The 57,204-nt window shown below is 71.9% G+C and carries 52 protein-coding genes (2 of these 52 only partly in view); 35 read left to right on the top strand and 17 right to left on the bottom strand.

Annotation, left to right across the window (positions count from 1 at the left end; genetic code table 11):
- Positions 1 to 2,309 carry the 5' portion of a ThuA domain-containing protein gene (locus OG985_RS10925; protein ID WP_371668084.1) on the bottom strand. The gene continues 178 nt to the left of window position 1, outside the view, so 2,309 of the gene's 2,487 nt are visible here — the first part of the coding sequence; it begins with the start codon at positions 2,307 to 2,309; the stop codon falls past the left edge of the window.
- Positions 2,310 to 2,497: 188 nt separating this feature from the next.
- Here OG985_RS10925 and OG985_RS10920 point away from each other — a divergent pair, with 188 nt between their 5' ends.
- Positions 2,498 to 3,460, top strand: coding sequence for a multicopper oxidase domain-containing protein (locus tag OG985_RS10920; RefSeq protein WP_371668083.1), 963 nt, complete (start codon positions 2,498 to 2,500; stop codon positions 3,458 to 3,460).
- Between the two features lie 96 nt (positions 3,461 to 3,556).
- On the top strand, positions 3,557 to 4,603 hold the full coding sequence (locus OG985_RS10915) for a LacI family DNA-binding transcriptional regulator (protein WP_371668082.1): 1,047 nt from the start codon (positions 3,557 to 3,559) through the stop codon (positions 4,601 to 4,603).
- Between the two features lie 26 nt (positions 4,604 to 4,629).
- Here OG985_RS10915 and OG985_RS10910 read toward each other — a convergent pair whose 3' ends face one another.
- A complete protein-coding gene (locus OG985_RS10910) occupies positions 4,630 to 5,421 on the bottom strand; it encodes a VOC family protein (RefSeq protein WP_371668081.1) in 792 nt (263 codons plus the stop codon).
- A 571-nt stretch (positions 5,422 to 5,992) separates the two neighbouring features.
- On the opposite strand from OG985_RS10910, the gene OG985_RS10905 reads away from it, so the two are divergent.
- Positions 5,993 to 6,238, top strand: coding sequence for a WhiB family transcriptional regulator (locus OG985_RS10905; RefSeq protein WP_371668079.1), 246 nt, complete (start codon positions 5,993 to 5,995; stop codon positions 6,236 to 6,238).
- Between the two features lie 59 nt (positions 6,239 to 6,297).
- On the opposite strand, the gene OG985_RS10900 is transcribed toward OG985_RS10905, so the two are convergent.
- From OG985_RS10900 to OG985_RS10890, 3 genes are all read right to left on the bottom strand, one after another.
- Positions 6,298 to 7,272, bottom strand: a complete 975-nt coding sequence (locus OG985_RS10900) for an acyl-ACP desaturase (RefSeq protein WP_371668078.1) — start codon at positions 7,270 to 7,272, stop codon at positions 6,298 to 6,300.
- A 207-nt stretch (positions 7,273 to 7,479) separates the two neighbouring features.
- On the bottom strand, positions 7,480 to 8,256 hold the full coding sequence (ddaH, locus tag OG985_RS10895) for a dimethylargininase (RefSeq protein ID WP_371668077.1): 777 nt from the start codon (positions 8,254 to 8,256) through the stop codon (positions 7,480 to 7,482).
- A gap of 141 nt (positions 8,257 to 8,397) precedes the next feature.
- Positions 8,398 to 10,011: an ABC-F family ATP-binding cassette domain-containing protein gene (locus OG985_RS10890; RefSeq protein ID WP_371668076.1), complete on the bottom strand. Its 1,614-nt coding sequence runs from the start codon at positions 10,009 to 10,011 to the stop codon at positions 8,398 to 8,400.
- Positions 10,012 to 10,320: 309 nt separating this feature from the next.
- Between OG985_RS10890 and OG985_RS10885 the strand changes: the two genes are divergently transcribed.
- Positions 10,321 to 10,974, top strand: a complete 654-nt coding sequence (locus OG985_RS10885) for a GPP34 family phosphoprotein (protein WP_371668075.1) — start codon at positions 10,321 to 10,323, stop codon at positions 10,972 to 10,974.
- A gap of 58 nt (positions 10,975 to 11,032) precedes the next feature.
- Here the strand turns inward: OG985_RS10885 and OG985_RS10880 are convergent, their stop codons facing one another.
- Positions 11,033 to 11,449 carry an SsgA family sporulation/cell division regulator gene (locus tag OG985_RS10880; protein WP_371668074.1) on the bottom strand — a complete coding sequence of 139 codons (417 nt, stop codon included), beginning with the start codon at positions 11,447 to 11,449 and terminating at the stop codon, positions 11,033 to 11,035.
- A gap of 336 nt (positions 11,450 to 11,785) precedes the next feature.
- Between OG985_RS10880 and OG985_RS10875 the strand changes: the two genes are divergently transcribed.
- The 4 genes from OG985_RS10875 to mmpA all read left to right on the top strand — a co-directional run bounded on the left by OG985_RS10875 (position 11,786) and on the right by mmpA (position 14,408).
- Positions 11,786 to 12,826 (top strand): WD40/YVTN/BNR-like repeat-containing protein, encoded by a 1,041-nt coding sequence (locus OG985_RS10875; RefSeq protein WP_371674330.1) that lies wholly within the window; start codon positions 11,786 to 11,788, stop codon positions 12,824 to 12,826.
- Positions 12,827 to 12,897: 71 nt separating this feature from the next.
- On the top strand, positions 12,898 to 13,227 hold the full coding sequence (locus OG985_RS10870; RefSeq protein ID WP_371668073.1) for a plasmid stabilization protein: 330 nt from the start codon (positions 12,898 to 12,900) through the stop codon (positions 13,225 to 13,227).
- 165 nt (positions 13,228 to 13,392) lie between these two features.
- On the top strand, positions 13,393 to 14,085 hold the full coding sequence (locus OG985_RS10865; RefSeq protein ID WP_371668072.1) for an endonuclease V: 693 nt from the start codon (positions 13,393 to 13,395) through the stop codon (positions 14,083 to 14,085).
- Between the two features lie 176 nt (positions 14,086 to 14,261).
- Positions 14,262 to 14,408, top strand: coding sequence for a morphogenic membrane protein MmpA (gene mmpA / locus OG985_RS10860; protein ID WP_371668071.1), 147 nt, complete (start codon positions 14,262 to 14,264; stop codon positions 14,406 to 14,408).
- A gap of 257 nt (positions 14,409 to 14,665) precedes the next feature.
- Here the strand turns inward: mmpA and OG985_RS10855 are convergent, their stop codons facing one another.
- Positions 14,666 to 15,844 carry a trans-acting enoyl reductase family protein gene (locus OG985_RS10855; protein ID WP_371668070.1) on the bottom strand — a complete coding sequence of 393 codons (1,179 nt, stop codon included), beginning with the start codon at positions 15,842 to 15,844 and terminating at the stop codon, positions 14,666 to 14,668.
- Positions 15,845 to 15,935: 91 nt separating this feature from the next.
- Here OG985_RS10855 and OG985_RS10850 point away from each other — a divergent pair, with 91 nt between their 5' ends.
- The 5 genes from OG985_RS10850 (at position 15,936) to OG985_RS10830 (ending at position 22,209) form a co-directional block, all read left to right on the top strand.
- A complete protein-coding gene (locus OG985_RS10850; protein ID WP_371668069.1) occupies positions 15,936 to 16,316 on the top strand; it encodes an MmcQ/YjbR family DNA-binding protein in 381 nt (126 codons plus the stop codon).
- A 148-nt stretch (positions 16,317 to 16,464) separates the two neighbouring features.
- Positions 16,465 to 17,601: a CaiB/BaiF CoA transferase family protein gene (locus tag OG985_RS10845; protein WP_371668068.1), complete on the top strand. Its 1,137-nt coding sequence runs from the start codon at positions 16,465 to 16,467 to the stop codon at positions 17,599 to 17,601.
- Positions 17,598 to 18,740, top strand: coding sequence for an acyl-CoA dehydrogenase family protein (locus tag OG985_RS10840; protein ID WP_371668067.1), 1,143 nt, complete (start codon positions 17,598 to 17,600; stop codon positions 18,738 to 18,740). Before OG985_RS10845 ends, OG985_RS10840 begins: the two co-directional genes overlap by 4 nt.
- A 21-nt stretch (positions 18,741 to 18,761) precedes the next feature.
- Positions 18,762 to 19,976, top strand: a complete 1,215-nt coding sequence (locus OG985_RS10835; protein WP_371668066.1) for an acetyl-CoA C-acetyltransferase — start codon at positions 18,762 to 18,764, stop codon at positions 19,974 to 19,976.
- Between the two features lie 46 nt (positions 19,977 to 20,022).
- Entirely contained in the window at positions 20,023 to 22,209 is a 2,187-nt protein-coding gene (locus OG985_RS10830; protein ID WP_371668065.1) for a 3-hydroxyacyl-CoA dehydrogenase NAD-binding domain-containing protein, read from the top strand.
- Positions 22,210 to 22,338: 129 nt separating this feature from the next.
- Here OG985_RS10830 and OG985_RS10825 read toward each other — a convergent pair whose 3' ends face one another.
- Entirely contained in the window at positions 22,339 to 23,061 is a 723-nt protein-coding gene (locus OG985_RS10825; RefSeq protein ID WP_371668064.1) for a MerR family transcriptional regulator, read from the bottom strand.
- A 144-nt stretch (positions 23,062 to 23,205) separates the two neighbouring features.
- Positions 23,206 to 23,385, bottom strand: a complete 180-nt coding sequence (locus tag OG985_RS10820) for a hypothetical protein (protein WP_371668063.1) — start codon at positions 23,383 to 23,385, stop codon at positions 23,206 to 23,208.
- Positions 23,386 to 23,533: 148 nt separating this feature from the next.
- Here OG985_RS10820 and OG985_RS10815 point away from each other — a divergent pair, with 148 nt between their 5' ends.
- Positions 23,534 to 25,489, top strand: a complete 1,956-nt coding sequence (locus OG985_RS10815) for a Xaa-Pro dipeptidyl-peptidase (RefSeq protein WP_371668062.1) — start codon at positions 23,534 to 23,536, stop codon at positions 25,487 to 25,489.
- Positions 25,490 to 25,581: 92 nt separating this feature from the next.
- Here the strand turns inward: OG985_RS10815 and OG985_RS10810 are convergent, their stop codons facing one another.
- Positions 25,582 to 26,541: an FAD-dependent oxidoreductase gene (locus OG985_RS10810; RefSeq protein ID WP_371668061.1), complete on the bottom strand. Its 960-nt coding sequence runs from the start codon at positions 26,539 to 26,541 to the stop codon at positions 25,582 to 25,584.
- 76 nt (positions 26,542 to 26,617) lie between these two features.
- On the opposite strand from OG985_RS10810, the gene OG985_RS10805 reads away from it, so the two are divergent.
- Together OG985_RS10805 and OG985_RS10800 are read left to right on the top strand one after the other, a co-directional pair.
- Positions 26,618 to 27,685, top strand: a complete 1,068-nt coding sequence (locus OG985_RS10805; protein ID WP_371668060.1) for an oxidoreductase — start codon at positions 26,618 to 26,620, stop codon at positions 27,683 to 27,685.
- Positions 27,686 to 27,733: 48 nt separating this feature from the next.
- Positions 27,734 to 29,374 (top strand): ABC-F family ATP-binding cassette domain-containing protein, encoded by a 1,641-nt coding sequence (locus OG985_RS10800; RefSeq protein WP_371668059.1) that lies wholly within the window; start codon positions 27,734 to 27,736, stop codon positions 29,372 to 29,374.
- A 488-nt stretch (positions 29,375 to 29,862) separates the two neighbouring features.
- Here OG985_RS10800 and OG985_RS10795 read toward each other — a convergent pair whose 3' ends face one another.
- The 4 genes from OG985_RS10795 to OG985_RS10780 form a co-directional block, all read right to left on the bottom strand.
- Positions 29,863 to 32,244 (bottom strand): Tex family protein, encoded by a 2,382-nt coding sequence (locus tag OG985_RS10795; RefSeq protein ID WP_371668058.1) that lies wholly within the window; start codon positions 32,242 to 32,244, stop codon positions 29,863 to 29,865.
- A 99-nt stretch (positions 32,245 to 32,343) separates the two neighbouring features.
- Positions 32,344 to 32,475 (bottom strand): LPFR motif small protein, encoded by a 132-nt coding sequence (locus tag OG985_RS10790; RefSeq protein ID WP_371668057.1) that lies wholly within the window; start codon positions 32,473 to 32,475, stop codon positions 32,344 to 32,346.
- Positions 32,476 to 32,569: 94 nt separating this feature from the next.
- Positions 32,570 to 33,439: a hypothetical protein gene (locus OG985_RS10785; protein ID WP_371668056.1), complete on the bottom strand. Its 870-nt coding sequence runs from the start codon at positions 33,437 to 33,439 to the stop codon at positions 32,570 to 32,572.
- On the bottom strand, positions 33,436 to 34,206 hold the full coding sequence (locus tag OG985_RS10780; protein WP_371668055.1) for an enoyl-CoA hydratase/isomerase family protein: 771 nt from the start codon (positions 34,204 to 34,206) through the stop codon (positions 33,436 to 33,438). The genes OG985_RS10785 and OG985_RS10780 overlap by 4 nt, the downstream gene beginning before the upstream one ends.
- Positions 34,207 to 34,328: 122 nt before the next feature.
- On the opposite strand from OG985_RS10780, the gene OG985_RS10775 reads away from it, so the two are divergent.
- Both OG985_RS10775 and OG985_RS10770 read left to right on the top strand, forming a co-directional pair.
- A complete protein-coding gene (locus OG985_RS10775; RefSeq protein WP_371668054.1) occupies positions 34,329 to 35,033 on the top strand; it encodes an HdeD family acid-resistance protein in 705 nt (234 codons plus the stop codon).
- 175 nt (positions 35,034 to 35,208) lie between these two features.
- Complete coding sequence (locus OG985_RS10770; protein WP_371668053.1) at positions 35,209 to 35,718, top strand: ATP-binding protein; 510 nt, start codon at positions 35,209 to 35,211, stop codon at positions 35,716 to 35,718.
- Positions 35,719 to 35,721: 3 nt separating this feature from the next.
- On the opposite strand, the gene idi is transcribed toward OG985_RS10770, so the two are convergent.
- The 3 genes from idi to galE all read right to left on the bottom strand — a co-directional run bounded on the left by idi (position 35,722) and on the right by galE (position 38,612).
- Positions 35,722 to 36,315 (bottom strand): isopentenyl-diphosphate Delta-isomerase, encoded by a 594-nt coding sequence (gene idi / locus OG985_RS10765; protein WP_371668052.1) that lies wholly within the window; start codon positions 36,313 to 36,315, stop codon positions 35,722 to 35,724.
- Between the two features lie 240 nt (positions 36,316 to 36,555).
- On the bottom strand, positions 36,556 to 37,494 hold the full coding sequence (locus OG985_RS10760) for a cation diffusion facilitator family transporter (RefSeq protein WP_371668051.1): 939 nt from the start codon (positions 37,492 to 37,494) through the stop codon (positions 36,556 to 36,558).
- Positions 37,495 to 37,610: 116 nt separating this feature from the next.
- Positions 37,611 to 38,612, bottom strand: a complete 1,002-nt coding sequence (gene galE / locus OG985_RS10755) for a UDP-glucose 4-epimerase GalE (RefSeq protein WP_371668050.1) — start codon at positions 38,610 to 38,612, stop codon at positions 37,611 to 37,613.
- A gap of 276 nt (positions 38,613 to 38,888) precedes the next feature.
- Here galE and OG985_RS10750 point away from each other — a divergent pair, with 276 nt between their 5' ends.
- From OG985_RS10750 to dxs, 17 genes are all read left to right on the top strand, one after another.
- A complete protein-coding gene (locus OG985_RS10750; RefSeq protein WP_371668049.1) occupies positions 38,889 to 40,697 on the top strand; it encodes a DUF5941 domain-containing protein in 1,809 nt (602 codons plus the stop codon).
- Entirely contained in the window at positions 40,694 to 41,446 is a 753-nt protein-coding gene (locus tag OG985_RS10745) for a sugar phosphate nucleotidyltransferase (RefSeq protein ID WP_371668048.1), read from the top strand. Before OG985_RS10750 ends, OG985_RS10745 begins: the two co-directional genes overlap by 4 nt.
- The gene (locus tag OG985_RS10740) at positions 41,434 to 42,495 is read left to right on the top strand and encodes an iron-containing alcohol dehydrogenase family protein (protein ID WP_371668047.1); all 1,062 of its coding nucleotides are present in this window, start codon (positions 41,434 to 41,436) and stop codon (positions 42,493 to 42,495) included. Before OG985_RS10745 ends, OG985_RS10740 begins: the two co-directional genes overlap by 13 nt.
- A complete protein-coding gene (locus OG985_RS10735) occupies positions 42,473 to 43,252 on the top strand; it encodes a CDP-alcohol phosphatidyltransferase family protein (protein ID WP_371668046.1) in 780 nt (259 codons plus the stop codon). Before OG985_RS10740 ends, OG985_RS10735 begins: the two co-directional genes overlap by 23 nt.
- Entirely contained in the window at positions 43,249 to 44,133 is an 885-nt protein-coding gene (locus tag OG985_RS10730) for a glycosyltransferase family 2 protein (protein ID WP_371668045.1), read from the top strand. Before OG985_RS10735 ends, OG985_RS10730 begins: the two co-directional genes overlap by 4 nt.
- Before the next feature lie 98 nt (positions 44,134 to 44,231).
- Positions 44,232 to 45,161: an ABC transporter permease gene (locus OG985_RS10725; RefSeq protein ID WP_371668044.1), complete on the top strand. Its 930-nt coding sequence runs from the start codon at positions 44,232 to 44,234 to the stop codon at positions 45,159 to 45,161.
- Positions 45,154 to 45,933, top strand: a complete 780-nt coding sequence (locus tag OG985_RS10720) for an ABC transporter ATP-binding protein (RefSeq protein WP_371668043.1) — start codon at positions 45,154 to 45,156, stop codon at positions 45,931 to 45,933. Before OG985_RS10725 ends, OG985_RS10720 begins: the two co-directional genes overlap by 8 nt.
- 360 nt (positions 45,934 to 46,293) lie before the next feature.
- Positions 46,294 to 47,196 (top strand): squalene synthase HpnC, encoded by a 903-nt coding sequence (hpnC, locus tag OG985_RS10715; protein ID WP_371668042.1) that lies wholly within the window; start codon positions 46,294 to 46,296, stop codon positions 47,194 to 47,196.
- A complete protein-coding gene (gene hpnD / locus OG985_RS10710) occupies positions 47,193 to 48,143 on the top strand; it encodes a presqualene diphosphate synthase HpnD (RefSeq protein ID WP_371668041.1) in 951 nt (316 codons plus the stop codon). Before hpnC ends, hpnD begins: the two co-directional genes overlap by 4 nt.
- Positions 48,143 to 48,283 (top strand): DUF6380 family protein, encoded by a 141-nt coding sequence (locus OG985_RS10705; protein WP_371668040.1) that lies wholly within the window; start codon positions 48,143 to 48,145, stop codon positions 48,281 to 48,283. Before hpnD ends, OG985_RS10705 begins: the two co-directional genes overlap by 1 nt.
- A complete protein-coding gene (hpnE, locus tag OG985_RS10700) occupies positions 48,280 to 49,704 on the top strand; it encodes a hydroxysqualene dehydroxylase HpnE (protein WP_371668039.1) in 1,425 nt (474 codons plus the stop codon). Before OG985_RS10705 ends, hpnE begins: the two co-directional genes overlap by 4 nt.
- On the top strand, positions 49,704 to 50,831 hold the full coding sequence (locus OG985_RS10695; protein WP_371668038.1) for a polyprenyl synthetase family protein: 1,128 nt from the start codon (positions 49,704 to 49,706) through the stop codon (positions 50,829 to 50,831). The genes hpnE and OG985_RS10695 overlap by 1 nt, the downstream gene beginning before the upstream one ends.
- 115 nt (positions 50,832 to 50,946) lie before the next feature.
- Positions 50,947 to 52,953: a squalene--hopene cyclase gene (gene shc, locus OG985_RS10690; protein WP_371668037.1), complete on the top strand. Its 2,007-nt coding sequence runs from the start codon at positions 50,947 to 50,949 to the stop codon at positions 52,951 to 52,953.
- The gene (locus OG985_RS10685) at positions 52,953 to 53,594 is read left to right on the top strand and encodes a 1-hydroxy-2-methyl-2-butenyl 4-diphosphate reductase (RefSeq protein ID WP_371668036.1); all 642 of its coding nucleotides are present in this window, start codon (positions 52,953 to 52,955) and stop codon (positions 53,592 to 53,594) included. Before shc ends, OG985_RS10685 begins: the two co-directional genes overlap by 1 nt.
- A 5-nt stretch (positions 53,595 to 53,599) precedes the next feature.
- Positions 53,600 to 54,622: an adenosyl-hopene transferase HpnH gene (gene hpnH / locus OG985_RS10680; RefSeq protein ID WP_371668035.1), complete on the top strand. Its 1,023-nt coding sequence runs from the start codon at positions 53,600 to 53,602 to the stop codon at positions 54,620 to 54,622.
- A gap of 4 nt (positions 54,623 to 54,626) precedes the next feature.
- Positions 54,627 to 55,802 carry a flavodoxin-dependent (E)-4-hydroxy-3-methylbut-2-enyl-diphosphate synthase gene (gene ispG / locus OG985_RS10675; protein ID WP_371668034.1) on the top strand — a complete coding sequence of 392 codons (1,176 nt, stop codon included), beginning with the start codon at positions 54,627 to 54,629 and terminating at the stop codon, positions 55,800 to 55,802.
- Between the two features lie 31 nt (positions 55,803 to 55,833).
- Positions 55,834 to 57,204, top strand: the 5' portion of a protein-coding gene (dxs, locus tag OG985_RS10670; protein WP_371668033.1) for a 1-deoxy-D-xylulose-5-phosphate synthase. 576 nt of this gene lie beyond the right edge of the window; 1,371 of the gene's 1,947 nt are visible here — the first part of the coding sequence; the start codon lies at positions 55,834 to 55,836; its stop codon lies off the right edge, out of view.

Below are 57,204 nucleotides of genomic sequence, written 5' to 3'. Positions count from 1 at the left end.
CCGATCGGCACGATCTTCTTCAGGGACTCCGCGTGGACGGGCAGACCGCCCTCGCCCTGCGTCTTCGGATCCATGAGGACGGCGTTGCGCGGCTGGTCGGCGTCGTAGAAGTCGCCGACGAACCACTTGCCGTCCCAGTAGGAGGGCCACTTGGCCGCACTCGTGCTCGCCGCGTCGTACCGGTAGACCGGCCCGTTCATCGCGGCCTGCCCGCCGCCCTTGAGCCACGGCAGCAGATAGGTGGCCTCCTGCTGCTTGTACGACGGGACGCCGTTCGCGTCGCGCGGGTAGTCGGGGGCGCCGCCCTGGGGCGAGTACCAGATGTTGTTGCCGGTGACCGGGGGCAGGTTGACGAGGCCGTCGTTGTTCGGCGACTCGTTCCTCGGGTGGTCGCAGTCGTACCAGCCCAGCGGCTTGGAGGGATCCGGCAGGTTGCGGTCCCGGTAGGGCTGCTTGTTGCCCATGCAGTACGGCCAGCCCCGGTTGCCCGCCTTGGTGATCGCGGCGAAGGTGTCGTACTTGGCGGGGCCCCAGGTCGTCGACGGCTTGCCCGCGTCCGGGCCGACCCAGCCCGCGTACAGGACGTCCGTCCGCCGGTCGACGGAGATGCGTGCCGGGTTGCGCACGCCCATCACATAGATCTCGCCGCGCGTCTTGCCACCGCCCTCGTCGGTCTCCCGGCCGGTGAAGAGGTTGCCGTCGGGCAGCGTGTACGTCCCGTCCGGTTCGGGGTGGATGCGCAGGATCTTGCCGTTGAGGTTGTTGGTGTTGCCGGCGGTGCGGCGGGCGTCGGCGAAGGAGACACCCTTGTAGGCGGGCTGCGGGTTGTTGCCGGAGTAACCGCCGCTGAAGCCACTGGAGTTGTTGTCACCGGTGGCGATGTACAGGTTGCCCTTCGAGTCCCAGGCCATCCCGCCGCCCGCGTGGCAGCAACTGTGCACCTGTACCGGCCACTTGAGCAGCACCTTCTCGCTGCTCAGGTCGAGCCTGTCGGTGGCCGGGTCGAGGGTGAAGCGTGAGACACGCCGTTCGGCGGTCTGCGTGTCGCGGTCGAGGCGCGCGTGCGGGGTGTAGTGCAGGTACACCCAGCCGTTCTGCTCGAAGCGCGGGTCGAGTTCGATGCCGAGCAGACCCTCCTCGACCTTGACCAGCTCGTCGCCGCCGCCCTTGTTGCCGAAGACTGTCAACTCGCCGGCCAGTGTGACCTTCTTGGTCTTCGGGTCGTAGACGTGGATCTGGCCCTTGCCCTTGCCGACGTCCGGGTTGTTCCAGTCGGTGATCACCGGCCGGGAGGAGTCCGCTCCGCCCCGGCCGATGTAGAGCACCCGGCCGTCGGGTGCGGTGACCAGCCCGTGCGGCTCGCCGATCTGGTCGTTCTGGCCCGGCTGGTTGGGCTGGGTGAGCCGCTCCGCCCTGTAGTTGCCCGTGATCGTCGCCTTGCAGTCGGCCCGCACGAGGCGGGTGGTCCACAGCAGGGCTCCGCGCAGGTGCGCGCGGAAGTCCGTCTCGTCGTACGAGGACACCGTGCCACCCATGCCGGTGTAGAAGGAGCGTCCGCCGTCGTAGTCACGGCACCAACTGACCGGGTGGTCCGCGCCGTTCGCACTCGTGCCCGGCCGGTACGTCGACTCGCGCACCCGCGCCACGGTGTGCACGTCGCCCGACGGGTTCTTCACCCAGTTGAGCCACTGGTCGGGGCGCTTCCACTGCAACGGCAGGTCCTTGGTGGCCGGATGCTGCCGGTCACCAACTTCCACGGTGGCCCGTTGCACGTCCGTCGGTCCGCCGGCGGCCGGGCGGGCGCCGACCAGACCGGTGAACCAGTCCGAGTACGGTTCCGCCCGGGCGGCGTCATGGACGCCGAGGAAACCGCCACCGGCCTCCATGTAGGCCTCGAGGCCCGCCTCCTGCTCGGCATCGAGGACGTCGCCGCCGCCGGTCAGGAACACGATCGCGTGGTAACGGCCCAGCTCGGTCTCGTCGGTGAAGACCGAGGCGTCGTCCGTGGCCTCCACCGCGAAGCGCTGGTTCTCGGGTCCGGAGAGCCCGATCCGCTCGATCGCCTCGATCCCGGCGTCGACGACCGGCGACTCGTCACCGGCCGCCGCCGATCCGTGGAAGATCAGCACCCGTACGTTCGCGCCGCCCGGTGGCGAGATGATGGACATCGTTGTCAGGGACGGGTCCGGCGCCGGCCGCGCGCTCGCGGCAGGTCCCGACAGCAGTCCGGCGGCGACGATCCCGGCGGTCACGGTGGCCGCCCAGGTCCGTCTTCTGGCACTTCCCGTGCTCAACCCTCGTAAGTGCATGGGCACCTCCTCGGTCACAGCAACAACGCGAAGGAAGCTAGACCCCTTTGCGTGCCCCGCCAATAGCTATGACCGCAATGGCACGAACTTTGTCCTGAGTGTGGATAAACGGCGCCGGGGCCGGTACCGTCCCACAGGTTCATCACAGGTTCGTCTCCGCAAATTCCGTACCAGGGTGGGGAGTTCGCATGGACAGACGTGGTTTCAACCGGCGTGTCCTGCTGGGCGGCGCGGCCGTCGCGACATCGTTGTCTCTGGGGCCCGAGGCCGTGAGCGCGGACGGACCGGTGAGGACCGCGCCGGCCGGCGGCGTGGTCAGACACCTGAAGGTGTATGCCGAGAAGCTCCCGGACGGGCAGTTGGGCTACGGCTTCGAGAAGGGGAAGGCGACGATCCCCGGTCCGCTGATCGAACTCGACGAGGGCGACACCCTGCACATCGAGTTCGAGAACACCCTCGACGTCGCCGCGAGCCTGCACGTGCACGGCCTGGACTACGAGATCACCAGTGACGGCACGAAGCTGAACAGGAGTGACGTCGAGCCGGGCGGCACCCGCACCTACACCTGGCGCACGCATGCCCCCGGCCGCCGCACGGACGGCACCTGGCGGGCGGGCAGCGCGGGTTACTGGCACTACCACGATCACGTCGTCGGCACCGAACACGGCACCGGCGGCATCCGCAAGGGCCTGTACGGGCCGGTGATCGTGCGCCGCAAGGGAGACGTGCTGCCGGACCGGACGTACACGATCGTCTTCAACGACATGACGATCAACAACAGACCGGCGCACACGGGCCCCGACTTCGAGGCCACGGTCGGCGATCGCGTCGAATTCGTCATGATCACGCACGGCGAGTACTACCACACCTTCCATCTGCACGGTCACCGCTGGGCGGACAACCGCACGGGCATGCTCACCGGCCCCGACGACCCGAGTCAGGTCGTCGACAACAAGATCGTGGGCCCGGCGGACTCCTTCGGCTTCCAGGTGCTCGCGGGGGAGGGTGTGGGGGCGGGCGCGTGGATGTACCACTGCCATGTGCAGAGCCACTCCGACATGGGGATGGTGGGCCTGTTCCTGGTGAAGAAGCCGGACGGGACGATTCCGGGCCACGAGCCGCACGAGCACGGACTCCGGCACGGGCACTGACGGAACACCACCGGACGCACGACGCATCGAGAGCGCTCTCACCGCCTGGTCGGCCGCGGCTATCCTGATCCGCAACCGCCGACGAGGAGCCGCGAAGTGACCGAGACAGCGCAGCGCCCGACGCTGGAGGCCGTGGCCGCCCGGGCGGGTGTCTCACGGGCCACCGTCTCCCGTGTGGTCAACGGCGGGGACGGGGTGCGCGAACCCCTCGTCGAACGGGTCCGGCAGGCGGTGGAGGAACTGGGGTACGTCCCCAACCAGGCGGCCCGCAGCCTGGTGACGAAACGGCACGACGCGATCGCCGTGGTGGTCGCCGAACCGGAGACCCGGGTCTTCACCGACCCCTTCTTCGCCCTCCAGTTGCGCGGGATCAGCAAGGAGCTGACGGCACACGACAACCAGCTCGTGCTGCTGCTGACGGAAGGGCGGGACGACCACGCCCGCGTCGGCCGCTATCTCGCCGGCGGCCATGTCGACGGGGCCCTCGTCTTCTCGCTGCACCTCGACGATCCGCTGCCCGGACTGATCCAGCGCGCCGGCATCCCGACCGTGTTCGGCGGACGGCCCGGCTGGAGCGACGGCCGAAGCGGCGTGCTGTACGTCGACAGCGACAACCGGGGTGGTGCCCGTGAGGCCGTACGGCATCTCGTCGGCCTCGGCCGCAACCGCATCGCGCACATCACCGGGGCGCTCGACCAGACCTCCGCGGTGGACCGGCTCGACGGGTTCCGGGACGTCCGGGCCGACGCCGACCCGCGGCTCATCGCCCAGGGCGACTTCACACCGGCCGGCGGCGAGCGGGCGATGCGCGAACTCCTCGACCGCTGCCCCGACCTGGACGCGGTGTTCGCCGCCAACGACCTGACCGCGGCGGGCGCCCTGCGCGTGCTGCGCGAGCGGGGCCGGCGGGTGCCCGAGGACGTGGCCGTGATCGGCTTCGACGACATGCTGCCCGTCGCCGAACAGACCGACCCACCCCTCACGACGGTCCGTCAGGACATCGAGGAGATGGGCCGGCTGATGGCCCGTCTGCTGCTGCGCGGCCTGCGGCGCCCAACCGCCGGGGAGACGCGCGCGGGCGCGGCCGACGTGCCCTCCAGCATGGTCAGGCCGACGACCCTGGTCCTCCGCGCCTCCGCGTAGTCCCGCCGCCCCGGCTCCGCTCGGTGTTACGGCTGTGGCGGCGCGCTCTTGATCACCGCGAAGCGGGCTCCGTAGGGGTCGGCGAGCTTGGCGATGCTCCCGACGCCCTCGATGGCGGTGGCGGGCATCCGCACACTGCCGCCGAGCGCCAGCGCCCGGTCGACGGCGGCCGCGGCGTCGGTGACCTCGAAGTACGGCAGCCAGGACGCGCCGACCGCCGCCTCGACCGGGTCGTCGGCCAGGTCGACGAAGCCGCCGAACATGGCGTCCTCCCCGGCGCCGGCCGGATTGACGCAGGTGTATGTGCCGCCGGGGAAGGAGACGGCGGAGGTCTCCAGGCCGAGCGTCGCGTGGTAGAAGGCGGCGGCCGCCGCGATGTCCCGCGCGTACAGCTCGACCCAGCACAGGGAGCCCGGGTCGCCCGCCAGGTCGACGCCCTTGGTCAGGCCGGGCTGCCAGATCCCGAACGGCACGCCCGCCTGGTCGGCGAGGATCGCCATCCTGCCCCGGTCCATCACGTCCATGGGCGGCAGGAGCACGCTGCCGTGCGCCTGTTCGGCGGCCTTGGCCGTGGCCTCCGCGTCCGGGCTCTGGAAGTAGAGGTTCCAGGAGGGCGGCCCCTGCTCGGCGGAGGTCTGCATGCCGCCCGCGACGGTCCTGCCGTCCAGCTGGAAGAAGCCGTAGCCGCCGGCCTCCGGTCCCGCCGACTCGAACTGCCAGCCGAAGAGACCGCCGTAGAAAGAGGTGGCACCTTCGATGTCGGAGGTGCCGACGTCGATCCAGTTCGGTGCGCCGTTGACGAAACGGGTGGTGAGCATTCTCGCCCTCCTCGGATGGGTCCCGTTGTCTGCACAGCCGAGTCTGGCACCGCCCACTGACAATCGCTGCCGGAGCGCGACAGGTGGCCGGGAGACTACCGGGAGGGCACCGGATGACCGCCGAGGGCGGAGCCCGCCGCTCCGTGTCCCGGCGCGCCGCCGTGCGCCCGAGGGCCCGGCGGCGACATCATCTCGGCGACCGGCGACCGGCGACCGGCGACCGGCGACCGGCGACCGGCGACCGGCGACCGGCGACCGGCGACCGGCGACCGGCGACCGGCGACCGGCGACCGGCGACCGGCGACCGGCGACCGGCGACCGGCGACCGGCGACCGGCGACCGGCGACCGGCGACCGGCGACCGGCGACCGGCGACCGGCGACCGGCGACCGGCGACCGGCGACCGGCGACCGGCGACCGGCGACCGGCGACCGGCGACCGGCGACCGGCGACCGGCGACCGGCGACCGGCGACCGGCGACCGGCGACCGGCGACCGGCGACCGGCGACCGGCGACCGGTCGTTGATCCGGCGTTGATCGAACGTTTTTCGCCGCCCGGCACGATCTCGGCCATGCACATCGACACCATCACCCCGGCCGACAGCACCTGGCAGGGCCAGGCCCTGTGCGCGCAGACCGGGGCGGACTTCTTCTTTCCCGAACCGGGCAGCTCCGTGCGTGAGGCGAAGCGCATCTGCGGTATGTGCGAGATGCGCCCCGCCTGTCTCGAGTACGCGCTGCGCAACGACGAGCGCTTCGGCGTCTGGGGCGGCCTCTCCGAGAAGGAACGGCTGCAGCTCAGGCGTACGACGCGCTGACGCCCAGCCGGTCGCCCGCCGGTCCCGGACCACGGGACCGCGGGCACCGGACGATCGCGTCAGCCGGCCGCGCGTGCCGCCATCCGCGCCTTGCGCGCCGCCAGCTTCTCGTCGAACTTCGAGGCCTCGGCGTCCAGGCCACCCATGTACAGGCCGAGCTCCTCCTGCGCCTTGAGGCCCTCCGGGCCGAGGCCGTCGATCTCCATGACCTTCAGGAAGCGCAGCACGGGCTGGAGCACGTCGTCGTGGTGGATGCGCATGTTGTAGACCTCGCCGATGGCCATCTGCGCGGCGGCCCGCTCGAAGCCGGGCATGCCGTGGCCGGGCATGCGGAACTGGACGATCACGTCGCGCACGGCCTGCATGGTCAGGTCGGGGGCGAGCTCGAAGGCCGCCTTGAGCAGGTTCCGGTAGAAGACCATGTGCAGGTTCTCGTCGGTGGCGATGCGCGCCAGCATGCGGTCGCAGACCGGGTCGCCCGACTGGTGACCGGTGTTGCGGTGCGAGACGCGGGTCGCCAGCTCCTGGAACGCGACGTAGGCCACCGAGTGCAGCATCGAGTGGCGGTTGTCCGACTCGAAGCCCTCGCTCATGTGGGCCATGCGGAACTGCTCCAGCTTGTCCGGGTCGACCGCGCGCGAGGCGAGCAGGTAGTCGCGCATCACGATGCCGTGCCGGCCCTCCTCCGCGGTCCAGCGGTGCACCCAGGTGCCCCAGGCGCCGTCGCGGCCGAAGAGCGAGGCGATCTCGTGGTGGTAGCTGGGGAGGTTGTCCTCGGTGAGCAGGTTCACGACCAGGGCGATCCGGCCGAGCTCGGTGACCTTGGACTGCTCCTTGTCCCAGGCCTCGCCGTCCTCGAAGATGCCGGGGAAGTTGCGGGCGTCGCTCCACGGCACGTACTCGTGCGGCATCCAGTCCTTGGCCACCCCGAGGTGCCGGTTGAGTTCCTTCTCGACCACTTCCTCCAGGGCGTACAGCAGTCTGGCGTCGGTCCAGACGGAAGGGTTGCCGAGGTGAGGGGAAGTGATCGTCACGGAAACTCCAGGGGGACGCGTAACTCAATCGGGGCAAACCGGCCGCTGAGCCGGAACCTACGGCATCGTAGGCTACGAAACCGTAGGTTACGAGACCGTAGGTTAAGCCCGCTGTAAAGATCGCTGATCAGGCAGGGTGGCCAGGGCGCGCCGAGCAGTGTCAGCTTCGCAGGTCCCTGGGCTGAAAGGGTGCCCGGGTCCCTAGCGTCAAACGTACAGCTCCCGCAGCCGAACCGAGAGACATGTCACACAGCCCTCGAGTTTCTCGAACTCGCTGATGTCGACCGGCACCGGCTCGTGGCCGAGGTCCGCGAGCAGGTCCGCCGTCTTCGGCGCGCTCGCGGCCATGAGCAGTTTGCCGCCGCCCAGCAGAACCACGTGCGCCCCGGACTCCTCCGGCACCGGCAGGAAGCGCGGGAACAGTGACGGAGCGTCCAGCTGGGGAATGCGGCCCAGGACGGTCCCGTCGGGCAGCGCCGTGACCGCCGACTTCAGGTGCAGCACCTTGCTCACCGGCACGGCGACGACCCGCGCCCCCAACGGTTCGAAGACGGCACGCAGCTGCTGGACGCCGGCCGCGTTGGTGCGCCCGCCGCGGCCGACGTAGATCGTGTCGCCGATCTTCAGCACGTCGCCACCGTCGAGCGTGCCCGGCTCCCAGATCCAGTTCACCGAGCAGCCGAGCCGGGCCACGGCCTCCTCGACCCCCGCCGTCTCCTCGCGCCGCGACTCGGCGCCGGGCCGGGTGATCAGGGCGACGTTGCGGTACATCACCACGCTGTCCTCGACGAACACCGAGTCGGGGCAGTCGTCGGCCGGGTCCACCTCGATGGTCTCCCAGCCGTGCGTGCGCAGGGCCTCCGTGTAGGCCTCCCACTGCTCGAGCGCGAGCTCGACGTCGACCGGCTCGCGCTCGAGGTGGGTGACCAGACCCTCGGCGAGTCGGGGGCCGGGGCGGCGGATGAGGGCCTTCTTGCTGGGCACGAGGGTCTCCGTATCGGCGGGATGGTGACGGCGCCCCGTGTCGCGACGCCGGTCAGCCATCATGCAGGGCCGGTGGGCGCGGACGAAACCCCGGTGCTCAGGCTGTGGCCCGGTCGAGACGCCCCGCCGCCGGTGGCGGGCTCACCCGACGTCCTCCGGCCCGACCTCCCGCAGCCTCCCGTCCAGCAGCAGCCGGCGCGTGATCCCGATCGACTCCAGGAACGGCAGGTCGTGGCTCGCCACGATCAGCGCCCCCTCGTACGACTCCAGGGCCGTGGTCAGCTGTCGCACGCTCGCCATGTCGAGGTTGTTGGTCGGCTCGTCCAGCATCAGCAGCTGCGGCGCGGGCTCGGCCAGCATCAGCGCGGCCAGGGCCGCCCGGAAGCGTTCGCCGCCGGAGAGGGTCGCCGCCTTCTGGTCGGCCCGGGCACCGCGGAACAGGAAGCGGGCCAGCCGGGCCCGGATCCGGTTGTCGGTGGCGCCCGGCGCGAACCGGGCCACGTTCTCGGCGACCGTGAGCTCGCCGTCGAGGACGTCCAGCCGCTGGGGCAGGAAGCGCAGCGGGACGTGCGCCTTCGCCTCGCCCGCCACCGGCGGCAGTTCCCCGGCGATCGTGCGCAGCAGCGTCGTCTTGCCCGCGCCGTTGCGTCCGATCAGCGCGACGCGCTCCGGCCCGCGCAGGTCGAGGCCGCCGTCGACGCGGGCGCCGTGGGCGAGCCGGAGGTCCTGGAGGGTGAGGACGGTACGGCCGGGCGGCACGGCCGTGTACGGCAGTTCGACGCGGATCTCGTCGTCGTCCCGCACGGCCTCCACCGCCTCGTCGAGCCGCTCCCTGGCCCCGCTGAGCCTTTCCTCGTGCAGGATGCGGTGCTTGCCCGCGGACTCCTGTGCCGCGCGCCTGCGGGCGCCCATGACGATCTTCGGCTCCCGCTTCTGCTCGAACATCTTCTGCCCGTACCGCTTGCGGCGGGCCAACTTCACGTGGGCGTCGACCAGTTCACGCTTCTGTTTGCGGAAGTCGGCCTCGGCGGCGCGCACCGTGCGCTCGGCGGCCTCCTGTTCCGTGGCGAGCGCCTCCTCGTAGGCCGAGAAGTTGCCGCCGTACCAGGTGATCGAGCCGGCCCGCAGATCGGCGATCTGGTCGACGAGGTCCAGGAGTTCGCGGTCGTGGCTGACCACGACCATCACCCCCGGCCAGGACGCGACGGCCGCGTACAGACGCCTGCGCGCGTACAGGTCGAGGTTGTTGGTCGGCTCGTCGAGCAGCAGCACGTCCGGCCGGCGCAGCAGGAGGGCCGCCAGGCGCAGCAGCACCGACTCGCCGCCCGACACCTCGCCGATGGTGCGGTCCAACTCGATGTGGGGAAGCCCGAGTTCGCCGAGTGTGGCGAGGGCGCGCTCCTCGACGTCCCAGTCGTCGCCGAGCGTCTCGAAGTGCTCCTCGGCCGCGTCGCCCGCCTCGATGGCGTGCAGGGCGGCCCGCCGCGCGGCGATGCCGAGCGTCTCGTCGACCCGCAGTGCGGTGTCGAACGTGACGTTCTGCGGGAGGTAACCGACCTCGCCGGTGACGCGGACGGTGCCGTCGGCCGGGGCGAGTTCCCCGGCGATCAGTTTCAGCAGGGTCGACTTGCCGGATCCGTTGACGCCGACGAGTCCGGTCCTGCCGGGGCCGAAGGCGACGTCGAGGTCCTCGAGGACGCCGGTGCCGTCCGGCCAGTCGAAGGCGAGGGAGGTGCAGGTGATGGAAGCTGACATACGGGTCTCCGCGGTTGCTCGGTGCGGTCAGGGGCAAACGCGTATCGAGACACCGGGAGGCGACGACGGTCACCGAGCGGAGGGAGAACCCTGGGAAGGAAGGAGGCCCTGCTCGTCGGGGACGGCTCGAATGCCGAGGTCGCACGCGGAACACACACCTCAGGGGTGTGGCACGGTGTCTCAGAACCTCAGACGAGCAACGTCCTTCTCCGATCAACGGCAACAGAACCGTCATACACCGTAGGAACGGCCTCGGCGGCTGTCAACGAATTAAATTCGGCCCCGACCGCACCCCGTGAAGGAGACCCAGTGTCCGACGGCTCGCTCTCGCTACCGGCCCGGCTGTGCCTGCTGGCCTGGGACACCATGGGGACGGAGGTCTCCGGCGCCACCCGCATGCCCCAGCTGGTCCGGGCCGGCGCCCTCACCGAGCTGGCCCAGCGCGGCCTGCTCACCGACGAGGACGGCATCGCCACGCCCGTCGACCTCGACTCCGAGACCGGGGACCCGGTTCTCGACGGGCTGCTGGAGCTGGTCCGGGAGTCCCGCCCGCACCGGTGGCGGACCTGGGTGACGCTGCGGGCGCGGTTCACCCTGGACGCCGTCCGTGAGCAGCTGACCGCCGGCGGCTACCTGCGTGCGGAGAAGCGGCGGGTGCTCGGGGTCTTCCCGACGGTGGAGTACGTCCTGGAGCGCGGGGTCGTGGTGGAGGCACTGCGGGCCCGGGCGCGGGATGTCCTGCTGGGACCGGTGCCGGTCTCCGAGGTCTCCGAGCGGGACGCGGCCGTTGTCGCGCTGGCGGCCGCGGCGGAGCCGCGCACCCTGCTGCCCGGCAGGGACCGTGATGTCCCCGAGGAGCGTGTCGAGGCGCTGGCCGGGCGCTGCGGGGCCGCCGTGCCCGTGCTGCGGACGGTCGTCAGGGAGGTCCGTACGGCGATGGCGGCGGCGTCGGTGGCCGAGTGAGACCCGCACGGCGGGCCGGAGCTCCGTCCGAGGAGCCGTCGGACCGGGGACAGGCTGCTCAGCAGGCGTCCCGCATGAGTTCGGCCAGGTCGTGGTCCAGGTCGAGCTGGAGGTACTCCAGCCCGACCGGCACGAGCACGCTCGTGGCCTCCAGGAACCGGCGCAGCTCACCCGTCATCACGTGCACGACGGCGATGCCCTCGGGGGCGTGGAACTCCATGACCGTCCGGTCGTATCCGTAGGGCCGTACCCGGACGTCGCCGTGGCCCTCGGGCTCGTGGACACCGGCCGCGAGCAGCTCGCGGCTGAAGGTCCAGCAGACCTCCACACCCTCCAGCGTGGCGGGGGCGGGGAAGGTCATGCGGACCGCGTAGGGATCGCGCCGGTCGTAGTGCAGCATCGCGGGAATGTTCGGCATCCGCGGCGCGGCTGCGACGAGGCGGGCCTCAACGGGCTGCTCGATGACGATGGACAACGCCTTGCTCCCTTGTGACGGCGGGACGGACTGCCGGTGGACGAGGCCGGGCACTGGAAGAGACGCGAGAATCGGCCACTTCGTGCACACGAATGCCGAGTGACCTCGGTCACCACCTTCCATCACGGCGGTGACGCGGCGAGGGCGTCTGGACGGTGTCGGGGCGGTGGGCTAGCTTCGCCCGCCATGAGGCGCTTGGGAAACACGCGACGAACGGCACCGGCGATGCGGGCGACAGTGACGGGACGGAAGGTGCCGGTGACGCCCACGGTATCGACGCCCCGCCCGGCACCGGCGAAACGAACGACACTTTTGAGGCGTACGGCGGCCGGGGCGATGTGCGCGGCGGCGCTGGCCGCCCTGACGGCCGTACCCGCGCAGGCACACGCGCCGCGGCATCCGGTGCCGCACTGGGAACTCAAGGACAGCGGCAGCCCGGACGTGCGGTTCCGGGGCCTGTCGGCGGTCGGCCGGGACACGGCCTGGGTGGCCGGCACCGCGGGCACCGTCCTGCGTACCACGGACGGCGGGTCGAGCTGGCGGAACGTGTCGCCGCCGGGCGCCGCCGACCTCCAGTTCCGGGACATCGAGGCGTTCGACGCGCGGCGGGCCGTGGTCCTGGCCATCGGAGAGGGCGAGGCGTCCCGCGTGTACCGCACCGAGGACGGCGGGGCGACCTGGACCGAGTCCTTCCGCAACACCGACGCGAAGGCCTTCTACGACTGCCTCACCTTCTTCGACCGCCGCCACGGCCTGGCGATGAGCGACCCGGTGGACGGGAAGTTCCGCATCCTGTCCACCAGTGACGGCGGCCGCTCCTGGAAGGTGCTGCCGAGCGCGGGCATGCCGGCCGCGCAGGACGGGGAGGCCGGGTTCGCGGCCAGTGGCCAGTGCCTGGTCAGTTCCGGGCCGAAGGACGTGTGGCTGGCCACCGGCGGGGCCGCACGCGCGCGTGTGCTGCACTCGGCCGACCGCGGGCTGACCTGGACGGCCGCCGACACGCCGATTCCGGCCGGCGACCCGGCCCGCGGCGTCTTCGCCCTCGCCTTCCGCGACCGTACGCACGGCCTCGCGGTCGGCGGCGACTACCGCGCGGACCAGCCGTCACAGCGGTCGGCGGCCGTGACCGGCGACGGCGGCCGCACCTGGCGCGGCGCCGCCACGCCCCCGCCCGCCTACCGCTCCGGCGTCGCCTGGCTCCCGCACAGCCGCACGGCCGCGCTCGCGGTCGGCCCCACCGGCACCGACCTGACCACGGACGGCGGCCGCACCTGGCGCACGGTGGATCCGGGCTCGTACGACACCGTGGACTGTGCCACGGGCCTCGGCTGCTGGGCGGCGGGCGAGAAGGGGCGGGTGGCCCGGCTGGAGAACTGACCGCGCGACGACAGGGGGCATCCGCGCGCGACGGGGTACCCGGCCACCAGACCGGAGAGGAGTGAACGGACATGCCACGTGGTTCGAGCCCCAAGCGGGAACGCCAGTACGAGCACATCAAGGACAGCGCGCAGGACCGGGGCGAGAGCACCGAACGCGCCGAGGAGATCGCGGCGCGCACGGTGAACAAGGAACGCGCCCGGTCCGGCGAGTCGAAGACCGCGAGCCGCGTCTCGACCCAGGACAAGAAGTCGTCCGGGCAGCGGGGCGGCGAGCGGTCCGGCAAGGGCTCCCAGGGCCCCACCCGGGACCAGTTGTACGAGGAGGCCAAGCGCCGCAACATCCAGGGGCGTTCGGACATGAACAAGAGCGATCTGCAGCGCGCTCTGGGCAAGAGCTGACACCCGGGCCCCGGTCGGGCCGGGGGTCCGAAGGGCCGCCCGCGGCGGTCCTCGCGATCGGGTGCCATCCTCCGCGACGGCGGGAACCGACCTCGCCGTCGCGGATGTTCGCGCTCGCCCCGGGGCGAGCGCGGGCGGCCGGGGGCCCGTACGCTCGGCACCACCATGACGACGACCGTACGTACTCCGGCGGGCTGGCCCGCGACCGAGGAAGAGGCCCGCGCCGTCCAGGACGAGCTGCGGCGGCGAGTGGTCCTCGACGAGCCGGGCCCGCCGCCCGGGACGGGCCGGGTGACGGGTGTCGACGTGGCCTACGACGACGAGCTCGACGTGGTCGCGGCAGCGGCCGTCGTGCTGGACGCCGAGACCCTCGACGTCGTCGCCGAGGCCACCGCCGTCGGCCGGGTCTCCTTCCCGTACGTCCCCGGGCTGCTCGCCTTCCGCGAGATCCCCACGGTCCTGGCCGCCCTCGACGCCCTGCCCTGCCCGCCCGGCCTGGTGGTCTGCGACGGCTACGGCCTGGCCCACCCCCGCCGCTTCGGCCTCGCGAGCCACCTCGGCGTCCTCACCGGCCTGCCCACGATCGGCGTCGCCAAGAACCCCTTCACGTTCACCTACGGCGATCCGGCTCCCCAACGCGGCGCGTCCTCGCCCCTGTTGGCGGGCGACGAGGAGGTCGGCCGCGCGCTGCGCACCCGCGAGGCGGTCAAGCCGGTGTTCGTGTCCGTCGGCCACCGCGTGAGCCTCTCCGCCGCCTGCGCCCACACCCTCGCCCTCACCCCCCACTACCGTCTCCCGGAAACAACCCGCACAGCGGACTCCCTGTGCCGACGGGCCCTGCGGGAGGCGACTCGGTGACTCGGCGAAACCATGCGGCCGCGCGGGGGCGGATCGCCGTCGTGTCGGGGGAGCGACCGCAGGACGGGCCGGGCGGCACGTCCTGATGTGGGTGCCCGGGGCCCGCCGGGCTGAGTACGGGAACTGAGTACCTGTACGGATGCGGGCGCGTCACCGCCGTCGGCAGGCTGGGGCGCATGACGACGCACCGATCGCCCAAGCCCCTCGCCGACCCCGAGCGTCCCGTCGAGCGCGCCGTCACGGCGGCACTGATCCTGGCCGTGCTGGCGGGGCTCGCCTGGATCTGCGGGATGATCTACACCGTGGCGCAGTGGCCGCTGTAGGCCCGCAGGGCGAAGGACGGTCCGCGTACCGGGCGTACGTCCCCGGGTGATCCGGCGACGCGGGGACGTACCGTTCCGGACTCCGCCCGCTGATCCGGCGACGTGGCGACGTACCGTTCCGGACTCCGCCCGCTGGTCCGGCGACGCGGGGACGTACCGTTCCGGACTCCGCCCGCTGATCCGGCGACGCGGCGACGCGCCGTTCCCGACGCGCCCGCTGATCCGCCGCGCAGGACCGGACACGCCCCGGGACCCCGTCAGCGGCTCGCGGCCACCCGGAAGGTGAGGCCCGCCCGGCGCAGCCGCTCGGTCAGCGCGTCGCCCATCGCCTGCGCCGTGGTGACCTGACCCGCCGTCGGCGGCAGCTCGTCCAGGGCCAGGGACAGCGCGGACTCGGCGAACATCTTCGCCGTCTCGTCGTAGCCGGGATCGCCGCCCGAGACCTCCGTGAACACCTCCCGGCCGCCGCCCCGGCCGACGAAGCGGACCCGGAACCAGCTCTTCGCGCGCTTCTCGGCGCTCGGCCCGTCCCCGGGCCTGACCCGGTCGGACAACCAGCGCCGTGCGAACGGAAGCTGCGCGGCCGCGACGAGCGTGCCCACGCCCACGGCTCCGCCCACCGCCATCGGGAGATGCCTGACCGCCGCGTAGTGGCGGTAGCGGAAGTCGGGACCGTACCGCTCCAGGGCTTTCGCGGACCGCCGTACGATCTGCGCGTCGATGGTCGGCAGGGGCAGCGCCCAGGCGCCGACCTCCCCGGCGAACCGCGGCGCGCCCGTCGGGGCGGAGGCCCGCCGTCCCATCAGCCGCGGCTCGTGCCGGCGCCGCTCCCGCGCGGCGGCCAGCACCTGCCGTCCACGCGAGAACTGGCCGAGCGCCGAGGCGAACGTGCCGCCGGAGAAGGCGGCGTCCGCGGTCACGAACCCGTCGACGGTCAGCGGCACGCCCTCCGGAAGCTGCCGGACCGTGAAGTAGGCGCCCAGGTCGTGCGGTACCGAGTCGAACCCGCAGGCGTGCACCAGCCGGGAGCCGGTCTCCCGCGCGCGTGCGTCGTGGCGGACGTACGTCAGGTCCACGAACTCCGGCTCCCCGGTGAGGTCCAGATAGTCCGCGCCGGTGTCCGCGCAGGCGGCGACGAGCTCCTCGCCGTAGGTCACGTAGGGGCCCACCGTCGTGGCCACCACGCGCGCGTGCTCGGCGAGCGCGCGCAGCGAGGCCGGATCGGACACGTCCGCGCGCAGGACGCCGGGCTCCGCGCCCCCGGGCAGCCGCTCGCGCAGCCGCTCCAGCTTCTCCTCGCTGCGGCCCGCGATCGCCCAGCGCAGTCCGTCCGGCGCATGGGCGGCGAGGTACTCCGCGGTGAGCGTCCCGACGAAGCCGGTGGCTCCGAAGAGCACGATGTCGTAGGGACGGTCGGTCCTGTTCAGCCTGCTCATGACACCCCTCGGTCCAGCAGCACGCGCCGTTGTCGGTGGCCGAGGCTAGCGTGAGGGGTGCGAAGCCCGACGACGAGGTGGGAGGTGTGCGGTGGCCGTGCCCGGAAACGTCCTGACGAAGTGGCGGAAAGTGCGCGCGTTCGCCCTCGGTCTGCCGGGCGCCACCGAGGAGTTCCCCTGGGGCGAGACCGTCGCGAAGGTCAACGGCAAGGTCTTCGTCTTCCTCGGTGTCGTCGACGGCGGCCACCCGCCCGGCCTCACGGTGAAGCTCAGGGACGAGGCGGTCCACGCCCACGCCCTCACCTCTCCCGGCGCCGAACCCGCCGGGTACGGCCTGGGCAGGGCCGGCTGGGTGAGTGTCCCGCTGGCCCGGAAGGGCGCCCCGGCCGCCGAGCTGCTGTGCGACTGGGTGGAGGACAGCTACCGGGAGATCGCTCCCAAGCGCCTCATAGCGGAGCTCGACGGGCGCTGAGGCGGAGGGAAGACCCCCTGAGCCGAGGTTGCCGCCTGGCACGGCCGGGCCGTTGGCCAAGCGCTTGCTCGCCCAGGCCTTGTGCCGGGGAACACGTTCCTAGCATCATCGGTGTAACAGCAGTTGTGTCACGACCCATGGGGGCTGCATGGCAGCGGCAAGGACGCCAGGACACGGTCCGCTCACCGGCGTGCGCGTGGTCGAGCTGGCCGGCATCGGGCCGGGCCCGTTCGCCGCCATGCTCCTGGCCGACCTGGGCGCCGACGTCGTCCGCGTCGACCGGCCCGGCGGCGCGGGGCTGGCCATCGCCCCCGAGTACGACATCACCAACCGCAACAAGCGCTCGGTGATCCTCGACCTGAAGTCACCGGACGGCCCCGCCCGCGTCCTCGACCTCGCCCAACGCGCGGACATCCTCATCGAGGGCAACCGCCCCGGCGTCGCCGAGCGGCTCGGTGTCGGCCCCGAGGACTGCCACGCCCGCAACCCCTCTCTGGTCTACGGCCGGATGACCGGCTGGGGTCAGGACGGTCCCCTCGCCCAGCGCGCCGGCCACGACGTCGCGTACATCGCGCTCACCGGCACCCTCGGCATGATCGGCCAGCCGGACCGGCCGCCCGCCGTACCGGCCAACCTCCTCGGCGACTTCGCCGGCGGCTCGCTGTACCTCGTCGTCGGCGTCCTCGCCGCCCTCCACCACGCGCGCGCCACCGGCGCCGGCCAGGTCGTCGACGCGGCCATCGTCGACGGCACCTCCCACCTGTCGGCCATGATCCACGGCATGCTCGCCGCGGGCGGCTGGCAGGACCGGCGCGCGGCGAACCTCCTGGACGGCGGCTGCCCCTACTACGGCACCTACGAGACCGCCGACGGACGGCACATGGCGGTGGGCGCCCTGGAGCCGCTGTTCTACGAGGAGTTCCTGCGCCTGCTCGGCATCGAGGACCAGGCCGGGGCCCGCACGGACTGGACCCGCTGGGGAGAGCTGCGCGAGGCGGTCACGGCCCGCTTCAGGACCCGGACCAGGGACGAGTGGACCGCCGTCTTCGAGGACTCCGACGCGTGCGTGGCGCCCGTACTGTCGCTGCGCGAGGCCCCGCACCACCCGCACCTCGCGGCCCGCGGCACCTTCACCGACCACGGCGGCCTCAGCCAGCCCGCCCCCGCGCCCCGTTTCTCCGAGACCCCCACCACCGTCCGCACCGGCCCCGCGCGGCCCGGCGCGGGCACCGCCGACGTGGCCCGCGACTGGGACGTACCCGACCTCATGAAGGACCTTGGATGAAGCGGCGGATCTTCGCTCCCGAGCACGACGCGTTCCGCGCGACCGTGCGCAGCTTCCTGGACAGGGAGGTGCTGCCCCACTACGAGCAGTGGGAGAAGGACGGCATCGTCTCCCGGGACGCCTGGTCGGCGGCCGGCAAGCAGGGCCTGCTCGGGCTCGCCGTCCCCGAGGAGTACGGGGGCGGCGGCACCCCCGACTTCCGCCACAGCGCCGTGCTCGCCGAGGAGTTCACCCGGGCGGGCGCTCCCGGCCTCGCCCTCGGACTGCACAACGACATCATCGGCCCCTACCTCACCGGCCTCGGCACCGAGGAGCAGAAGCGCCGCTGGCTGCCCGGCTTCTGCGACGGCTCGCTGATCACGGCCATCGCCATGACCGAGCCGGGCGCCGGCTCCGACCTCCAGGGCATCCGGACCCACGCGGAGGACCGCGGCGACCACTGGCTGCTCAACGGCTCGAAGACGTTCATCTCCAACGGGATCCTCGCCGACCTCGTCGTCGTCGTCGCGAGGACGACCCCGCAGGGCGGTGCGCACGGCCTCTCCCTGCTCGTCGTCGAGCGCGGCACGGAGGGCTTCGAGCGGGGCCGCAACCTCGACAAGATCGGCCAGAAGGCGCAGGACACCGCCGAGCTGTTCTTCCACGACGTCCGCGTGCCCAAGGGGAACCTGCTCGGCGAACTCAACGGCGCCTTCGGGCACCTGATGACCAACCTCGCCCAGGAACGCCTGAGCATCGCCGTCTCCGCGATCGCCGCCGCGGAGCACCTCCTGGAGATCACCACGCGGTACGTCAAGGAGCGCGAGGCCTTCGGCCGGCCGCTCGCCCGACTGCAGCACATACGCTTCGAAACAGCCGAGATGGCCACTGAGTGCGCCGTCACCCGCGCCTTCCTCGACCGCTGCATCGAGGACCACGCGGACGGCGAACTCGACGCGGTGCACGCCTCCATGGCCAAGTGGTGGGCGACCGAACTGCAGAAGCGGGTGGCCGACCGCTGCCTGCAACTGCACGGCGGCTACGGCTACATGAGCGAACACCCCATAGCCCGGGCCTACACCGACGGCCGCATCCAGACCATCTACGGCGGGACCACCGAGATCATGAAGGAGATCATCGGCCGTTCCCTGCTCGGCTAACCCTCCCCGAAAGGCGTTTCAGTGAGCACCGAAGCGTACGTGTACGACGCGATCCGCACCCCCCGCGGACGCGGCAAGGCGAACGGATCCCTGCACGGCACCAAGCCCATCGACCTGGTCGTCGGACTCATCCACGAGATCCGGGGCCGCTTTCCGGGCCTGGACCCGGCCGCGATCGACGACATCGTGCTCGGTGTCGTCGGACCGGTCGGCGACCAGGGCTCCGACATCGCCCGGATCGCGGCCGTCGCCGCCGGACTGCCCGACACGGTGGCCGGCGTGCAGGAGAACCGCTTCTGTGCCTCCGGCCTGGAGGCCGTCAACATGGCCGCGGCCAAGGTCCGTTCGGGCTGGGAGGACCTCGTCCTCGCGGGCGGCGTCGAGTCCATGTCGCGGGTGCCGATGGCCTCCGACGGCGGCGCCTGGTTCAACGACCCGATGACCAACCTCGCCACCAACTTCGTGCCGCAGGGCATCGGCGCCGACCTCATCGCCACCATCGAGGGCTTCACCCGCCGGGACGTCGACGAGTACGCCGCCCTCTCGCAGGAGCGGGCCGCCACCGCCTGGAAGGAAGGCCGCTTCGAGCGGTCCGTCGTCCCGGTCGTGGACCGCGCCGGCCTCGTCGTCCTCGACCACGACGAGTTCCCGCGCCCCGGGACCACCGCCGACTCCCTCGCCAAGCTCAAGCCCTCCTTCGCCGACATCGGCGAACTGGGCGGCTTCGACGCCGTGGCCCTGCAGAAGTACCACTGGGTCGAGAAGATCGACCACGTCCACCACGCCGGCAACTCCTCCGGCATCGTCGACGGCGCCTCGCTGGTCGCGATCGGCTCCCGGGAGGTCGGCGAGCGCCACGGCCTCACCCCGCGCGCGCGGATCGTCTCCGCGGCCGTGTCCGGTTCCGAACCCACCATCATGCTCACCGGCCCCGCGCCCGCCACCCGCAAGGCGCTCGCCAAGGCCGGACTCACCATCGACGACATCGACCTGGTGGAGATCAACGAGGCGTTCGCGGCGGTCGTCCTGCGCTTCGTACGGGACATGGGACTGTCCCTGGACAAGGTCAACGTCAACGGCGGCGCGATCGCCCTGGGCCACCCGCTCGGCGCCACCGGCGCCATGATCCTCGGCACGCTCGTCGACGAACTGGAGCGCCAGGACAAGCGGTACGGCCTCGCCACGCTGTGCGTGGGCGGCGGCATGGGCGTGGCGACGATCGTCGAACGCATCTGACACCCGGCGGAATCCGGACCCGAGCGACTTCAACGGAGACCCTGTCATGACCGAGAGCACCACCATCCGCTGGGAACAGGACGACACCGGTGTCGTCACCCTCGTCCTCGACGACCCCGACCAGTCCGCGAACACCATGAACCAGGCGTTCCGCGACTCCCTCGCCGCGATCGCGGACCGCCTGGAGCGGGAAGTCCAGGCCAACCCCGACGCCGTCCGCGGCATCATCCTCACCTCGGCCAAGAAGACCTTCTTCGCCGGCGGCGACCTGCGCGACCTGATCCGGGTCACCCCCGAGACCGCGCGGGAACTGTTCGACGGCGGCCTCGCCATCAAGCGCGACCTGCGCCGCATCGAGACCCTCGGCAAGCCGGTCGTCGCCGCCATCAACGGCGCCGCGCTCGGCGGCGGTTACGAACTCGCCCTGGCCTGCCACCACCGGGTCGCGCTCGACGCTCCCGGCTCGAAGATCGGCTGCCCCGAGGTCACCCTCGGCCTGCTCCCCGGCGGCGGCGGCGTCGTCCGCACCGTACGCCTGCTGGGCATCGCCGACGCGCTGCTGAAGGTGCTGCTCCAGGGCACCCAGTACAGCCCGCGGCGCGCCCAGGAGAACGGCCTGGTCCACGAAGTGGCCGCCACCCCGGACGAGTTGATCGCCAAGGCCCGCGCCTACATCGACGCCAACCCCGTCTCCCAGCAGCCCTGGGACAAGCCCGGGTACCGGATTCCGGGAGGCACGCCCGCCCACCCCAAGTTCGCGGCGAACCTGCCCGCCTTCCCCGCCAACCTGCGCAAGCAGACGAACGGCGCGCCCTACCCGGCCCCCCGCAACATCCTCGCGGCCGCGGTCGAGGGCTCCCAGGTCGACTTCGAGACCGCGCAGGTCATCGAGGCCCGCTACTTCGTCGAGCTCGCGGCCGGCCAGACGTCGAAGAACATGATCCAGGCCTTCTTCTTCGACCTCCAGGCCGTCAACTCCGGCGTCAACCGTCCGGCGGGTGTCGAACCGCGCCCGGTCCGCAGGGCCGCCGTGCTCGGCGCCGGGATGATGGGCGCGGGCATCGCCTACTCGTGTGCCCGCGCGGGCATCGACGTCGTCCTGAAGGACGTGTCGCTGGAAGCCGCCGTCAAGGGCAAGGGCTACTCCGAGAAGCTGTGCGCCAAGGCCGTCTCCCGGGGCCGTACGACCCAGGAGCAGGCGGACGCGCTGCTCGCCCGCATCACCCCCACCGCCGACCCCCAGGACCTGGCCGGCTGCGACGCGGTCATCGAGGCCGTCTTCGAGGACGTCGCCCTCAAGCACAAGGTGTTCGAGGAGATCCAGGACGTCGTCGACCCCGACGCCCTGCTGTGCTCCAACACCTCCACCCTGCCCATCACCGCGCTCGCCGAGGGCGTCCGGCGCCAGGGCGACTTCATCGGGCTGCACTTCTTCTCGCCCGTCGACAAGATGCCGCTCGTCGAGATCATCAAGGGCGAGCGCACCGGCGAGGAGGCCCTCGCGCGCGCCTTCGACCTGGTCCGGCAGATCAAGAAGACCCCGATCGTCGTCAACGACTCCCGCGGCTTCTTCACCTCCCGGGTCATCGGGCACTTCATCAACGAGGGCGTGGCCATGGTCGGCGAGGGCATCGAGCCCGCGTCGGTCGAGCAGGCGGCCGCGCAGGCGGGCTACCCGGCCAAGGTCCTGTCCCTCATGGACGAACTGACGCTCACGCTGCCGCGCAAGATCCGGGCCGAGTCCAGGCGGGCCGTCGAGGAGGCCGGCGGCACCTGGCCAGGGCATCCGGCGGAGGCCGTCATCGACCGCATGGTCGACGAGTTCGGCCGCACCGGCCGCAGCGGCGGAGCCGGCTTCTACGACTACGCCGACGGCCGGCGCACCGGCCTGTGGCCGGGCCTGCGGGAGCACTTCACGCGTGCCGGCGCCGAGATTCCCTTCGAGGACATGCAGGAGCGCATGCTCTTCTCCGAGGCGCTCGACACCGTCAAGCTGCTGGAGGAGGGCGTCCTGACGTCCGTCGCCGACGCCAACATCGGGTCGATCTTCGGCATCGGGTTCCCGGGCTGGACGGGCGGCGTCCTGCAGTACATCAACGGCTACGAGGGCGGCCTGCCCGGATTCGTGGCACGCGCGCGGGAACTCGCCGAGCGTTACGGCGAGCGCTTCACGCCGCCGGCGCTGCTGGTGGAGAAGGCGGCGAAGGGGGAGCCGTTCAGCGACGCGCGCTGAGCGACACGCCCGCCGGTTCCCGGGGACGGGACGAGGACGGGGGAGGCGTCGACCCGCGCACCGGTCGGCGCCGTCCCCGTCCCCGTTTCCTGGGAAGTCTCCCGGCCGGCACCGGCACGCGCGGCCGGGTCAGCCGACCGAGGACGCCCCGCGGGCCGGCGCCCCGTCGAGCCACTCGCGCAGCTCCTCCTTGAGGGACCGCTGGAAGGTCGTCAGAAGCGCCTGCACCACCAGCGGGTGCATGTGGGCCGACAGGGACTTCACGTCCTGTGCGTCCCGCTCCGAGACCTCGCCGCGAAAGAGCAGCGACAGTTCGTGGGCCGCCGCCCGGGAGTGCTCGATGAGCACCGTGCGCGCCGCGAGGATCACCTCCTGCGACAGCGGTACGTCGAGGAGCCGCACACCGAGTCGGAGCAGGCCGAGGTCGACGCGGTAGGAGTCCTCCTCGGGCCGGACCACGCCCATCGCACCCAGCCGCTCCATCTCGTCGTCGCCGAGCGCCCGGCCCGCGCGCCGCTCCAGTTCCGCCCGCCCCACCGTCTCCACCGCCTCCGGGGCCCAGGACGCCACCACGGCGCGCTGGACCGCCAGGTCGCGGGCGCTCAGGCCGGCCGGCAGCTGGTGCAGATAGCGCTCGATGGCCGCCAGCGTCATGCCCTGGTTCTGCAGCTCCTCGATCAGTTCCAGCCGCGCCAGGTGCTCGCGGCCGTAGTGACCCACCCGGCGCGGACCGATCGCCGGCGGCGGCAGCAGACCCCGGGTGGCGTAGAAGCGGACGGTGCGGACCGTGACGCCCGCGCGTGCGGCCAGCTCGTCGATCGTGAGGGTCGGCTCCCCGGTGTCGGTCGTCATGTGCAGCAGTATCGCTGTCCCACCAGTGCTGTGAAACCTCGGCCGCACCATCCGCGCAGGCGGTGCCGCGCGCACAGCGGTCACGGACGGGGTGCCGCGGCGCCGTCGCCGTGCGGTGCGCACACCGCACGGCGACGCCGGGGATCAGGTCTGTCTGCGCCGGGCGACCGTGAGACCGATCGCGCCGGCGATGGCCAGCGGCGCCCCCAACAGGCTCAGCACGGGCACCTGGCCGATCAGGCCGATGGCGACGCACACCGCCCCGATGAGCGTCAGCGCTCGCCACAGCCCCAGACCCTCGTTGCTCTTCTGCGTACCGGACATGGTCCTCTCCCCACTCCCTCCCTGGTTCCTGCTCGCCGTTGTTACCCAAAGCGGCCGTACACCAGACGGGAGTTCGAGGTTCCGCCTCGGCGGGGCACGTCCGATTGCCGTCTTCTGCACAGGAGTTGACACCTGTACCGTCCCGCGCATGCCGACTCGCATGCGCTTCACGACCTGGAGATCGCTCGCCACGGGGATCATCGCCGTCCTGACGGCCGCCTTCCTCACCCCGGCGGCGGCCCACGGCTCCCCCCGGGAAAGCCGCCCCGTCTACTCGTACGAGAACGCCGTCCGCGAGGCGGTCTGGGTGGACACCGGCCTCGACGGCGACAACGACGGGCGCGCCGACCGCGTCGCCGTCGACATCGTCCGCCCCCGCGAACCCGCCCGCCAGGGCCGCAAGGTCCCCGTCATCATGGACGCCAGCCCGTACTACTCCTGCTGCGGGCGCGGCAACGAGAGCCAGCTGAAGACGTACGACGCGGACGGCGACGTCGTCCAGATGCCGCTGTTCTACGACAACTACTTCGTGCCCCGCGGCTACGCCTTCGTCGGCGTGGACCTCGCCGGCACCAACCGCTCCGACGGCTGCGTCGACGTCGGCGGCCGCTCCGACATCCAGTCCGCGAAGGCCGTCGTCGACTGGCTCAACGGCCGGGCCAGGGCCTACACCAGCCGCACCGGCACGGACCGCGCCAGGGCGAGCTGGACCAACGGGAAGACCGGCATGATCGGCAAGAGCTGGGACGGCACCATCGCCAACGGCGTGGCCGCCACCGGCGTCCGGGGCCTCGAGACCATCGTGCCGATCAGCGCCATCTCCTCCTGGTACGACTACTACTTCGCCAAGGGCGCCCCGCTCTACGACTCCGGCCCCGACTGGCTCTCCGACTACGTCGACAGCCCCGACGCCCGCGCCAAGTGCGCCGCCGTGCAGCGGAAACTCGTCGACCAGGCCCCGCGCAGCGGTGACTGGACCTCGCTGTGGACCGAGCGCGACTACGTGAAGGACGCCGCGAAGGTGAAGGCCAGCGTCTTCCTGGTGCACGGCATGCAGGACCTCAACGTGCGCACCAAGCACCTCGGGCAGTGGTGGGACGCCCTCGCGAAGCACGGCGTGGAGCGCAAGATCTGGCTCTCCCAGACCGGCCACGTCGACCCCTTCGACTTCCGCCGCACCGCCTGGGTCGACACCCTGCACCGCTGGTTCGACCACGAACTCCTCGGCTACGACAACGGCATCGACCGTGAGCCGGTGGCCGACATCGAGCGCCACCCCGACCAGTGGGTCACCTCCACCTCCTGGCCGCCGCGCGGCACGGCCGCCACCACCCTGCGCCCGGACGCGGGCACGCAGCCGGGCGTCGGCACCCTCGGTACGAGCAGGGGTCACGGCACGGCGACCTTCACCGACGACCCGCGGCTCGGTGAGACCGACTGGGCCGCGCGGTTCGACACCTCCACACCCGACAAGGCCGGCTTCGCGACCGGACCGCTCACCCGCGACCTGCGCCTGTCCGGCTCCTCCCGGGTCACCGTCACCGCGACCCCGACCACCGCGACCGCCCACCTGTCCGCCGTCCTGGTCGACCTCGGCCCCGACACCATCCGCGACTACGGCGCGAGCGGGGAGGGCATCACCACGCTCGCCGACCGCACCTGCTGGGGAGTGAGCACCACGGGCGACAGCGCCTGCTTCAGGCAGACACGGGCCCAGACGACCGACGTCGGCCACACCGTCGTCAGCCGCGGGTGGGCGGACCTCGGCAACCACGCCTCCGACCGCAGGGGCGTCCCGCTCACCCCGGGCAAGGCGTACACGATCACCCTGGACCTCGCGGCCACCGACCACGTCGTCCCGGCCGGCCACCGCCTGGCCCTGATCGTCGCGGGCACCGACAAGGACCTCATCGACCCCCCGTCGAGCACGCCGACGCTCACCCTCGACCTGTCCCGCACCTCGGCCCGGGTACCGCTGGTCGGCGGGGCGGCCGCGTTCGCGCGCGCCACCGCGGGTTCGGCGGCCGCCGCCCCCGCCGCCACGGCACCCGACGGCGTGCGGGCACCGCGCACCACCCAGCGGGTCCCCGGAGGAAGCGTGTGACGCCCCCCGTGCGCCCGCGTCCTCCCGCTCCCGGACGCGGGCGTCCCGCACCACCTCACGGCCGGTGAACCCGACACCGGCCGCTGAGCAGCTCAGCCGGACGGGGCGGCGGCCAGCGCCGCCGCCTCTTCCGCGCAGCCCCAGGCAACGGTCACCCCCGCGCCGCCATGACCGTAGTTGTGCACCAACACCCGCCCGTCGGACAGCAGTTCACGCTCCAGCCGGACCGTGTCCCGGGCCGGACGCAGCCCCACCAGGTGCTCCAGGATCCGCGCCCCGGCGATCTCGGGCCGCAGCGCGGCGCACCGTCGTACGATCGCCTCGGCGACCGCCGGATCCGGCACCGACGACCACGCGCCCTCCTCCGCGGTACCGCCCAGCAGGAGCCGGCCGGGCTGCGGGAAGAAGTACGCGAGCTGCCCGGAGGCGTCCGTGGAGACGGCCCAGGTGCGGATGCCGGGGTTCTCCATGACGACCAGCTGCCCCCGCACGGGACGCACGGAGTCGTCCGGTACGAGCTCGCGGGCCCCGAGCCCGGTGCAGTTGACCACGACCGGCGCGTCGGCCTCCGCGAGGTGGGACACCGTACGTTCCTCGATCCGGCCGCCCGCCCGCAGCAACCGCTCCCGCAGCCACGGCAGATGGGCCGGCATGTCGACGAGCGGCAGCCGCGCCCACACCCCCGAGCCGCGGTACTCCTCGGGCGTCGCCGCCCGCAGCCCCGGCACCCGCGCACCGGCCCACGCGTCCGCGCCGGCCAGGTCCGCCTCGCCCAGCACCCCCTCGACCATCCGCACGCCGGTCCGCGCCGGACGCGCCGCCAACCCCTCGTAGACCTCCAGCGAGCGCAACGCCCACGCGCGGGCGAGCGCCACCGGCCTGATCCGGTACGGCCACCACAACGCCCCCGCGACGGCCGAGGTGGTCCGCCCGACGGGATCCCGCGTCCACACCCGCACCCGACGGCCCCGCTCGGCCAGCACGACGGCCGTCGTCAGCCCGACCACCCCGGCCCCGACCACGACGACCTCGTCACCCGGCGCACTGTCCACGGGGAGACGATAGGACCTGCCCGGCGGAACGCGTCACGCCGGGCTCGGACCGCCGCCGGGTGGGAACACTCACACCATGTCTGGCGCATACGCGACCTTCGCCCTGGCACCGGCGACACGTGCCGGTGCCGTGCTCGGCAACGGTGACCACCGGATCCACCGCGACTACACGGACTTCGTCGTCGACGGACGCCCCCTGCTCTTCAGGCTCCGCGACCTGGACGCCGTCTCCCCGCTCGCCTCCGACATCCCGCCCGCGATCCTCACCGCCCGGATCCGGGCCCTGCTCCTGGAGTCGGACGCGCCCCTGCCCGGCGGCCGCCACATCGTCTACGGCTGCCCCGAGTGCCAGGACCTGGCCTGCGGCGCCGTCACCGCCGTCATCGCGCGCAGCGGCGACGACTACGTCTGGCGGGACTTCGCCTGGCAGACCGGCGCACACGCCGACCCGCGGCTCGACGGTCTGCACGGCATGGGCCCGTTCCGGTTCGACGGCACCGGCTACCGGGCGGCACTGGGCGCCCTCCGCGACAGAGCGGAGGCAACGCGTGAGGCGGACGAGGTGCACGGGGCGGACGGCGAGCTCCGCGGCACCCGCCCCCGGGTCCTGCTCATCGGCCCCCGGGTCGCCGTCCTGGCCCGGCTCGCCGCCGCCCTGCGCGCCATCGGGATCGGGGCCGACATCGCCCACGACACCGACGACGTTCCCGCCGGGGAACTGCGCGCCTACGGTGCCGTCGTCTTCGGCCTCGCCGTACCCCGGCGCGAACGTGCCGCCGTCCGCCGCTCCTTCGCGCGCGCCGGTCTCGACGTGGGCTACGCCGACGGCCTCGCGCCGATCGTCCCGCTGCTCGTCGCCCAGGTCGAACAGGCGCTGGACCGCGGCCCCCTGGAGCGGCGCCGGCTGACCAGGCTGGTGGCGGCCGACGGCGCGGCGGTCGTCGAGGTCACCTCCGCGTGCCGGGTCCGCCTCACCGCGTACCGGCTCGGCCGTCTGTCCCGCGGCCGCGACCACGAGGTCTTCGACGGCGTGCTGGAACCGGGCCGCCACCGCGTGGCCCTCGTGCCGGGAGCGGTGCGCGGCCGGTCCTTCGTGGTGGCGAGCACCGCGGGAAGCGTGCTGGTGGAGGCCGTGGCGCGGTGAAAACCCGGACACGGCCCGACCGGGACGACCGTTAGGATCGGGGGTCTGATGACTGCCACCCTCGTCGCCAAGAACCTCGCCGCCGGCCACGGCGACCGCTCCCTGTTCACCGGACTCGACCTCGTCGTCGCGCCCGGTGACGTCATCGGGCTGGTCGGGGCCAACGGTGCCGGCAAGTCCACGCTGCTGCGGCTGCTCGCCGGCCTGAGCACGCCGGAGGAGGGGGAGCTGCGGCTCTCCCCGCCGACGGCGACCGTCGGACACCTGCCGCAGGAGCCGGAGCGCCGGCCGGGCGAGACCGTACGCGAGTTCCTCGCCCGCCGCACCGGCGTCGCCGAGGCCCAGCGCACGATGGACGAGGCCACCCAGGCCCTCGTCGACGGCGCGCCCGGCGCCGACGACGCGTACGCGACGAGCCTGGAGCGATGGCTCGACCTGGGCGGCGCCGACCTGGACGAACGTGCCGAGGAGGTGGCCGACTCGCTGGGGCTGGCCGTCGACCTGGACCAGCCGATGACCTCGCTCTCCGGCGGACAGGCGGCCAGGGCCGGACTCGCCTCGCTCCTGCTGTCCCGCTACGACGTCTTCCTCCTGGACGAGCCGACCAACGACCTCGACCTGGACGGCCTGGAACGCCTCGAACGCTTCGTGAGCGGTCTGCGCGCCGGCACGGTCGTCGTCAGCCACGACCGCGAGTTCCTCCTCCGCACGGTCACCAAGGTGCTCGAACTCGACCTCGCCCAGCAGCAGATCAACCTCTACGGCGGCGGCTACGCGGCCTACCTGGAGGAACGGGAGGTCGCCCGCAGGCACGCCCGCGACGACTACGAGGAGTACGAGGGCAAGAAGGGCGCCCTCCAGGACCGGGCCCAGATGCAGCGCTCGTGGATGGACAAGGGCGTCAAGAACGCCCGCCGCAAGGCGAACAACGACAACGACAAGATCGGCCGCAAGTTCCGCAGCGAGGCCAGTGAGAAGCAGGCCGCCAAGGCCCGCCAGACCCAGCGCATGATCGAACGCCTCGACGTCGTCGAGGAGCCCCGCAAGGAGTGGGAGCTGCGCATGGAGATCGCGGCGGCACCGCGCTCCGGAGCGGTGGTCGCGACCCTGCGCGACGCCGAGGTGCGCCGGGGCGACTTCGTGCTCGGCCCGGTCTCGCTCCAGATCGACTGGGCGGACCGGGTGGCGGTGACGGGGGCGAACGGTGCCGGGAAGTCGACCCTGCTCGCAGCCCTGCTCGGGCGCGTCCCGCTGACCGCGGGTTCGGCCGCCCTCGGCTCGGGAGTCCTGGTCGGAGAGGTCGACCAGGCCCGCGCGCTGTTCTACGGCCCCGAGTCCCTGCTGGACGCCTTCGGCGCGGCGGTCCCGGACACCGAGCCGGCCGAAGTGCGCACCCTGCTGGCCAAGTTCGGCCTGAAAGCGGACCATGTCCTACGGCCGGCGGCCACCCTCTCCCCGGGCGAGCGCACCCGGGCCGCGCTGGCGCTGCTCCAGGGTCGGGGCGTCAACCTGCTGGTCCTCGACGAGCCGACCAACCACCTCGACCTCCCGGCGATCGAACAACTGGAGGCGGCCCTCGACACCTACGAGGGCACGCTGCTCCTGGTCACCCATGACCGGCGCATGCTGGACGCGGTGAGCGTCACACGCCGCCTCGAGGTCACGTCCGGCAAGGTGACCGAGCGCTAATCACCCCCAGGGCCTTCGCCGCGCGACTCGCGGGTGCGTCACGACTGGTCGCACCAACGCGGAGCCTCTCGCGGTGGCGCTCTCGGTTCTCGCGGTGGCGCTCTCGGTGTCTCGCGGTGGCGCCCTCGGTGTCTCGCGGTGGCACCCCGGCGTCTCGCCGTGGCACCCCGGCCTCTCGCCGTGGCACCCTCGGCGTCTCGCGGTGGCGCCCCCGGCCCTCGCGGTGGCACCCCCGGCCTCTCGCCGTGGCACCCTCGACTCGCGGTGGCACCCTCGGCCTCTCGCCGTGGCACCCCCGTGCCCCTTCGGGCGTCCCGAACCGCACCGGACCTCGCCGGGCTCGCCCGGAATGCGCTTCCGCGGGCGCCTGTCGGGCGCCCGCGGACGGCGGGCCGTCACCCGGGCGCCCGCGGACGGCGGGCCGTCACCCGGGCGGTTCGGCGGCGGGCCTCACCCGGGCGGTTCGGGCCGGGTCCGGACGGCGCGGCTCAGCGTTTGCCCTTCTTCGGGTCGAGGAGGCCCGCCCGGCGCAGCGCGTCGGCCATCGCGCCGTTGGCCGGTGGCGGCGTCTGTCGGGAGCCGCCACCACCGCCGGCGGCCGCGGGCCGGCCCTGCCGTTGCTGCGGCGGCCGCTGGCCGCGCTGCCGGCGCTCGCCTCCGCCGCCGCCCTGCTGCTTCTCCTGGGCCTGCGCCTCGTCGTCCAGCCGCAGGGTCAGCGAGATCCGCTTGCGCGGGATGTCGACCTCCATCACCTTGACCTTGACGATGTCCCCGGACTTCACCACGTCCCGCGGGTCCTTCACGAACGTCTTCGACATCGCGGAGACATGCACCAGCCCGTCCTGGTGGACGCCGACGTCCACGAACGCGCCGAAGGCGGCGACATTCGTGACGACACCCTCCAGGACCATGCCGGGCACCAGGTCGGAGATCTTCTCCACGCCGTCCTTGAAGGTGGCCGTCTTGAAGGCGGGCCGCGGGTCGCGCCCCGGCTTCTCCAGCTCCTTCAGGATGTCGGTCACCGTCGGCAGACCGAAGGTCTCGTCCACGAAGTCCCCGGCGCGCAGCGAGCGCAGCACGCCCGTGTTGCCGACGAGCGAGGCCACCTCCTGACCGGAGGTCTTCACCATCCGCCGGACGACCGGGTACGCCTCCGGGTGCACGCTGGACGCGTCCAGCGGGTCGTCGCCGCCGCGGATCCGCAGGAAACCCGCGCACTGCTCGTACGCCTTCGGCCCGAGCCGTGCCACGCCCTTCAGCTGGGTACGGGATGTGAACGGCCCGTTCGCGTCGCGGTGCGACACGATGTTCTCGGCGAGACCGGCGGTGATGCCGGAGACCCGGGAGAGCAGCGGGGCGGAAGCGGTGTTGACGTCCACCCCCACGCCGTTCACGCAGTCCTCCACGACCGCGTCCAGGGAGCGCGACAGCTTCAGCTCGGACAGGTCGTGCTGGTACTGCCCGACGCCGATCGACTTGGGGTCGATCTTCACCAGCTCCGCGAGCGGGTCCTGCAGCCGGCGGGCGATCGACACCGCGCCGCGCAGCGACACGTCCATGTCGGGCAGCTCCTGCGAGGCGAAGGCGGAGGCCGAGTACACGGACGCGCCCGCCTCGGACACCATCACCTTGGTGAGCTGCAACTCCGGGTGCCTGGTGATCAGTTCACCGGCGAGCTTGTCGGTCTCGCGGGAGGCCGTGCCGTTGCCGATCGCGACCAGATCGACCGCGTGCTCCTTCGCCAGCCGCGCCAGCTTGGCGATCGCCTCGTCCCACCTGTTGGCCGGGACGTGGGGGTGGATGACGTCGGTGGCGACCACCTTGCCCGTCGCGTCGACCACGGCGACCTTCACGCCCGTACGGAAACCGGGGTCCAGCCCCAGCGTCGCGCGCGTGCCGGCCGGCGCCGCGAGCAGCAGGTCGCGGAGGTTGGTCGCGAAGACGCCCACCGCCTCGTCCTCCGCCTTCGTGCGCAGCCGCAGCCGCAGGTCGATGCCCAGGTGCACCAGGATGCGGGTGCGCCAGGCCCAGCGGACCGTGTCCTTGAGCCACTTGTCGGCGGGGCGGCCACGCTCGGCGATGCCGAACCGCTGCGCCACGATCCCCTCGTACGAGGACGGCCCCTCGGTCGGCTCCTCGGGCTCCAGGACGAGGTCGAGGGCCTCCTCCTTCTCGCCGCGCAGCATGGCGAGAACGCGGTGCGAGGGCAGCTCGGTGAACGGCTCGGCGAAGTCGAAGTAGTCGGCGAACTTGGCGCCCGCCTCCTCCTTGCCCTCCCGCACCTTGGCGGCCAGCCGCCCCCGCACCCACATCCGCTCACGCAGCTCGCCGATCAGGTCGGCGTCCTCCGAGAACCGCTCGGTGAGGATCGCCCGGGCGCCGTCCAGCGCGGCCTGCGGGTCCGCGACCCCCTTGTCCGCGTCCACGAACGCGGCGGCCGCGGCGAGCGGCTCGACCGAGGCGTCGGTGAGCAGTCCCTCGGCCAGCGGCTCCAGCCCCGCCTCCCGCGCGATCTGTGCCTTCGTACGCCGCTTCGGCTTGTAGGGCAGATAGATGTCCTCGAGCCGCGCCTTGGTCTCGGCGGCCCGGATCCGTCCCTCCAGCTCCTCGGTGAGCTTGCCCTGCTCACGCACCGAGTCGAGGATCGACGTGCGCCGGTCCTCCAGCTCCCGCAGGTAGCGCAGCCGCTCCTCGAGCGTGCGCAGCTGCGCGTCGTCGAGCAGTTCGGTGGCTTCCTTGCGGTAGCGGGCGATGAAGGGCACCGTCGACCCGCCGTCGAGCAGTTCCACGGCAGCCCTGACCTGCCGCTCGCGTACGCCGAGTTCCGCGGCGATCCTGCCTTCGATGGACCCTACGAGGGGTGTCGTCACGCCCGTACCGCCTTCTCACAGAGGTTGCGCGGCAATTGTGGCAGGTGACACCGACAGCCGGGGATCAGGGCGCCGCCCCGGCGGGGCGTGAAGGCGGAATCAGGCCCGGCGTCCCCGGGCGGAGCCCGAGGCGCCGCCGAACAGGCGGGCCAGGGCCCTGAAGGGCAGGGTCACGACGGTGGCGACGGCGCCGCCGATCTGCCGGAAGACGTCAGCAATGGCACGGAACACGAACTTCCCCTTTCCTCTCCCGGCCACCACGGCCGGGAGACTCACGGGTACCTCGGCGACGGCGCGCCATGCATCGGCACGGTGAATCAGCCGGTCAGCGCTTGCCGACCAGGTCCGCGGGGAAGGCGCCGGCGGCGAGCGCGGCGCCCGCGAACACCCTGGCGAGCTCCGTCAGCCGGGCCACGCCCGCCGCCCCCAGGTGCTCGTACGGCGCCCGGTCCAGCAGGTCCGTGCGGTGCTCGACCTCCTCGCGCAGCGCGACACCCCGCTCCGTGAGCTCGCCCTGCCCGTCGAGCAGCCCGCGCTCGCGCAGCCGTCCGGTCGCCGCGTCCCAGTCCTGCTGACTCCAGCCGCGGGTCCCGAACACCCACTTCGGTGTCATGCCCTTGCCGGTCGCGGTGTGGGTCACCACGGCTTCCAGGCCGTCCAGGCCCGCCGCGATCAGGGCGGCCAGGTGCCCGTCGCCGCGGTGCTCGCGCAGCAGCGTGGTGGCGTGCCAGTAGGCGAGGTGCGGCTCTTCGGGGACCGGCAGGTCGGCGTGGGCGGCGTACAGCGGGCGGCCGCCGCGCGAGCACGCCTCGGCGGCGCGCAGCGCGAGGCCCGCGGCTTCCGCCATCTCCGGGCAGGCCACCGCCTCCGCGCCCAGCAGGCGGCGCAGCGAGGCGTCGACGGCCCGCGCGCGTGCCGCCAGCACCTGTGCGGGGGCGGCCGTCTCCCACACCGCGGGGACGTGCCGGGCCACGAGTTCGTACTTGTAGTTGTAGAAGGTGGCGGTCACCACCCCGGGGCCGACCGGCCCGAGGGCGGCCGCCCGCACGGCGAAGTTGACGGCACGGGGACTGGTGACCCCGAGGGCGCCGAGTTCCGCACCCAGTTCGGGGGCGAAGTAGTGGGTGGCGTGCAGCGAGTTGAGCGCGTTGTGGCAGCGGCGGCCGGCACGCGGCTCGAGAGCGGCGGTAGTCATGGCTCGTAGGATACCGACTGGTCGGTAACCGTCCAGGTGAACCGGGGCTGCCTGCGCTCCAGGAAGGCGCCGACGCCCTCCGCGGTGTCCTCGCTGCCGCCGGCCTGGCCGGCCCAGTACGTGTCGCGGTCGGTGCGCCCGTTCGCGAACTCCTTCGCCGCGGCCTGGGTCAGCTGCGAACGGGAGACCAGGACGCGGGTGAACCCGGCGACCCGGGGCGCGAGCCCGCCGGCCGGCAGCACCTCGTCCACCAGGCCCGTCGCGAGGGCGCGCGCCGAGTCGATCAACTCGCCCGAGAAGAGCAGGTACTTCGCGGCGGCCGGCCCCACCAGTGACACCAGCCGACGGGTCGAGGACGCCGGATAGACGATGCCGAGCTTGGCCGGCGTCACCCCGAACAGCGCGCCCTCCTCCGCGAACCGCAGATCGCAGGCCGCAGCGAGCTGGGACCCGCCGCCCACGCAGTGCCCCCGGATCGCCGCCAGCGTCGGCTTCGGGAACGCGGCGAGCGCCTCCTCCGCCTGCACGGCCAGCCGCTGCGCCTCCTGCGGCGACCCCCGCAGCGTGGAGATGTCGGCTCCGGCGCAGAACGTGCCGCCCTCGCCGGTCAGCACCAGGGCCCGTACGTCCGGATCGGCCGCCAGCGTGTCGAGCAGCGGCGGCAGCGCCCGCCACATCGCGGCCGTCATGGCGTTGCGCTTGGCCGGATGGTGGACGACGACGGTGGCCACCGAGTCGGTGACGCCGTGCAGCAGCTGGGGCTCCATGCGCCGGATGCTTCCACCCGCCCGGCGGCCGATCAAGAAGCGGCCGGTGAGAGTTACGGAACAGCGGGCAGAGGGGACTAGGAGCGCGAACGCGGGGCCGGTCCGACAGTGAGGAGGCGCTGATGTCCACCAAGCCCGAGGGTGAGACGGCGAAACTGCGGCGCGACTTCGGCCGGCTCGCGGCCCTCGGAGTCATCCTGGTCGTGGCCGGTCTGGTGGGACTCGTCTACACCGGGGTCGCGACGCTGACCTCCATGCTCCTGTTCGGCTGGCTGCTGCTGATCGGCGGCGCCGTCGGACTGCTGCACGCCGTCCAGGCCCGGGGCAGCAACTTCTTCTGGCTGGGCGTCATCGTCGCGGCCCTGAACATCGCCGCGGGCGTGGTGGTGATCAGCAGGCCCGACGCGGCCGCCGAGACGCTGACCATGTTCGCCGCCCTGCTGTTCCTCACCGCCGGCCTGTTCCGCCTGGTCGGCAGCCTGGTGGTGCGCGGCCCCCAGTTCGGCTGGACCCTCCTGCTGGGCGCCTTCGACCTCCTGCTCGGCATCCTGGTGCTGGCGGACTGGCCGAGCAGCAGCCAGTACGTCATCGGCACCTTCTTCTCCCTCGCCCTGCTCTTCGACGGGCTCGGCCTGATCGCGACCGGGTTCGGCGGCCGGCGCATCGTCGGGATGGTCACCGACCGCCTGGCCACGGACGAGGGCACGGGAGCGGCGCCCGGACAGGGCGTCCCGCGGGGTGGGGCGGCCGAGGTCGATCAGGGCGGCACACCGGGGCGGGGAACGGCGGTCGATCAGGGCGTCACCAAACCCGTACAACCCGAATAGTTCGCCAAATCGGTACAGGACGGGACAGGAGCGGTCCCAAAGTCGACCACTTCGCAAGCCGACGGTCAAAAGCGTGCGATAGGCGCTGACTTCTGTTCAGTCATCCGGAGTGGAGCTGGTCGTTACCAACACTCGACGTGTGGTGACAATCGAGCGCAAGGGTGGCGAACGGACAATGGACGATCATGGGCGCGGGCCCGCCCCACGCCCAGCAGGCGGCGAAGCCGAGCTCTCCGGGCCGACGCCGCCTGATCCTCTCCCGTACGAGGGTGTGTGGCGGTTCACCGCCTCCGCCGTCGACGCCTCGGTGCCGCAGGCCCGGCACGCCGTCCGGGACCTGCTGCACCGGCAGGGCGTGCCGGTCTCGGAGGACCTGGCGCAGGGAATCCTGCTGATCGTCTCGGAGCTGGTCACGAACGCCGTCCGGCACGCGGCGCTGCTGTCGCCGATGCTCGCCGTGGAGATCGCCGTCGGCGCCGAGTGGGTGCGGGTGTCCGTGGAGGACAACCACCCCTACCGCCCCACCGCCCTGGAGGCCGACCACGGCCGGACCGGTGGCCGCGGTCTGCTCCTGGTGCGCGAGATCACCCGGGAGGCGGGCGGGGTGTGCGACGTGGAACACACCTCGAGCGGCGGCAAGGTGATCTGGGCCGCCCTGCCGCTCACCTCCGCGCGGGTCCCTTAGCGTTCACCAGCCCGCCGACGGGCCCGTCAGCTCGCGGACCGCGGGACGGGCCGCGTCCAGGACCGTCATGAACCACGCGGAGAAGGTGTCCTTCACGTGCCGTTCCGCGAGCTCGGCGGGGGTCACGAACGCCGTGGCGCCGACCTCCTCCGCGTCCGGCCGCGGCGGCGACTGCACGAGTCCGACGTAGAGGTGGTTGTACTCCTGCTCGACCAGACCCGAGGCCGGGTCCGGGTGGTTGTAGCGGACCGTGCCCGCCTCCGCGAGCAGCGACGGGGAGACACCCAGTTCCTCGTACGTCCGCCGGGCCGCGGCCGCGAAGGGCGCCTCGCCGGGGTAGGGGTGGCCGCAGCAGGTGTTGGACCACACACCGGGGGAGTGGTACTTGCCCAGCGCCCGCTGCTGGAGCAGCAGCCGGCCGCGCTCGTCGAAGAGGAACACGGAGAAGGCGCGGTGCAGCTGCCCCGGCGGCTGGTGGGCGGCGAGCTTCTCGGCGGTGCCGACGGTCACACCGTTCTCGTCGACCAGTTCCAGCAAAATCGCGTCCACGGTGCCGTTCGACGAACTGTGCGTCGCGGTGGCAGGTGTGATCGGCATACCCATCCTTCGCATCGGTCTTCGCGCCCCAAGTCTGCCGTACGAATCCGGCACTCCCGGCACTTCGCGGCCCGCCCGCATGTCCCGCGCGCGTCACCGGCCGGACACCCGGAGTAGGCATCCGGTAGGTGATCGTGCCCTGCGGGGCGGACGGGGAACCGTCCTGGGCGGGGCTGTGGGCTCAAGGACGCGGGCGCACGCCGGACGGCTGCATTCCGGCTCCCGGGCGCCCCACCTGCCTCAATGGCACAGGCGCGCCTCGTGTTCCGCATGGCCGCCCGGTTCCAGCTGGAAGGTGCAGTGCTCCACGTCGAAGTGGTCGCCCAGGCAGCCCTGGAGCTCGTGCAGCATCTTCTCGTGGCCGATCGCACTCAACACGTCCGAGCGAACCACCACATGGGCCGAGAGGACCGGCATGCCGGAGGTGATGGTCCAGGCGTGCAGGTCGTGGACGTCCTCGACGCCGTCCAGGGCGAGGATGTGGGACCGCACCTGGGCCATGTCGACGTCCCGGGGGGCCGCCTCCAGCAGTACGTCCAGGGTCTCGCGCAGCAGCTTCCAGGTGCGCGGCACGATCATCAGACCGATGACCAGGGAGGCGATCGGGTCGGCGGCCTGCCAGCCGGTGGTGAGGATCACCGTCGCCGAGATCAGCACCGCGACCGAGCCCAGCGCGTCCGCCGCCACCTCCAGGAACGCGCCGCGCACGTTCAGACTGTCCTTCTGTCCGCGCATCAGCAGCGACAGCGACACCATGTTCGCGACCAGACCGATCAGGCCGAACACGATCATCAGCCCGCCCTCGGTGTCGGCGGGCGTCACGAACCGCTGGACCGCCTCGTACAGGACGTAGCCGCCGACCCCGAGCAGCAGCAGACAGTTGGCGAGGGCGGCGAGGATCTCGGCGCGGGCGTACCCGAAGGTGCGGTTCCCGGTCGGCGGGCGGTTCGCGAAGTGGATCGCGATCAGGGCCATGCCGAGACCCAGCGCGTCGGTCGCCATGTGCGCCGCGTCCGCGACGAGGGCGAGCGAGTCGGCGACCACACCGCCGACGATCTCGACGACCATGACCCCGAGCGTGATCGACAGCGCGACCCGCAGCCGGCCGCGGTACGCCGTGGTCGCCGTACCGCCGGCCGGCGGGCCGTGCGCGTGCCCGTGATCGTGCCCAGACCCCATGAAAGCCGCCTCCTGTGTTCCGCTCGGGATCAGTGAACTACGGGCGGGGGGTATCCGGCAACGCGGCACTGAACACCGTTGTCATGTGCTCTGACCTGCGAAAACGATGGACCAGGTCAGAGCGGCCGCGGACGGGACGCGCCGGCTCGGGCGCCGTGGTGCGACTGCCAGCCCCGCCACGCCGAATCGACCATCTCGGGCACCGTACGCCGGGCGCTCCAGCCGAGCTCCGCGGCGGCCCGGGCGGCCGAGGCGACCGCGCGGGGCGCGTCCCCGGGGCGGCGCGCCTCGACGAGGGCCGGTCGCCGGTCGCCGGTGACCTCGCCGATGAGGGTGACCAGTTCGCGGACCGAGACGCCCTCCCCGCGGCCGATGTTCACCGTCAGATCGCCCCGGACCTCCCCGCCGGCCAGCCTCCGGGCCGCCGCGAGGTGCGCCTCGGCCAGGTCGGCGACGTGGATGTAGTCCCGCACGCACGTGCCGTCCGGGGTCGGGTAGTCGTCGCCGAAGATCCGCGGTGCCTCGTCGCGGGTGAGCCGGTCGAAGACCATCGGGACGATGTTGAAGACACCGGTGTCGGCCAGTTCCGGCGCGGCCGCACCGGCCACGTTGAAGTAGCGCAGGCACACGGTGGAGATCCCGTGCGCCCGGCCCGCCGCCCGCACCAGCCACTCCCCGGCCAGCTTGGTCTCGCCGTACGGGTTCACCGGCGCGCAGCGGGTGTCCTCCGTGATGAGATCCACGTCGGGGTTGCCGTAGACGGCCGCCGACGAGGAGAACACGAACCGCTCCACGCCGGCCTCGGCGACCGCCTCGAGGAGCGTGGCGAGCCCGCCCACGTTCTCCCGGTAGTAGCGCGTCGGCTGCGCGACGGACTCGGCGACCTGCTTGCGCGCCGCGAGGTGCACCACTCCGGTCACCCCGTGCTCGGCCAGGACCCGCTTCAGCAGGTCGCCGTCGAGCGAGGAGCCGTGGACGAGCGGCACGTGTGCGGGGAGCCGTGCGGGGACCCCGGCCGACAGGTCGTCCAGGGCGAGAACGCGCTCACCGGCGTCGGCCATGGCGCGCGCCACATGGGCCCCGATGTATCCGGCACCGCCGGTGATCAGCCATGTCATGGTCGCCCACCCTATGCCGAGGCGGCGCGACCCGGCGCAATGTCCCGGATGCCCGGGCTTGGGAGCGCGGTTTGTGAGCCGGGCCCCCGATCCCCGATGATGATCGCGGCAAAGGCTTGGACGAACCACGTTGATCGGACCGCTGAACAGGCGGTGAACGCGGACTTCCGGGCATCCGATAGCCTCTGCCGACATGCCGCCCGGGTGCCACCGGCAAGGGGCGCCCCACCACGCAGACGACCGGCGCCAGGCGTCGGCACCAGGGAGTGAGTTCGGTTGTCGACCGCCATCCTCACCGGTCAGCCGGTCCCCGGATCGTCGATCGAGGGTGATCTGCGGTCCCTCGGCTTCGACGTACGGGTCGCCGCCGACCCCGCCGACGCCGAGACACTGCTCGCCCAGGTGCCGGCCGACCGGCGGGTCGCCGTCGTCGACGCCCGCTTCGTCGGCCACCTGCACGCGCTGCGCCTCGGCCTCACCGACCCCCGGTTCCCGCTCGCCGCGGTGCCGGGAGCGGTGACGGCCCGGCCGGAGGGCAGGCGGGAGCTGACCCGCGCGGTGGCCCGGGAGAACTCCGCGGGCGGCGGCACGGCCCTGGCCGTCGACAGCCTCGCCGACCGCATAGTCACCGCCCTCGAGGCCGACGGCGCCGACGTCCACCGTCCCGAGCTGGGCAGCCTGGTCGCCGCGGTGCCCGTCGACCCGCAGGCCCGCAACGAGGCACGGCAGGCCGTGGCCGACGTCGACGACGAGGCCGTACGCCTCAAGTCGGCGGTGAAGGCCCGCGACGGCTTCTTCACCACCTACTGCATCAGCCCGTACTCCCGCTACATCGCCCGCTGGTGCGCGCGCCGCGGACTGACCCCCAACCAGGTCACCACCGCCTCGCTGCTCACCGCGCTGATCGCGGCCGGCTGCGCGGCCACCGGCACCCGCGCCGGCTTCGTCGCCGCCGGCGTCCTGCTGATCGCCTCCTTCGTACTGGACTGCACCGACGGACAGCTCGCCCGCTACTCCCTGCAGTACTCCACGCTCGGCGCCTGGCTGGACGCCACCTTCGACCGGGCCAAGGAGTACGCCTACTACGCGGGTCTCGCGCTGGGCGCGGCCCGGGGCGGCGACGACGTGTGGGCCCTCGCGCTCGGCGCGATGATCCTCCAGACCTGCCGGCACGTCGTGGACTTCTCCTTCAACGAGGCCAACCACGACGCCACCGCCAACACCAGCCCCACCGCCGCGCTCTCCGACAAGCTCGACAGCGTCGGCTGGACGGTCTGGCTGCGCCGCATGATCGTCCTGCCGATCGGCGAACGCTGGGCGATGATCGCCGTCCTCACCGCGGTCACGACCCCGCGCATCACCTTCTACGTGCTGCTCGTCGGCTGCGCCTTCGCCGCGACCTACACCACGGCCGGCCGCGTCCTGCGCTCGCTGACCCGCAGGGCCACCCGAACGGACCGGGCGGCGCGGGCGCTGGCGGACCTCGCGGACAACGGGCCGCTGGCACAGTTCGTCGCGAAGTGGCGCAGCCCCAACACCCGCTTCTACCCCGGCTCCCCGCTGCTGGTGGCCGCGATCGGCGTCGTGGTCCTCGCCACCGCGGTGTTCTCCGGCGACCCCTGGGCGGCCGTCGGGGGTGCCGTGATCTACACCGCCACCTCCGGCCTGGCCCTGTCCCAGCCTCTCAAGGGCGCCCTCGACTGGCTGATCCCCCCGCTGTTCCGGGCGGCCGAGTACGGCACGGTCCTGGTACTGGCGGCGGACGCGGACGTGAACGGGGCGCTTCCTGCGGCTTTCGGGCTGGTGGCGGCTGTCGCCTACCATCACTACGACACGGTGTACCGCATCCGCGGCAACGCCGGAGCGCCCCCGGCCTGGCTGGTGCGTTCCATCGGGGGGCACGAAGGACGGACGCTGGTCGTCACCGTCCTGGCCGCGGCGCTCACCGCCGCGCAGTTCAAGGTCTCGCTCACGGTTCTCGCCGTGGCCGTCGCCCTGGTCGTGCTCGTCGAGAGCATCCGCTTCTGGGTGTCCGCCCACAAGGGTGGCGCGCCCGCCGTACACGACGAAGGAGAACCCGCATGATCGGCCTCGTGCTGGCGGCCGGCGCCGGAAGGCGTCTGCGCCCCTACACCGACAGCCTGCCGAAAGCGCTGGTGCCGGTGGGGCCCGCGGGTATAAAGGACAGCATCACGGTCCTGGACCTGACCCTCGGGAACTTCGCCGAGATCGGCCTGACCGAGGTCGCGATCATCGTCGGCTACCGCAAGGAGGCCGTGTACGAGCGCAAGGCCGCCCTGGAGCAGAAGTACGGCCTCAAGCTCACCCTCATCGACAACGACAAGGCCGAGGAGTGGAACAACGCCTACTCCCTGTGGTGCGGCCGGGACGCCCTCAAGGACGGCGTGATCCTCGCCAACGGCGACACCGTGCACCCGGTCTCCGTCGAGAAGACGCTGCTCGCCGCCCGCGGTGAGGGCAGGCGGATCATCCTCGCCCTCGACACCGTGAAGCCCCTCGCGGACGAGGAGATGAAGGTCGTCGTCGACCCCGAGAAGGGCATGACGAAGATCACCAAGCTGATGGACCCCGCCGAGGCGACCGGTGAGTACATCGGCGTCACGCTCATCGAGGGCGACGCCGCCCCGGAGCTGGCCGACGCGCTGAAGACCGTCTGGGAGACCGACCCGCAGCAGTTCTACGAGCACGGCTACCAGGAGCTCGTGAACCGCGGCTTCCGCATCGACGTGGCGCCGATCGGCGAGGTCACCTGGGTCGAGATCGACAACCACGACGACCTCGCCCGTGGACGGGAGATCGCGTGCCGGTACTGACCAGGCTCATTCCGTCGCCGGTCGTCGTGGACATCCGCCCGGGTGCTCTCGACGACCTGGCCGGGGTGCTCGCCGACGAGCGCGTCTCGCACTCCGGCAAGCTCGCCGTCGCGGTCAGCGGCGGCTCGGGAGCCAGACTGCGCGAGCGCATCGCCCCCTCGCTGCCCGGCGCGACCTGGTACGAGGTCGGCGGCGGCACCCTCGACGACGCGATCCGGCTGGCCGGTGACATAAAGGCCGGTCACTACGACGCGGTCGTGGGCCTCGGCGGCGGCAAGATCATCGACTGCGCGAAGTTCGCCGCGGCGCGTATCGGCCTGCCGCTGGTCGCCGTACCGACGAACCTCGCGCACGACGGACTGTGCTCCCCGGTCGCCACCCTCGACAACGACGCCGGCCGCGGCTCCTACGGGGTGCCGAACCCGATCGCCGTCGTCATCGACCTCGACGTCATCCGCGAGGCACCGGTGCGCTTCGTGCGGGCCGGCATCGGCGACGCCGTCTCCAACATCTCCGCGATCGCGGACTGGGAGCTCGCCCACCGCGTCACGGGCGAGAAGATCGACGGCCTGGCCGCGGCGATGGCCCGGCAGGCCGGCGAGGCGGTGCTGCGCCACCCCGGCGGCGTCGGCGACAACGCCTTCCTCCAGGTGCTCGCCGAGGCGCTGGTCCTCAGCGGCATCGCCATGTCGGTGTCGGGCGACTCCCGGCCGTCCTCCGGCGCCTGCCACGAGATCAACCACGCCTTCGACCTGCTCTTCCCCAAGCGCGCGGCCGCCCACGGCGAGCAGTGCGGCCTGGGCGCGGCCTTCGCGATGTACCTGCGGGGGGCGCACGAGGACTCGGCCCATATGGCCGGGGTGCTGCGCCGGCACGGGCTGCCGGTGCTGCCGGAGGAGATCGGCTTCACGCCGGACGAGTTCGTCCAGGTCGTGGAGTTCGCTCCCCAGACGCGGCCCGGCCGCTACACGATCCTCGAACACCTCGACCTCAAGACCGAACAGATCAAGGACATCTACGTCGACTATGTCAAGGCCATCGGTAGCTGAACTACGACCGGTCGTCCACCCCGCGGGGGTGAAGGACCGGCGCAGCGGTGAGCACTGGGCGGGACGCCTCTACATGCGTGAGGTGTCCCTGCGGATCGACCGCTACCTGGTCGACACCAGGATCACGCCCAACCAGCTCACGTATCTGATGACCGTCTTCGGCGTCCTCGCGGCCCCGGCCCTGCTGGTGCCGGGGATCGCGGGCGCCGTGCTCGGCGTGCTGATGGTCCAGCTCTACCTGCTGCTCGACTGCGTGGACGGCGAGATCGCGCGCTGGCGCCAGCAGTTCTCGCTCGGCGGGGTCTACATGGACCGGGTGGGTGCCTACCTGACCGACGCCGCGGTGCTCGTCGGCCTCGGGCTGCGCGCCGCCGACCTGTGGGGCTCGGGGCGGATCGACTGGCTCTGGGCCTTCCTCGGCACCCTGGCCGCCCTCGGCGCGATCCTGATCAAGGCCGAGACCGACCTCGTGGGCGTCGCCCGCCACCAGGTCGGACTGCCCCCGGTCAAGGAATCGGCGTCCGAGCCGCGCTCCTCCGGCGTGGCGCTGGCCCGCAGGGCCGCCTCCGCACTGAAGTTCCACCGCCTGGTGCTCGGCATCGAGGCCTCCCTGCTGATCCTGGTCCTCGCGGTCCTGGACCAGGTGCGCGGCGACCTGTTCTTCACCCGGCTCGGCGTCGCGGTGCTGGCCGGCATCGCGCTTCTGCAGGCCGTGCTGCACCTGGTGTCCGTCATGGCCTCGAGCAGGCTGCGATGAGTGCCGGGACGAAGGTCGGCGCGGTCATCATCACCATGGGCAACCGCCCCGACGAGCTCCGGGCCCTGCTCGACTCGATCGCCAAGCAGGACGGCGACCGGGTCGAGGTGGTCGTCGTCGGCAACGGCTCGCCCGTCCCCGACGTACCCGAGGGCGTCCGCACCGTCGAGCTGCCGGAGAACCTCGGCATCCCCGGCGGCCGCAACGTCGGCATCGAGGCCTTCGGCCCAGGCGGCGGTGACGTCGAGATACTGCTCTTCCTCGACGACGACGGACTCCTCGCCCAGCACGACACCGCCGAACTGTGCCGCTCGGCGTTCGAGACCGACCCGAAGCTCGGCATCATCAGCTTCCGCATCGCCGACCCGGACACCGGGGTCACCCAGCGCCGCCACGTGCCCCGGCTGCGCGCCGCCGACCCGATGCGCTCCTCCCGGGTCACCACCTTCCTCGGCGGCGCCAACGCCGTCCGGACCAAGGTCTTCGCCGAGGTCGGCGGACTCCCGGACGAGTTCTTCTACGCCCACGAGGAAACCGACCTGGCCTGGCGGGCCCTCGACGCGGGCTGGATGATCGACTACCGGTCCGACATGGTGCTGTACCACCCCACCACCGCGCCCTCCCGGCACGCGGTCTACCACCGCATGGTCGCGCGCAACCGCGTCTGGCTCGCCCGCCGCAACCTTCCCGCGCTCCTGGTCCCGGTCTACCTGGGCGTATGGCTGCTGCTCACCCTGCTGCGCCGCCCCTCGCGGTCCGCCCTGAAAGCGTGGTTCGGTGGATTCCGGGAAGGCTGGACCTCGCCGTGCGGACCGCGCCGGCCGATGAAGTGGCGTACGGTGTGGCGCCTGACCCGGCTGGGCCGGCCCCCGGTGATCTGACAAGCTCGTATCCGAGAGCAGGCGGGCCCCCACCCAGGGCCCCAGGCTCATGCCATGCCCGCGCGGGCTGGGCATCTCGAAGACGAAAGTTTCCACTAGTGAGTGAGACAACGCACGACGGCACGGTCGCGGTGAGCGCGTTCGCGTCGCCCGACGAGGGCCTCACGGCGAGCCGGCTCGCCGCCAAGTACGGGCTGACCGTGAGCGGGGCCCGGCCTTCACTCGTCGAGTACGTCCGCCAGCTCTGGGACCGGCGTCACTTCATCCTCGCCTTCTCCCGGGCGAAGCTGACCGCCCAGTACAGCCAGGCGAAGCTCGGCCAGCTGTGGCAGGTGGCCACCCCGCTGCTGAACGCGGCCGTGTACTTCTTCATCTTCGGCGTCATCCTGAACGCCAGCCGCGGCATGTCCAAGGACGTGTACATCCCGTTCCTGGTCACGGGCGTGTTCGTGTTCACCTTCACGCAGAGCTCGGTCATGGCGGGCGTCCGCGCGATCTCCGGCAACCTCGGCCTGGTGCGCGCCCTGCACTTCCCGCGCGCCTCGCTGCCCGTCTCCTTCGCGCTCCAACAGCTCCAGCAGCTGCTGGCCTCCATGATCGTGCTGTTCGCCGTGGTGATCGCCTTCGGCAGCTACCCGGACCTGTCCTGGGCGCTGATCGTCCCGGTGCTCGCCCTGCAGTTCCTCTTCAACACGGGTCTGGCCCTGATCATGGCCCGCGCGGGCTCCAAGACCCCCGACCTGGCGCAGCTGATGCCGTTCGTGATGCGTACGTGGATGTACGCGTCCGGCGTGATGTTCTCCATCCCGATCATGCTGGCCGACAAGCCGCAGTGGCTCGCGGACGTCCTGCAGTGGAACCCCGCCGCGATCTACATGGACCTGATGCGCTTCGCCCTGATCGACGGCTACGGCTCGGAGAACCTGCCGGAGCACGTCTGGGCGGCGGCGGGCGGCTGGGCCGTCCTGTTCGCCGTCGGCGGCTTCGTGTACTTCTGGAAGGCTGAGGAGAGGTACGGCCGTGGCTGAGGACAGGACCGACGGACACATCCCCACCGTCATCGCGGACGAACTGCACATCGTCTACCGCGTCAACGGCGCCAAGACCGGCAAGGGCAGCGCCACCGCCGCCCTCAGCCGCATCCTCAAGCGGGGCGAGGAGCGCGGGGTGCGCAAGGTGCACGCCGTCAAGGGCGTCTCCTTCGTGGCCTACCGCGGCGAGGCCATCGGCCTGATCGGCTCCAACGGCTCGGGCAAGTCGACCCTGCTGCGCGCCATCGCGGGCCTGCTCCCGGCCGAGGAGGGCAAGGTCTACACCGACGGCCAGCCCTCGCTGCTCGGCGTCAACGCGGCCCTGATGAACGACCTCACCGGTGAGCGGAACGTCATATTGGGCGGGCTCGCCATGGGGATGTCCCGGGAGGAGATCAGGGAGCGCTACCAGGAGATCGTCGACTTCTCCGGCATCAACGAGAAGGGCGACTTCATCACCCTGCCGATGCGCACCTACTCCTCCGGCATGGCGGCCCGCCTCCGCTTCTCCATCGCCGCGGCCAAGGACCACGACGTCCTGATGATCGACGAGGCCCTGGCCACCGGCGACCGCAAGTTCCAGAAGCGCTCCGAGGCGCGCATCCGGGAACTGCGCAAGGAGGCCGGCACGGTGTTTCTGGTCAGCCACAACAACAAGTCGATCAGGGACACCTGCGACCGCGTGCTGTGGCTGGAGCGTGGCGAGCTGCGCATGGACGGCCCGACGGACGAGGTGCTCAAGGAGTACGAGAAGTTCACCGGCAAGTAGACGCAACCACGCGGGGCCCCGCCGGAACTGATCCGGCGGGGCCCCGCGTCTGCAAAGGAAACGTCAACTTCGTTCCTGCTTAGGAATCTTGACGCCAATCGGTGTGTTGTTGTGATGTGCAGGACACCCCAACGGTCCTGACCGCGTTGTACAACGTAAACTGTACCGGTCCCGAAAGGCGGCAAGTGGGGCGATAATACGCGATGCCCTCTGCCGGGGCGGCTGTGCGGACGTCCGGGCGGCGTGTCCGAAATAGTGTGCATTGGGTCGGCAGTGTAGAACGGGAGATGTGACGGCAATGGCTACGGAGACTCCCCTGCTTCACGCAGCATGTGCCGTCCCCGCCCCGGGCAGTCAGCGGTGACGGGAACCGGCACGGTGCGTGCCGCCGACGCGGAGCGCGGCACGCTCGACAAGGCCGCGGCGGAGAACTTCCCCGTGGCCCCTTTCTTCCTGCCCAGGGACTGGCGCACCGACCTGATGGCCGTGTACGGCTTCGCCCGCCTCGTCGACGACATCGGCGACGGGGACCTGGCCCCCGGCGGCGCCGACGCCCGTCTGCTCGGCGTGTCGCCGGAGCGGGCCGAGGACCGGCTGTTCCTGCTGGACGCCTTCGAGGCGGACCTGAACCGGGTCTTCGACGCGACCCCCCGCCACCCGCTGCTGCGCCGCCTCCAGCCGACGGTCCGCCGCCGCTCGCTGACCCCCGAGCCCTTTCTCGGCCTGATCGCGGCCAACCGCCAGGACCAGCTGGTCACCCGGTACGAGACCTTCGACGACCTCGTCGCCTACTGCGAGCTGTCCGCCAACCCCGTCGGCCGCCTGGTCCTCTCCGTCACCGGCACCTCGACCCCCGAGCGGATCCGCCTCTCCGACGCCATCTGCACGGCGCTGCAGATCGTCGAGCATCTCCAGGACGTCGCCGAGGACCTCGGCCGCGACCGCATCTACCTGCCCGCCGAGGACATGAAGCGCTTTCATGTCCAGGAAGCGGATCTCGCCACGAAAATCACGAGCGCATCGGTGCGCGCACTGGTTGCATACGAAGCGCAACGCGCCCGCGATCTGCTGAATGAAGGCGCCCCCCTGGTGGGTAGCGTCCACGGCAGGTTGAAGCTGCTGCTCGCAGGGTTCGTGGCGGGGGGAAGGGCGGCGATCCAGGCGATCGCCGCCGCCGAATACGACGTACTTCAGGGCCCGCCCAAGCCCGGCAAGCTCCGATTGCTGCGTGAGGTGGGCGTGACTCTGCGAGGAGAGGGGTGATCCGGACCGTGGACTCTTCGCCACCCGTGTCCGCACCGGTACTCGCCGCCTACAGCTACTGCGAGGCCGTCACCGGGCAGCAGGCCCGTAACTTCGCGTACGGCATCAGGCTGCTGCCGACGCCCAAGCGCCGCGCGATGTCGGCGCTCTACGCGTTCTCCCGGCGGGTCGACGACATCGGCGACGGCGCACTGGCCCATGACGTCAAGACGGCGAGACTCGAGGACACCCGGGCGCTGCTCACCCGGGTCCGCGACGGCGTGGTCGACGAGGACGACACCGACCCGGTCGCGGTCGCCCTCACGCACGCCGCCGGGGCGTTCCCGATCCCGCTCGGCGGCCTGGACGAGCTCATCGACGGCGTCCTGAAGGACGTACGCGGCGAGACCTACGAGACCTGGGACGACCTGAAGGTCTACTGCCGCTGTGTGGCGGGTGCCATCGGACGGCTGTCGCTCGGGGTGTTCGGCACGGACCCGGGGGCGCGAGGCGCCGAGCGCGCGCCGGAGTATGCCGACACGCTCGGGCTCGCACTCCAGCTCACCAACATTCTCCGGGACGTCCGCGAGGACGCCGAGGCCGGACGTACCTACCTGCCCGCCGACGACCTCGCCAAGTTCGGCTGCTCGGCCGGGTTCAAGGGGCCGCAACCACCGGAGGGTTCCGACTTCGCGGGCCTCGTGCACTTCGAAGTGCGACGGGCCCGCGCTCTTTTCGCCGAGGGCTACCGGCTGCTCCCCATGCTCGACCGGCGCAGCGGCGCGTGCGTCGCCGCCATGGCCGGCATCTACCGCCGGCTGCTCGACCGCATCGAACGGGACCCGGAGGCCGTGCTGCGCGGCCGCGTCTCGCTGCCCGGGCGGGAGAAGGCGTACGTCGCCGTGCGCGGCCTGTCCGGTCTGGACAGCCGGCACGTGACCCGGCGGACCGTCAGGAGGCGTACCTGATGGACAAACCGGTCCAAGGTGATTCCGTCGGCGAAAAGCGGCACGCAACCCTCCGGTGCGGGCTCGCGTCCCTGACTGCGACGACCCGTGGTGCACGGTTTCGGCGGCACGGCGGAAGTTCGGGGGAGGGTGCGCGATGAGCCACGACACGGGGGCCGGGACTCTCGCGGACGCCGCGAGGGGAGCCGGGAGGCATGCCGTCGTGGTCGGCGGCGGTATCGCCGGCATCACCACCGCGCTCGCGCTCGCCGACGCCGGAGTCCGCGTGACCCTCCTCGAAGGCCGGCCGCGCCTCGGCGGGCTCGCCTTCTCCTTCCAGCGCGGCGCACTGACCGTCGACAACGGACAGCACGTGTACCTGCGCTGCTGCACCGCCTACCGCTGGTTCCTCGACCGCATCGAGGGCGCGGCGCTGGCGCCTCTGCAGGATCGTCTCGACGTGCCCGTACTCGACGTGGCGCGGCCCGCGGGACGGCGGCTCGGCAGGCTGAAACGCGACGCGCTGCCGGTGCCCCTGCATCTGGGGCGCAGCCTCGCGACGTATCCGCATCTCTCGCTCATCGAGCGAGCGAAGGTCGGGCGTGCCGCGCTCGCGCTCAAGGCGCTGGACCTCGCCGATCCGGAGCTGGACGCACACGACTTCGGCAGCTGGCTGGCCGCGCACGGTCAGTCGGCGCGTGCCGTCGAGGCACTGTGGGACCTGGTCGGGGTCGCCACCCTCAACGCGGTCGCCGGCGACTGTTCGCTGGCGCTGGCCGCGATGGTGTTCAAGACCGGTCTGCTGTCCGACCCGGGCGCCGCCGACATCGGCTGGGCCCATGTGCCGCTGGGCGAACTGCACGACCGTCTGGCCCGCAAGGCGCTCGACTCCGCGGGCGTGCGTACCGAGGTCCGTACACGCGTCACCTCCGTCTCTGTAAACGAGAACGGGGCGTGGAGCGTTCAGGTTCCCGGCGAGCGACTCGAAGCCGACGCGGTCGTCCTCGCCGTACCGCAGCGCGAGGCCCACGACCTGCTGCCCGACGGGGCCCTCGACGCCCCTGAGCGGCTGCTGAGAATCGACACCGCGCCGATCCTCAACATCCATGTCGTCTACGACCGCACGGTGCTGCACAAGCCCTTCTTCGCGGCCCTCGGCACCCCGGTGCAGTGGGTCTTCGACCGGACCGACGCCTCCGGGCTGACCGAGGGCCAGTACCTGGCGCTCTCCCAGTCGGCCGCCCAGGACGAGATCGACGAACCCGTCGCCGCCCTGCGCGAGCGGTACCTGCCGGAGCTGGAGCGGCTGCTGCCCGCCACCCGCGGCGCCGAGGTGAAGGACTTCTTCGTGACCAGGGAGCGCACGGCGACGTTCGCTCCGACGCCTGGCGTCGGGCGGCTGCGACCCGGTGCCCGCACCGAGGCACCCGGCCTGTATCTGGCCGGAGCGTGGACCGCCACTGGGTGGCCCGCGACCATGGAGAGTGCGGTTCGCAGTGGTGTGAGTGCGGCGGACGCCGCGCTCGCCGCCCTGGGCCGGCCCCGCCCCCGCCACCTCTTCGAGTTCGAGGAGGCGGCCTGATGCTCGATCAGCAGGCGGCAGGCCCCCGCACCCCCGGTACCGCAACAAGAGGAGAGACTGTGCCCACTGTGCCCCCGGCCGAGACGGCTGCCGACGCGGTGGACGTGACCGCGCTCCTGGAGCGCGGCCGGACCCTGGCCACACCGGTACTTCGGGCGGCCGTCGACCGCCTGGCTCCTCCCATGGACACCGTCGCCGCCTACCACTTCGGCTGGATCGACGCCGAGGGCAACCCCGCCGACGGCGACGGCGGCAAGGCCGTGCGCCCCGCGCTCGCCGTACTCTCCGCGGAGGTCACCGGCGCCGAGCCCGAGGCCGGCATCCCCGGCGCGGTCGCCGTCGAACTGGTCCACAACTTCTCGCTGCTGCACGACGACCTGATGGACGGCGACGAGCAGCGCCGCCACCGTGACACCGTCTGGAAGGTGCACGGCCCCGCCCAGGCCATCCTGGTCGGCGACGCCCTGTTCGCCCTGGCCAACGAGGTGCTGCTGGAACTGGGCACCGTCGAGGCCGGACGCGCCACCCGCCGTCTGACCACCGCCACCCGCGCCCTGATCGACGGTCAGGCACAGGACATCTCCTACGAGCACCGCGACCGGGTCAGCGTCGAGGAGTGCCTGGAGATGGAGGGCAACAAGACCGGCGCCCTGCTCGCCTGCGCCTGCTCCATCGGTGCCGTGCTCGGCGGCGCGGACGACCGCACCGCCGACACCCTGGAGAAGTACGGCTACCACCTCGGTCTCGCCTTCCAGGCCGTCGACGACCTCCTCGGCATCTGGGGCGACCCGGTGTCGACCGGCAAGCAGACCTGGAGCGACCTGCGCCAGCGCAAGAAGTCCCTGCCGGTCGTGGCCGCGCTCGCGGCGGGCGGCCCCGCCTCCGAGCGGCTCGGCGAGATCCTCGCCGCCGACGCCAAGAGCAGCGACTTCGCGAACTTCTCCGAGGAGGAGTTCGCGGCCCGCGCGGCTCTGATCGAGGAGGCGGGCGGCCGCGAGTGGACCGCCGGAGAGGCACGCCGCCAGCACACCGTCGCCATCGAGGCCCTCGACGCCATCGACATGCCCGACCGGGTGCGGGCACAGTTCGCGGCACTCGCCGACTTCGTCGTCGTACGAAAGAGATGATCACTATCGGTCGAATAACCCTCGCGTAGTCGCCGGCCGGTGCCGCGGGATCAGCGCACCGGCCGACGGCGGACCCACAGCAGCACGACTCGAACGACTGCACGAAGGGGAAGCCATGACAGCGACGACCGACGGAAGCACCGGGGCACTGCCGCCCCGCGCTGCCGCGGCCAGCGAAACCCACATCACCACTCCCGTGGCGGCCGGGGTGCACGACGCCGCTGTCCACGCCGTGCAACGCGCCACCGACTTCCTGCTCTCCCTGCAGGACTCCCAGGGCTGGTGGAAGGGCGACCTCGAGACGAACGTCACCATGGACGCCGAGGACCTGCTGCTCCGCCAGTTCCTGGGCATCCGTGACGAGGCGACGACGCATGCCGCCGGCCTCTTCATCCGCGGCGAACAGCGCCCGGACGGCACCTGGGCGAGCTTCTACGGCGGACCGGCGGAACTCTCCACCACCATCGAAGCCTACGTCGCCCTCCGCCTGGCCGGTGACGCGCCGGACGCGCCGCACATGGCGAGGGCCTCCGCCTGGATCCGCGAGCGGGGCGGGATCGCCTCCGCCCGCGTCTTCACCCGGATCTGGCTGGCCCTGTTCGGCTGGTGGAAGTGGGAGGACCTGCCCGAACTCCCGCCGGAGCTCATCTACTTCCCCAAGTGGGCGCCGCTCAACATCTACGACTTCGGGTGCTGGGCCCGGCAGACCATCGTCCCGCTGACGATCGTCTCCGCCAAGCGTCCGGTACGGCCCGCGCCCTTCGCGCTGGACGAACTGCACACCGACCCCGACAACCCCAACCCGGCCCAGCCCCTTGCCCCCGTGGTGAGTTGGGACGGTGCCTTCCAGCGCCTCGACAAGGCGCTGCACGCCCTGCGCAGGGTCGCGCCGCGCAGGCTGCGCCGAGCGGCGATGAACAGTGCCGCCCGCTGGATCATCGAACGGCAGGAGAACGACGGCTGCTGGGGCGGCATCCAGCCCCCGGCGGTGTACTCCGTCATCGCGCTGCACCTGCTGGGCTACGACCTCGAACACCCGGTGATGCGCGCCGGGCTGGAGTCGCTGGACCGTTTCACCGTGTGGCGCGAGGACGGGGCCCGGATGATCGAGGCCTGCCAGTCGCCGGTGTGGGACACCTGCCTCGCCACCATCGCGCTCGTCGACGCGGGCGTGCCGGCCGATCACCCGCAGGTGGTGAAGGCGGCGGACTGGATGCTGGGGGAGGAGATCGTCAGGCCCGGTGACTGGTCGGTCAAGCGGCCCGGACTGCCGCCGGGCGGCTGGGCGTTCGAGTTCCACAACGACAACTACCCGGACATCGACGACACCGCCGAAGTCGTCCTCGCGCTGCGCCGGGTCAGGCACCACGACCCGGAGCAGGTGGAGAACGCGATCGGGCGCGGGGTGCGGTGGAACCTCGGCATGCAGTCGAAGAACGGCGGCTGGGGCGCCTTCGACGTCGACAACACCAGCCCGTTCCCCAACCGGCTGCCGTTCTGCGACTTCGGCGAGGTGATCGACCCGCCGTCGGCCGACGTCACCGCGCACGTGGTGGAGATGCTGGCGGTCGAGGGACTCGCCCAGGACCCGCGCACCCGGCGCGGCGTCGAGTGGCTGCTGGCCGAACAGGAGCCGAACGGCTCGTGGTTCGGGCGCTGGGGCGTCAACTACGTCTACGGCACCGGGTCGGTGGTCCCCGCGCTGACGGCCGCCGGCCTTCCCACGGCGCACCCGGCGATCCGCCGGGCGGTGACCTGGCTGGAGTCCGTCCAGAACGACGACGGCGGCTGGGGCGAGGACCTGCGCTCCTACAGCCGGCCCGAGGAGTGGAGCGGCCGGGGCGCCTCGACCGCCTCCCAGACGGCATGGGCGCTGATGGCGCTGCTGGCGGCGGGGGAGCGGGACTCCAAGGCCGTCGAGCGCGGCGTCGCATGGCTCGCGGCCACCCAGCGGGAGGACGGCTCCTGGGACGAGCCGTACTTCACCGGCACCGGGTTCCCCTGGGACTTCTCCATCAACTACCACCTCTACCGGCAGGTGTTCCCGCTCACCGCACTCGGCCGGTACGTCCACGGGGAGCCCTTCGCGGAGAAGCCGCTCGCCGAGGCCAAGGGGGGCTGATGAGCACGCAGCCCGCCCCGTCCCCGCTGCTGATCGCCTGCGCGCTCGGCATCGAGCACCTCGCCCTGCGCACCGGCGACCGCACCGGCGCCGACGGGCCGGTCACCGTGCTGCGGACCGGCATGGGTCCCAGGGCGGCCGAGCGCTCGATCAGCGGGCTGCTGGCCGACCCGGCACTCGGCGGGGCCGCCGTGCTGGCCACGGGCTTCTGCGCGGGGCTCGCGCCCGGCATGCACCCCGGTGACCTGGTCGTCGCCGAGGAGACCCGCGACCCGCGGGGGAACGTCCCCTGCGTGGGTACCGACCTGCTCGTCAAGGAACTCGTGCGCGCCGTGCCCGGGCGCACCGTCCACACCGGACCGCTCACCGGGTCCGACCACGTCGTGCGCGGTCCGGAACGCTCGGACCTGCTCGCGACCGGTGCGATCGCGGTCGACATGGAGTCGGCGGCGACGCTGCTGAGCGCCGTGCGGGCGGGCGAGCGCCCGGTTGCGGCCGTCCGGGTGGTCGTGGACGCTCCTGAACATGAACTCGTCCGGATCGGCACGATACGCGGTGGAATATCAGCTTTCCGTGTTCTTCGTTCCGTACTTCCTGCTTTCTTCGAATGGCACCGTTCCTTGCTGCTCCCCAGGAGGTGAGCCAGATGGCCATGCCACTGCGCCAGACCATCAAGGTCGCTACATACTTGGCCGAACAGAAGCTCCGCAAGCGGGACAAGTTCCCGCTCATCGTCGAGCTGGAGCCCCTCTTCGCGTGCAACCTCGCCTGCGAGGGCTGCGGCAAGATCCAGCACCCCGCCGGGGTGCTCAAGCAGCGCATGCCGGTGGCGCAGGCCGTGGGGGCGGTGCTGGAGTCCGGTGCCCCGATGGTGTCGATCGCGGGCGGTGAGCCCCTGATGCACCCGCAGATCGACGAGATCGTGCGGCAGTTGGTGGCGAAGCGGAAGTACGTCTTCCTCTGCACCAACGCCATGCTGCTGCGCAAGAAGATGGACAAGTTCACGCCCTCTCCCTACTTCGCCTTCGCCGTGCACATCGACGGGCTGCGGGAGCGGCACGACGAGTCCGTCGCGAAGGAGGGTGTGTTCGACGAGGCCGTGGCGGCCATCAAGGAGGCCAAGCGGCGCGGCTTCCGGGTGACCACCAACTCGACCTTCTTCAACACCGACACCCCGCAGACCATCATCGAGGTGCTCAACTACCTCAACGACGACCTCAAGGTCGACGAGATGATGATCTCGCCCGCCTACGCCTACGAGAAGGCCCCCGACCAGGAGCACTTCCTGGGCGTGGAGCAGACCCGCGAGCTGTTCAAAAAGGCCTTCGCGGGCGGCAACAGGCGCCGCTGGCGGCTCAACCACTCCCCGCTGTTCCTCGACTTCCTCGAGGGCAAGGTCGACTTCCCGTGCACCGCGTGGGCGATCCCGAACTACTCGCTCTTCGGCTGGCAGCGCCCCTGCTACCTGATGAGCGACGGGTACGTCCCGACGTACCGCGAGCTGATCGAGGAGACCGACTGGGACAAGTACGGCCGCGGCAAGGACCCGCGCTGCGCCAACTGCATGGCGCACTGCGGCTACGAGCCCACCGCCGTCCTCGCCACCATGGGCTCCCTGAAGGAGTCGCTGCGGGCCATGCGCGAGACCGTCAACGGAAACCGGGAGTGACGTCGTGACCGCCGTCTCCTTGGGCGTTCCCGAGGTACCGGTCCGGCCGATCGCCGAGCGACGCCTGTCGCGCGGCATCCGGGTCGGGCCGGTGGCGGTCGGGGGCGGGGCCCCGGTGTCGGTGCAGTCGATGACGACGACCCGTACGTCGGACATCGGCGCCACCCTTCAGCAGATCGCGGAACTCACCGCGTCGGGCTGTCAGATCGTCCGCGTCGCCTGCCCCACGCAGGACGACGCGGACGCCCTCGCGACCATCGCCCGCAAGTCGCAGATCCCGGTGATCGCGGACATCCACTTCCAGCCGAAGTACGTGTTCGCCGCGATCGAGGCCGGCTGCGCGGCCGTACGCGTCAACCCCGGCAACATCAAGCAGTTCGACGACAAGGTGAAGGAGATCGCGCGAGCCGCCAGGGACCACGGCACGCCGATCCGTATCGGGGTCAACGCGGGTTCACTGGACCGGCGGCTGCTCCAGAAGCACGGCAGGGCGACCCCCGAGGCGCTCGTCGAGAGCGCCCTGTGGGAGGCGTCCCTGTTCGAGGAGCACGGCTTTCGCGACATCAAGATCTCGGTCAAGCACAACGACCCCGTGGTGATGGTCAACGCCTACCGGCTGCTGGCGGAGCGGTGCGACTATCCGCTGCACCTCGGGGTGACGGAGGCCGGTCCCGCCTTCCAGGGCACGATCAAGTCGGCGGTCGCCTTCGGCGCACTGCTCTCGCGGGGCATCGGCGACACCATCCGGGTGTCCCTGAGCGCCCCGCCCGTCGAGGAGGTCAAGGTCGGCATCCAGATCCTGGAGTCGCTCGGCCTCAGGCAGCGCCGGCTGGAGATCGTGTCGTGCCCCTCGTGCGGGCGCGCCCAGGTCGACGTCTACAAGCTGGCCGACGAGGTCACGGCGGGCCTCGAGGGTATGGAAGTCCCGTTGCGCGTGGCGGTCATGGGGTGCGTGGTCAACGGCCCCGGCGAGGCGCGGGAGGCGGACCTGGGGGTCGCCTCCGGCAACGGCAAGGGGCAGATCTTCGTCAGGGGCGAGGTCATCAAGACCGTCCCCGAGTCGAAGATCGTGGAGACCCTGATCGAGGAGGCGCTGAAGCTCGCCGAACAGATGGAGCGGGACGGCGTCGTGTCCGACGCCCCCGACGGCACGGGGACACCGGCAGTGACAGTGATGTGAAGCATGGCGAGGACCGAGAGGGGGCCCGAGCATGTCGATTCTGGAGAACATCCGGGGGCCGCGCGAACTGAAGGCGCTGTCCGAGGCGGAAGTCGGTGAACTGTCCGAGGAGATCAGGGAGTTCCTGGTGCACGCGGTCGCCAGGACCGGCGGACACCTCGGGCCCAACCTGGGGGTGGTGGAACTCTCCATCGCGCTCCACCGGGTCTTCGAGTCACCGGTCGACCGCATCCTGTGGGACACCGGCCACCAGAGCTACGTCCACAAGATCCTGACGGGACGCAAGGACTTCTCCAAGCTGCGCGGCAAGGGCGGCCTGTCCGGCTACCCATCGCGCGAGGAGTCCGAGCACGACGTCATCGAGAACAGCCACGCCTCCACCGTCCTCGGCTGGGCCGACGGACTCGCCAAGGCGCGTCAGGTGCAGGGCGAGAAGGGTCACGTCGTCGCGGTGATCGGCGACGGGGCGCTCACCGGCGGCATGGCCTGGGAGGCGCTCAACAACATCGCGGCCGCCAAGGACCGGCCGCTGATCATCGTCGTCAACGACAACGAACGGTCGTACTCCCCGACCATCGGCGGACTCGCCAACCACCTGGCCACCCTGCGGACCACCGACGGCTACGAGAAGGTGCTCGCCTGGGGCAAGGACGTGCTGCTGCGCACGCCGGTCGTCGGCCACACCGTCTACGAGTCGCTGCACGGCGCGAAGAAGGGCTTCAAGGACGCGTTCGCGCCGCAGGGCATGTTCGAGGACCTGGGCCTGAAGTACGTGGGCCCGATCGACGGACACGACGTCGGGGCCGTCGAGTCGGCGCTCCGGCGCGCGAAACGCTTCCACGGACCGGTTCTCGTGCACTGCCTGACGGAGAAGGGCCGCGGCTACGAACCGGCGCTCGCCCACGAGGAGGACCACTTCCACACCGTCGGTGTGATGGACCCGCTCACCTGCGAGCCCCTCGTGCCCTCGGCCGGACCGTCCTGGACCTCCGTGTTCGGCGAGGAGATCGTGCGCATCGGGGAGGAACGCGAGGACGTCGTGGCGATCACGGCGGCCATGCTGCACCCGGTCGGCCTCGGCAGCTTCGCCGCGCGGTTCCCGGACCGTGTGTGGGACGTCGGCATCGCCGAGCAGCACGCGGCGGTGTCCGCGGCCGGCCTCGCCACCGGTGGACTGCACCCGGTCGTGGCCGTCTACGCCACCTTCCTCAACCGCGCCTTCGACCAGCTGCTGATGGACGTGGCGCTGCACCGCTGCGGTGTCACCTTCGTCCTGGACCGCGCCGGGGTCACGGGGGTCGACGGACCCTCCCACAACGGCATGTGGGACATGTCGATCCTCCAGGTCGTGCCGGGGCTCAGAATCGCCGCGCCGCGCGACGCCGACCAGCTGCGGGCGCAG

This window comes from Streptomyces sp. NBC_00289, from assembly GCF_041435115.1.
Lineage (GTDB): Bacteria > Actinomycetota > Actinomycetes > Streptomycetales > Streptomycetaceae > Streptomyces.
Note: the sequence above shows the minus strand (reverse complement) of the source record. Positions and strands in the feature narration are given on the sequence as shown.

Excerpts from the sequence above, each read along its gene's own strand:
- OG985_RS10770 (WP_371668053.1), top strand. The coding sequence starts at position 35,209 with ATGGACGATCATGGGCGCGGGCCCGCCCCACGCCCAGCAGGCGGCGAA.
- OG985_RS10805 (WP_371668060.1), top strand. The coding sequence starts at position 26,618 with ATGTCTGGCGCATACGCGACCTTCGCCCTGGCACCGGCGACACGTGCC.
- OG985_RS10685 (WP_371668036.1), top strand. The coding sequence starts at position 52,953 with ATGAGCACGCAGCCCGCCCCGTCCCCGCTGCTGATCGCCTGCGCGCTC.
- OG985_RS10815 (WP_371668062.1), top strand. The coding sequence starts at position 23,534 with ATGCCGACTCGCATGCGCTTCACGACCTGGAGATCGCTCGCCACGGGG.
- mmpA (WP_371668071.1), top strand. The coding sequence starts at position 14,262 with ATGACGACGCACCGATCGCCCAAGCCCCTCGCCGACCCCGAGCGTCCC.
- shc (WP_371668037.1), top strand. The coding sequence starts at position 50,947 with ATGACAGCGACGACCGACGGAAGCACCGGGGCACTGCCGCCCCGCGCT.
- OG985_RS10870 (WP_371668073.1), top strand. The coding sequence starts at position 12,898 with ATGCCACGTGGTTCGAGCCCCAAGCGGGAACGCCAGTACGAGCACATC.
- OG985_RS10735 (WP_371668046.1), top strand. The coding sequence starts at position 42,473 with ATGTCAAGGCCATCGGTAGCTGAACTACGACCGGTCGTCCACCCCGCG.
- OG985_RS10825 (WP_371668064.1), bottom strand. The coding sequence starts at position 23,061 with ATGACGACCGACACCGGGGAGCCGACCCTCACGATCGACGAGCTGGCC.
- OG985_RS10785 (WP_371668056.1), bottom strand. The coding sequence starts at position 33,439 with ATGACTACCGCCGCTCTCGAGCCGCGTGCCGGCCGCCGCTGCCACAAC.
- OG985_RS10865 (WP_371668072.1), top strand. The coding sequence starts at position 13,393 with ATGACGACGACCGTACGTACTCCGGCGGGCTGGCCCGCGACCGAGGAA.
- OG985_RS10820 (WP_371668063.1), bottom strand. The coding sequence starts at position 23,385 with ATGTCCGGTACGCAGAAGAGCAACGAGGGTCTGGGGCTGTGGCGAGCG.
- OG985_RS10920 (WP_371668083.1), top strand. The coding sequence starts at position 2,498 with ATGGACAGACGTGGTTTCAACCGGCGTGTCCTGCTGGGCGGCGCGGCC.
- OG985_RS10800 (WP_371668059.1), top strand. The coding sequence starts at position 27,734 with ATGACTGCCACCCTCGTCGCCAAGAACCTCGCCGCCGGCCACGGCGAC.
- OG985_RS10855 (WP_371668070.1), bottom strand. The coding sequence starts at position 15,844 with ATGAGCAGGCTGAACAGGACCGACCGTCCCTACGACATCGTGCTCTTC.
- OG985_RS10875 (WP_371674330.1), top strand. The coding sequence starts at position 11,786 with ATGTGCGCGGCGGCGCTGGCCGCCCTGACGGCCGTACCCGCGCAGGCA.
- idi (WP_371668052.1), bottom strand. The coding sequence starts at position 36,315 with ATGCCGATCACACCTGCCACCGCGACGCACAGTTCGTCGAACGGCACC.
- OG985_RS10910 (WP_371668081.1), bottom strand. The coding sequence starts at position 5,421 with ATGCTCACCACCCGTTTCGTCAACGGCGCACCGAACTGGATCGACGTC.
- OG985_RS10905 (WP_371668079.1), top strand. The coding sequence starts at position 5,993 with ATGCACATCGACACCATCACCCCGGCCGACAGCACCTGGCAGGGCCAG.
- OG985_RS10890 (WP_371668076.1), bottom strand. The coding sequence starts at position 10,011 with ATGTCAGCTTCCATCACCTGCACCTCCCTCGCCTTCGACTGGCCGGAC.
- OG985_RS10745 (WP_371668048.1), top strand. The coding sequence starts at position 40,694 with ATGATCGGCCTCGTGCTGGCGGCCGGCGCCGGAAGGCGTCTGCGCCCC.
- OG985_RS10840 (WP_371668067.1), top strand. The coding sequence starts at position 17,598 with ATGAAGCGGCGGATCTTCGCTCCCGAGCACGACGCGTTCCGCGCGACC.
- hpnH (WP_371668035.1), top strand. The coding sequence starts at position 53,600 with ATGGCCATGCCACTGCGCCAGACCATCAAGGTCGCTACATACTTGGCC.
- OG985_RS10705 (WP_371668040.1), top strand. The coding sequence starts at position 48,143 with ATGGACAAACCGGTCCAAGGTGATTCCGTCGGCGAAAAGCGGCACGCA.
- OG985_RS10780 (WP_371668055.1), bottom strand. The coding sequence starts at position 34,206 with ATGGAGCCCCAGCTGCTGCACGGCGTCACCGACTCGGTGGCCACCGTC.
- OG985_RS10695 (WP_371668038.1), top strand. The coding sequence starts at position 49,704 with ATGCTCGATCAGCAGGCGGCAGGCCCCCGCACCCCCGGTACCGCAACA.
- OG985_RS10830 (WP_371668065.1), top strand. The coding sequence starts at position 20,023 with ATGACCGAGAGCACCACCATCCGCTGGGAACAGGACGACACCGGTGTC.
- OG985_RS10730 (WP_371668045.1), top strand. The coding sequence starts at position 43,249 with ATGAGTGCCGGGACGAAGGTCGGCGCGGTCATCATCACCATGGGCAAC.
- OG985_RS10845 (WP_371668068.1), top strand. The coding sequence starts at position 16,465 with ATGGCAGCGGCAAGGACGCCAGGACACGGTCCGCTCACCGGCGTGCGC.
- OG985_RS10775 (WP_371668054.1), top strand. The coding sequence starts at position 34,329 with ATGTCCACCAAGCCCGAGGGTGAGACGGCGAAACTGCGGCGCGACTTC.
- OG985_RS10760 (WP_371668051.1), bottom strand. The coding sequence starts at position 37,494 with ATGGGGTCTGGGCACGATCACGGGCACGCGCACGGCCCGCCGGCCGGC.
- hpnE (WP_371668039.1), top strand. The coding sequence starts at position 48,280 with ATGAGCCACGACACGGGGGCCGGGACTCTCGCGGACGCCGCGAGGGGA.
- galE (WP_371668050.1), bottom strand. The coding sequence starts at position 38,612 with ATGACATGGCTGATCACCGGCGGTGCCGGATACATCGGGGCCCATGTG.